Source organism: Curvibacter sp. GW821-FHT09D12, from assembly GCF_059416245.1.
The window spans coordinates 56,609-112,910 of record NZ_JBWKOU010000004.1 but is presented as its reverse complement, the minus strand read 5'-3'; the positions used below and the strand labels follow the sequence as shown (position 1 = coordinate 112,910).

47 protein-coding genes (2 of these 47 cut by a window edge) are annotated in these 56,302 nt (G+C 67.6%); 26 read left to right on the top strand and 21 right to left on the bottom strand.

Annotated features, from left to right (window positions below):
• The 4 genes in view from paaA to AC07PT_RS07665 are tightly spaced (at most 28 nt apart) and all read right to left on the bottom strand, a layout consistent with a single transcriptional unit that may run on beyond the window.
• Positions 1–983: the 5' portion of a 1,2-phenylacetyl-CoA epoxidase subunit PaaA gene (gene paaA, locus AC07PT_RS07680; RefSeq protein ID WP_492346766.1), read on the bottom strand. Its footprint begins 28 nt before the window's first position; the window shows 983 of its 1,011 coding nt (coding positions 1–983); the start codon lies at positions 981–983; the stop codon falls past the left edge of the window.
• Positions 984–1,011: 28 nt separating this feature from the next.
• Positions 1,012–2,328 carry a phenylacetate--CoA ligase PaaK gene (paaK, locus tag AC07PT_RS07675; protein ID WP_492346765.1) on the bottom strand — a complete coding sequence of 439 codons (1,317 nt, stop codon included), beginning with the start codon at positions 2,326–2,328 and terminating at the stop codon, positions 1,012–1,014.
• A gap of 19 nt (positions 2,329–2,347) precedes the next feature.
• The gene (gene paaI / locus AC07PT_RS07670) at positions 2,348–2,785 is read right to left on the bottom strand and encodes a hydroxyphenylacetyl-CoA thioesterase PaaI (protein ID WP_019575059.1); all 438 of its coding nucleotides are present in this window, start codon (positions 2,783–2,785) and stop codon (positions 2,348–2,350) included.
• A gap of 7 nt (positions 2,786–2,792) precedes the next feature.
• The gene (locus AC07PT_RS07665; protein ID WP_494656346.1) at positions 2,793–3,596 is read right to left on the bottom strand and encodes an enoyl-CoA hydratase-related protein; all 804 of its coding nucleotides are present in this window, start codon (positions 3,594–3,596) and stop codon (positions 2,793–2,795) included.
• A 195-nt stretch (positions 3,597–3,791) separates the two neighbouring features.
• Between AC07PT_RS07665 and AC07PT_RS07660 the strand changes: the two genes are divergently transcribed.
• Entirely contained in the window at positions 3,792–4,412 is a 621-nt protein-coding gene (locus tag AC07PT_RS07660) for a phenylacetic acid degradation protein PaaY (protein ID WP_492346763.1), read from the top strand.
• 287 nt (positions 4,413–4,699) lie between these two features.
• Complete coding sequence (locus tag AC07PT_RS07655) at positions 4,700–6,067, top strand: MFS transporter (RefSeq protein WP_494656345.1); 1,368 nt, start codon at positions 4,700–4,702, stop codon at positions 6,065–6,067.
• 9 nt (positions 6,068–6,076) lie between these two features.
• On the opposite strand, the gene AC07PT_RS07650 is transcribed toward AC07PT_RS07655, so the two are convergent.
• Positions 6,077–7,210: a LysR family transcriptional regulator gene (locus AC07PT_RS07650; protein ID WP_494656344.1), complete on the bottom strand. Its 1,134-nt coding sequence runs from the start codon at positions 7,208–7,210 to the stop codon at positions 6,077–6,079.
• A 215-nt stretch (positions 7,211–7,425) separates the two neighbouring features.
• On the opposite strand from AC07PT_RS07650, the gene AC07PT_RS07645 reads away from it, so the two are divergent.
• Entirely contained in the window at positions 7,426–9,630 is a 2,205-nt protein-coding gene (locus AC07PT_RS07645; RefSeq protein ID WP_494656343.1) for a virginiamycin B lyase family protein, read from the top strand.
• A 38-nt stretch (positions 9,631–9,668) separates the two neighbouring features.
• Here AC07PT_RS07645 and pbpC read toward each other — a convergent pair whose 3' ends face one another.
• The 3 genes from pbpC to AC07PT_RS07630 all read right to left on the bottom strand — a co-directional run bounded on the left by pbpC (position 9,669) and on the right by AC07PT_RS07630 (position 19,710).
• Positions 9,669–12,014 carry a penicillin-binding protein 1C gene (gene pbpC / locus AC07PT_RS07640; RefSeq protein WP_494656342.1) on the bottom strand — a complete coding sequence of 782 codons (2,346 nt, stop codon included), beginning with the start codon at positions 12,012–12,014 and terminating at the stop codon, positions 9,669–9,671.
• A complete protein-coding gene (locus AC07PT_RS07635; RefSeq protein WP_494656341.1) occupies positions 12,011–17,995 on the bottom strand; it encodes an alpha-2-macroglobulin family protein in 5,985 nt (1,994 codons plus the stop codon). The genes pbpC and AC07PT_RS07635 overlap by 4 nt, the downstream gene beginning before the upstream one ends.
• A gap of 194 nt (positions 17,996–18,189) precedes the next feature.
• Complete coding sequence (locus tag AC07PT_RS07630; protein WP_494656340.1) at positions 18,190–19,710, bottom strand: Do family serine endopeptidase; 1,521 nt, start codon at positions 19,708–19,710, stop codon at positions 18,190–18,192.
• Between the two features lie 260 nt (positions 19,711–19,970).
• Here AC07PT_RS07630 and AC07PT_RS07625 point away from each other — a divergent pair, with 260 nt between their 5' ends.
• Positions 19,971–20,852 carry an alpha/beta fold hydrolase gene (locus tag AC07PT_RS07625; protein WP_494656339.1) on the top strand — a complete coding sequence of 294 codons (882 nt, stop codon included), beginning with the start codon at positions 19,971–19,973 and terminating at the stop codon, positions 20,850–20,852.
• Between the two features lie 33 nt (positions 20,853–20,885).
• Here the strand turns inward: AC07PT_RS07625 and AC07PT_RS07620 are convergent, their stop codons facing one another.
• The 3 genes from AC07PT_RS07620 to argH all read right to left on the bottom strand — a co-directional run bounded on the left by AC07PT_RS07620 (position 20,886) and on the right by argH (position 24,397).
• The gene (locus tag AC07PT_RS07620; protein ID WP_494656338.1) at positions 20,886–22,220 is read right to left on the bottom strand and encodes an ATP-binding protein; all 1,335 of its coding nucleotides are present in this window, start codon (positions 22,218–22,220) and stop codon (positions 20,886–20,888) included.
• Positions 22,217–22,876 (bottom strand): response regulator, encoded by a 660-nt coding sequence (locus tag AC07PT_RS07615; RefSeq protein WP_492346755.1) that lies wholly within the window; start codon positions 22,874–22,876, stop codon positions 22,217–22,219. Before AC07PT_RS07615 ends, AC07PT_RS07620 begins: the two co-directional genes overlap by 4 nt.
• A gap of 78 nt (positions 22,877–22,954) precedes the next feature.
• Positions 22,955–24,397 carry an argininosuccinate lyase gene (argH, locus tag AC07PT_RS07610; protein ID WP_492346754.1) on the bottom strand — a complete coding sequence of 481 codons (1,443 nt, stop codon included), beginning with the start codon at positions 24,395–24,397 and terminating at the stop codon, positions 22,955–22,957.
• Positions 24,398–24,468: 71 nt separating this feature from the next.
• Between argH and AC07PT_RS07605 the strand changes: the two genes are divergently transcribed.
• The 5 genes from AC07PT_RS07605 to AC07PT_RS07585 all read left to right on the top strand — a co-directional run bounded on the left by AC07PT_RS07605 (position 24,469) and on the right by AC07PT_RS07585 (position 29,182).
• A complete protein-coding gene (locus AC07PT_RS07605) occupies positions 24,469–25,527 on the top strand; it encodes a sensor histidine kinase (protein WP_494656337.1) in 1,059 nt (352 codons plus the stop codon).
• Positions 25,528–25,583: 56 nt separating this feature from the next.
• Positions 25,584–26,336, top strand: coding sequence for a LytR/AlgR family response regulator transcription factor (locus AC07PT_RS07600; RefSeq protein ID WP_492346752.1), 753 nt, complete (start codon positions 25,584–25,586; stop codon positions 26,334–26,336).
• A 253-nt stretch (positions 26,337–26,589) separates the two neighbouring features.
• Entirely contained in the window at positions 26,590–27,585 is a 996-nt protein-coding gene (locus AC07PT_RS07595) for a Bug family tripartite tricarboxylate transporter substrate binding protein (protein ID WP_492346751.1), read from the top strand.
• Positions 27,586–27,608: 23 nt separating this feature from the next.
• Complete coding sequence (locus tag AC07PT_RS07590) at positions 27,609–28,022, top strand: cupin domain-containing protein (RefSeq protein ID WP_494656336.1); 414 nt, start codon at positions 27,609–27,611, stop codon at positions 28,020–28,022.
• Positions 28,019–29,182: an acyl-CoA dehydrogenase family protein gene (locus AC07PT_RS07585; protein ID WP_492346749.1), complete on the top strand. Its 1,164-nt coding sequence runs from the start codon at positions 28,019–28,021 to the stop codon at positions 29,180–29,182. The genes AC07PT_RS07590 and AC07PT_RS07585 overlap by 4 nt, the downstream gene beginning before the upstream one ends.
• Before the next feature lie 22 nt (positions 29,183–29,204).
• Here the strand turns inward: AC07PT_RS07585 and AC07PT_RS07580 are convergent, their stop codons facing one another.
• Positions 29,205–30,215, bottom strand: a complete 1,011-nt coding sequence (locus AC07PT_RS07580) for a LysR family transcriptional regulator (RefSeq protein WP_494656335.1) — start codon at positions 30,213–30,215, stop codon at positions 29,205–29,207.
• Between the two features lie 208 nt (positions 30,216–30,423).
• Here AC07PT_RS07580 and AC07PT_RS07575 point away from each other — a divergent pair, with 208 nt between their 5' ends.
• The 11 genes from AC07PT_RS07575 (at position 30,424) to AC07PT_RS07525 (ending at position 39,651) form a co-directional block, all read left to right on the top strand.
• Positions 30,424–31,794, top strand: coding sequence for an MFS transporter (locus AC07PT_RS07575; protein WP_494656334.1), 1,371 nt, complete (start codon positions 30,424–30,426; stop codon positions 31,792–31,794).
• A gap of 44 nt (positions 31,795–31,838) precedes the next feature.
• Complete coding sequence (locus AC07PT_RS07570; protein WP_492346746.1) at positions 31,839–32,867, top strand: amidohydrolase family protein; 1,029 nt, start codon at positions 31,839–31,841, stop codon at positions 32,865–32,867.
• Positions 32,868–32,893: 26 nt separating this feature from the next.
• Complete coding sequence (gene ligK / locus AC07PT_RS07565) at positions 32,894–33,577, top strand: 4-carboxy-4-hydroxy-2-oxoadipate aldolase/oxaloacetate decarboxylase (RefSeq protein WP_492346745.1); 684 nt, start codon at positions 32,894–32,896, stop codon at positions 33,575–33,577.
• 75 nt (positions 33,578–33,652) lie between these two features.
• Positions 33,653–34,585, top strand: a complete 933-nt coding sequence (locus tag AC07PT_RS07560) for an amidohydrolase family protein (protein ID WP_494656332.1) — start codon at positions 33,653–33,655, stop codon at positions 34,583–34,585.
• 1 nt (position 34,586) lies between these two features.
• A complete protein-coding gene (gene ligA / locus AC07PT_RS07555) occupies positions 34,587–35,024 on the top strand; it encodes a protocatechuate 4,5-dioxygenase subunit alpha (protein ID WP_492346743.1) in 438 nt (145 codons plus the stop codon).
• Position 35,025: 1 nt separating this feature from the next.
• A complete protein-coding gene (locus AC07PT_RS07550; protein ID WP_494656330.1) occupies positions 35,026–35,898 on the top strand; it encodes a class III extradiol dioxygenase subunit beta in 873 nt (290 codons plus the stop codon).
• Positions 35,895–36,857, top strand: coding sequence for a Gfo/Idh/MocA family oxidoreductase (locus tag AC07PT_RS07545; RefSeq protein WP_492346741.1), 963 nt, complete (start codon positions 35,895–35,897; stop codon positions 36,855–36,857). The genes AC07PT_RS07550 and AC07PT_RS07545 overlap by 4 nt, the downstream gene beginning before the upstream one ends.
• An 87-nt stretch (positions 36,858–36,944) precedes the next feature.
• Positions 36,945–37,217: a type II toxin-antitoxin system Phd/YefM family antitoxin gene (locus tag AC07PT_RS07540; RefSeq protein WP_492346740.1), complete on the top strand. Its 273-nt coding sequence runs from the start codon at positions 36,945–36,947 to the stop codon at positions 37,215–37,217.
• Complete coding sequence (locus AC07PT_RS07535) at positions 37,214–37,627, top strand: putative toxin-antitoxin system toxin component, PIN family (RefSeq protein WP_494656329.1); 414 nt, start codon at positions 37,214–37,216, stop codon at positions 37,625–37,627. Before AC07PT_RS07540 ends, AC07PT_RS07535 begins: the two co-directional genes overlap by 4 nt.
• A gap of 24 nt (positions 37,628–37,651) precedes the next feature.
• Positions 37,652–38,665, top strand: coding sequence for an aldo/keto reductase (locus AC07PT_RS07530; protein ID WP_494656328.1), 1,014 nt, complete (start codon positions 37,652–37,654; stop codon positions 38,663–38,665).
• On the top strand, positions 38,662–39,651 hold the full coding sequence (locus AC07PT_RS07525) for a Bug family tripartite tricarboxylate transporter substrate binding protein (RefSeq protein WP_494656327.1): 990 nt from the start codon (positions 38,662–38,664) through the stop codon (positions 39,649–39,651). Before AC07PT_RS07530 ends, AC07PT_RS07525 begins: the two co-directional genes overlap by 4 nt.
• Positions 39,652–39,678: 27 nt before the next feature.
• Here the strand turns inward: AC07PT_RS07525 and AC07PT_RS07520 are convergent, their stop codons facing one another.
• From AC07PT_RS07520 to AC07PT_RS07500, 5 genes are all read right to left on the bottom strand, one after another.
• Complete coding sequence (locus AC07PT_RS07520) at positions 39,679–40,617, bottom strand: alpha/beta hydrolase (protein WP_494656326.1); 939 nt, start codon at positions 40,615–40,617, stop codon at positions 39,679–39,681.
• Between the two features lie 39 nt (positions 40,618–40,656).
• Positions 40,657–42,120, bottom strand: a complete 1,464-nt coding sequence (locus AC07PT_RS07515; RefSeq protein WP_494656325.1) for a flavin-containing monooxygenase — start codon at positions 42,118–42,120, stop codon at positions 40,657–40,659.
• A gap of 139 nt (positions 42,121–42,259) precedes the next feature.
• Positions 42,260–43,525 (bottom strand): NAD(P)/FAD-dependent oxidoreductase, encoded by a 1,266-nt coding sequence (locus tag AC07PT_RS07510; RefSeq protein WP_494656323.1) that lies wholly within the window; start codon positions 43,523–43,525, stop codon positions 42,260–42,262.
• The gene (locus AC07PT_RS07505) at positions 43,522–43,845 is read right to left on the bottom strand and encodes a 2Fe-2S iron-sulfur cluster-binding protein (protein ID WP_492346734.1); all 324 of its coding nucleotides are present in this window, start codon (positions 43,843–43,845) and stop codon (positions 43,522–43,524) included. Before AC07PT_RS07505 ends, AC07PT_RS07510 begins: the two co-directional genes overlap by 4 nt.
• 15 nt (positions 43,846–43,860) lie before the next feature.
• Positions 43,861–45,039: a cytochrome P450 gene (locus AC07PT_RS07500; RefSeq protein ID WP_492346733.1), complete on the bottom strand. Its 1,179-nt coding sequence runs from the start codon at positions 45,037–45,039 to the stop codon at positions 43,861–43,863.
• Between the two features lie 114 nt (positions 45,040–45,153).
• On the opposite strand from AC07PT_RS07500, the gene AC07PT_RS07495 reads away from it, so the two are divergent.
• Positions 45,154–46,131: a helix-turn-helix domain-containing protein gene (locus AC07PT_RS07495; protein ID WP_494656322.1), complete on the top strand. Its 978-nt coding sequence runs from the start codon at positions 45,154–45,156 to the stop codon at positions 46,129–46,131.
• On the opposite strand, the gene AC07PT_RS07490 is transcribed toward AC07PT_RS07495, so the two are convergent.
• A complete protein-coding gene (locus AC07PT_RS07490; RefSeq protein WP_492346731.1) occupies positions 46,098–47,024 on the bottom strand; it encodes a LysR family transcriptional regulator in 927 nt (308 codons plus the stop codon). The genes AC07PT_RS07495 and AC07PT_RS07490 overlap by 34 nt on opposite strands.
• An 86-nt stretch (positions 47,025–47,110) precedes the next feature.
• Between AC07PT_RS07490 and AC07PT_RS07485 the strand changes: the two genes are divergently transcribed.
• The 3 genes from AC07PT_RS07485 (at position 47,111) to AC07PT_RS07475 (ending at position 49,449) form a co-directional block, all read left to right on the top strand.
• Positions 47,111–47,479, top strand: coding sequence for a protocatechuate 4,5-dioxygenase subunit alpha (locus tag AC07PT_RS07485; protein ID WP_492346730.1), 369 nt, complete (start codon positions 47,111–47,113; stop codon positions 47,477–47,479).
• Between the two features lie 44 nt (positions 47,480–47,523).
• A complete protein-coding gene (locus AC07PT_RS07480; RefSeq protein WP_492346729.1) occupies positions 47,524–48,360 on the top strand; it encodes a class III extradiol dioxygenase family protein in 837 nt (278 codons plus the stop codon).
• A 75-nt stretch (positions 48,361–48,435) separates the two neighbouring features.
• On the top strand, positions 48,436–49,449 hold the full coding sequence (locus tag AC07PT_RS07475; protein WP_494656321.1) for a Bug family tripartite tricarboxylate transporter substrate binding protein: 1,014 nt from the start codon (positions 48,436–48,438) through the stop codon (positions 49,447–49,449).
• Between the two features lie 2 nt (positions 49,450–49,451).
• On the opposite strand, the gene AC07PT_RS07470 is transcribed toward AC07PT_RS07475, so the two are convergent.
• Both AC07PT_RS07470 and AC07PT_RS07465 read right to left on the bottom strand, forming a co-directional pair.
• Positions 49,452–50,372 carry a ZIP family metal transporter gene (locus tag AC07PT_RS07470; protein WP_494656320.1) on the bottom strand — a complete coding sequence of 307 codons (921 nt, stop codon included), beginning with the start codon at positions 50,370–50,372 and terminating at the stop codon, positions 49,452–49,454.
• 144 nt (positions 50,373–50,516) lie between these two features.
• Entirely contained in the window at positions 50,517–51,422 is a 906-nt protein-coding gene (locus AC07PT_RS07465) for a dienelactone hydrolase family protein (protein WP_494656319.1), read from the bottom strand.
• A gap of 169 nt (positions 51,423–51,591) precedes the next feature.
• Here AC07PT_RS07465 and AC07PT_RS07460 point away from each other — a divergent pair, with 169 nt between their 5' ends.
• Entirely contained in the window at positions 51,592–53,658 is a 2,067-nt protein-coding gene (locus AC07PT_RS07460) for a sensor domain-containing diguanylate cyclase (protein ID WP_494656318.1), read from the top strand.
• An 11-nt stretch (positions 53,659–53,669) separates the two neighbouring features.
• Positions 53,670–54,566, top strand: a complete 897-nt coding sequence (locus AC07PT_RS07455; RefSeq protein WP_494656317.1) for an NAD-dependent epimerase/dehydratase family protein — start codon at positions 53,670–53,672, stop codon at positions 54,564–54,566.
• Between the two features lie 43 nt (positions 54,567–54,609).
• Here AC07PT_RS07455 and AC07PT_RS07450 read toward each other — a convergent pair whose 3' ends face one another.
• On the bottom strand, positions 54,610–56,302 hold the 3' portion of the coding sequence (locus AC07PT_RS07450; RefSeq protein WP_494656316.1) for a bifunctional diguanylate cyclase/phosphodiesterase. It continues 860 nt past the right edge of the window; the window shows 1,693 of its 2,553 coding nt (coding positions 861–2,553); its start codon lies off the right edge, out of view — the gene reads right to left on this strand; its stop codon occupies positions 54,610–54,612.

Here is a 56,302-nt window from a genome sequence, read left to right as displayed (position 1 = left end):
TTGGCGGCGTGTGCGAGGGCAGCTTCGCGCACCCAGGCACCGTCTTCCCAGGCCTTGACGCGGGCGCCCAGGCGCTCCTGGTTGCAGGGGCCGTCACCGCCCACCACACGCCAGAACTCGCTCCAGTCGATGGTGCCGAAGTCGTAGTGCTGGCGGGCTTCGTTCCACTTCAGGTCGGGGTCGGGCAGGGTCACGCCCAGCACCTTGGCCTGCTCGACGGTGGCGTCGACAAACTTCTGGCGCAGCTCGTCGTTGCTGACGCGTTTGATGCCCCAGCGCATCGACTGCGCGCTGTTGGGTGACTGGTCATCGGGCGGGCCGAACATCATCAGGCAGGGCCACCACCAGCGGTTGACCGAGTCCTGCACCATGGCGCGCTGGGCCTCGGTGCCGTTTTGCATCATGGTCAGCAGGGCGTCGTAGCCCTGACGCTGGTGAAAGCTCTCTTCGCGGCAGATGCGGATCATGGCGCGGGCGTAGGGGGCAAAAGAGCAGCGGCAGATCGGCACCTGGTTCATGATGGCCGCGCCATCGACCAGCCAGCCGATGGTGCCCATGTCGGCCCAGTTCAGCGTCGGGTAGTTGAAGATCGAGCTGTACTTGGCCTTGCCCGTGTGCAGGGCATCCAGCAGTTCGTCGCGTGACACGCCCAGGGTCTCGGCGGCCGCATACAGGTACAGGCCGTGACCGCCCTCGTCCTGGATCTTGGCCAGCAGGATGGCCTTGCGCTTGAGTGTCGGCGCACGGGTGACCCAGTTGCCCTCGGGCAGCATGCCGACAATCTCGGAGTGAGCGTGCTGGCTGATCTGGCGCACCAGGGTCTTGCGGTAGTGCTCGGGCATCCAGTCTTTGGCCTCGATGAAGTCGCCATCATCGATGCGGGCCTCGAAGCGCTCTTCGAGCAGGGCCTCCTCGGCAGAGCGGACCACTTTGGGTCCGTCACCGGGCTCGCGGGCCATGGTGTCCATTGCTTGGGTGTACATGGTGGAGTTCCTCTTTTTGAAAGTGGCCTCAACGGGGCCGGGTATCGATCACACGCCGGGCCTTGCCGGTGAGCGTGCGTTCGATGGTTTCGGGTTCCTGCACCTGGACGCGGGTCGAGATGCCGACCAGGGTCTTGATACGGTGCTTGAGCCAGTCGGCGATCTCCTTGAGCTCGACGGCGCTGAGCGGGCCAGCGGCGGGTTGCAGCTCGCAGCGCACTTCGACCTCATCGAGGTTGCCGTCGCGCTTGACCAGGATCTGGTACTGACCCGAGAGCTTGGCGTGCTGCAGCACGATCTCTTCGATCTGGGTCGGGAACACGTTGACGCCACGGATGATCAGCATGTCGTCGCTGCGGCCGACGATCTTGCCCATGCGGCGGAAGGCACGCGAGGTGGGCGGCAGCAGGCGGGTCAGGTCGCGGGTGCGGTAGCGGATGATGGGCAGCGCCTCTTTGCTCAGCGAGGTGAACACCAGTTCACCCTCGGCACCGTCGGGCAGCACCTCGCCGGTCAGCGGGTCGATGATCTCGGGGTAGAAATGGTCTTCCCAGATCACCGGGCCGTCCTTGCTCTCGATGCATTCGCAGGCCACGCCGGGGCCCATGACTTCGGACAGGCCATAGATGTCGACCGCGTCGATGCCGGCCTTGGTCTCGATGTCGCGGCGCATCGCCTCGGTCCAGGGTTCGGCCCCGAAGATACCCACCTTGAGCGAGCTGGCCGCGGCGTCCAGGCCCTGGCGCGCAAACTCTTCGATGATCACCTGCATGTAGCTGGGCGTGACCATGATGATGTCGGGCTTGAAATCGGTGATCAGTTGCACCTGCTTCTCGGTCTGACCACCCGACATCGGGATCACCGTGCAGCCCAGGCGCTCGGCGCCGTAATGAGCGCCCAGGCCGCCCGTGAACAGGCCATAGCCATAGGCCACATGCACCGTGTCCCCCCGGCGGCCGCCGGCCGCACGGATCGAGCGCGCCACCAGGTCAGCCCAGGTGTCGATGTCATTCTTGGTGTAGCCCACCACGGTCGGCTTGCCGGTGGTGCCCGACGACGCGTGAATGCGGGACACCTGCTCACGGGGCACGGCAAACAGGCCGAAGGGGTAGTTGTCGCGCAAATCGGTCTTGACCGTGAAGGGGAACTTGCTCAGGTCACTGAGTTGCTTCAGGTCATCGGGGTGCACGCCCTTGGCATCGAAGGCCTTTTTGTAATGCGGCACGTTGTCGTAGGCGCGCTGCAGCGTGGTGCGCAAGCGGCTCAGTTGCAGGGCAGCGATCTCGTCGCGGCTGGCGGTCTCGATCGGGTCGAGCTCTCCGGGGGCGGGGGTCTTGGCGGTCATGTGGGTCTCTCCTGATACTTCAGCCAGCGACAGCCGGCTTGCCTTTGAGGGTGTAGGAACGCCCGCGGAACACCGCGATGCGCTCACCGTTCTGGTTGCTCACTTCTACGTCGTAGACGCCGGTGCGGCCGGCCTTGGACACCTCGGTGGCTCGGGCCGTCAACACGTCGCCAGCGCGGGCCGGGGCCATGAAGTCGACGCTGAAGCCCGAAGCCACCGTGAGTTCGTTGTATGAATTGCAGGCAAACGCGAAGGTCGAGTCGGCCAGGGTGGAAATGAGCCCGCCGTGACAGGTCTTGTGGCCGTTGAGCATGTCTTCACGTACGGTCATGCTGAGCACGGCGCCACCGGGTGTCACTTCGTGGATCTGCATGCCAAAGCCCAGGGTGACGTTGTCGTTGGCCAGCATGCCCACGCGCACCAGGTCGGCCGTTTGTTGAGGGGTGAGTTCAGACATGGTGGGCTCAACGATCGGTGAAGACGGGGGCGCGGCGCTGGCCAAAGGCGGCCACACCTTCCAGGTAATCGTGGGCAGCGCCCAGCTGGCTTTGCAGGCGGGCCTCCAGGGCCAGTGCGCCATCGAGCGAAAGGCCTTGCGCCTCATCCAGGGCCTGACGGGTGGCCACCAGCGCGCGTGATGGCTGGACAGCCAGGCGCTCGGCCAGGGTCTGGGCCTCAGCGGCCAGAGCCTCATCGTCGACACAGCGCCAGATCAGGCCCATCTGCTCCGCCTCGGGGGCCGGCAGCTTGTCGCCCAGCAGGGTCAAGCCCAAGGCCTTGCCGCGGCCCACCAGGCGCGGCAACAGCCAGGTGCCCCCGGTGTCGGGCACCAGGCCGATCTTGCTGAAGGCCTGAATGAAGCTGGCCGAACGTGCGGCCAGCACCAGGTCGCAGTTCAGTGCCAGGTTGGCACCCGCACCGGCGGCCACGCCATTGACCGCCGCCACCACCGGCACCGGCAGACTGCGCAGGCGCTGCACCAGGGGACGGTAGAAGCGTTCAATCACCTGACCCAGGTCTTTGGGCGCCGCACCGGGCGTGGTGTCGGGGGCCACGCTGGGGTCGGCCAGGTCCTGCCCGGCGCAGAAGCCTCGCCCCGCGCCCGTCAGCACCACACAACGCACACTGGCGTCGGCGGCCACTGCATCGAGGGCGGACAGCAACTGGGCATGCATTTCGCCAGTGAAGCTGTTCAGAGCCTGCGGGCGGTTCAGCGTCAGGGTCCGGACCGCACCGCTCTGGTGGGTCAGGATCAGGTCGTCGCTCATCGTGTCTCCTTGGGTGGGGGTGAGCCCCGTCTTGGCGCGGGCGTCCAGTCATTGCTTGCGCTGGCTCAAATCTATGTTTGACCGTCCAGTCGGTCGATAATACTATCGGGACTCTTTCTGATGCAAGTCAAAACCCCCGGTGGAAACCCTAGGCCCTGCCCAGACGAACCGCCCAGATTCCAAGGAGACCCTTTCATGCCCTGCTACGCGATCGACGGTGTTGTCCCTGTCATCCACCCCAGTGCCTATGTGCACCCCACGGCCGTACTGATCGGCGATGTGATCGTGGGCCCCGACTGCTATGTGGGGCCCTGTGCCGCGTTGCGTGGTGACTTCGGGCGCATCGTGTTGCACCGCGGCGCCAACGTCCAGGACACCTGCGTGGTCCATGGCTTTCCCAATCAGGACACTGTCGTCGAGGAAAACGGCCACATCGGCCACGGTGCCGTGCTGCACAGCTGTGTGGTGCGACGCGACGCCCTGGTGGGCATGAACGCGGTGGTGATGGACGAGGCCGAGATCGGCGAACAATCCATCGTGGCGGCCAGTGCCTTCGTGCCGGCTGGCACCAAGGTGCCTGCGCGCACCCTGATGGCAGGTGTGCCAGCCAAGGCCCTGCGCCCCTTGCGTGACGAAGAGATCGCCTGGAAGCTCGAAGGCACGCGCACCTACCAGGCCTTGACCCGCCGCTGCCTGGCCTCGATGGTCGAGGTCAGCCCTCTGACGGAACCCGAGGCCCAGCGCCCTCGCCTGCCGGCCACCGACGTGCACTCGCTGATCGCTACCCGGCGCCAGGAGGCCCCACCGGCTGTCTGATTCAAAGGGGCTTGAGCCCTGCCCTTTCAAGCCCCAGAACGAGCACATACGGTGCCTAGATGCCGATGATCGGCTCAGTGAATACCGTCTAACACTGATCATCAACCGATCATCAAAGTCATCGCCACTCGTCGCCCAACGGCGGCTGACAAGCCCGCGACAGCGGCTTGCAAACACTTACAGACCCGTCTGCACCGCTCCCGTGATGCTAGGCGGCGCCTCGCCCGCACGGCCCCGATGTTGGGCCGGGGGCCGCGCCGCGACGACATCACAACAAGGAGACAAGCATGACCCCTGCCCCCAACCGGCCTCCCTTGACAGGCTCAGCCCCCGCTGCCGAGCTTCCAGCCGCCACAGCGGCCTTCACCCAGGCGGTGTTCCGAAAAATCAATTGGCGACTCATGCCGCTGCTGCTGATCTGCTATGCCGTGGCCTACCTCGACCGCATCAACATCGGCTATGCCCAGTTGCAGATGCGGCAGACCCTCGACTTCAGCGATGCGGTGTACGGCCTGGGCGCCGGCATCTTCTTCATCGGCTACCTGCTGTTCGAGGTGCCCAGCAACCTGATGCTCGAAAAGATCGGCGCCCGCAAGACCCTGCTGCGCATCATGGTGTGCTGGGGCGTGGTGGCCGCGGCCATGGCCTTTGTCAGCACGCCAACCCAGTTCTACGTGGCGCGTTTTCTGCTGGGGGCATTCGAGGCCGGCTTTTTTCCCGGCATCATCCTGTACCTCACCTACTGGTATCCGGCCGACCGCCGCGCACGCATGATCGCGATCTTCATGTGCGCGACCACGCTGGCCGCCCTCAGCGCCGGCCCCTTGAGCGGCGCCATCATGAAATACCTCAACGGACACGGCGGACTGGCTGGCTGGCAATGGCTGTTCCTGGTCGAGGGCCTGCCCGCCGCGGTGCTCGGGGTGGTGGCCTTTGTGGTGCTGCGCGACACACCCGAGCAGGCGCCCTGGCTCAGCGAGGCTGAAAAGCGCTGTGTGCGTGAGGCCATGGCCCGCTCGTCCAGCACCGTGGGCAGCGCCGCGCACGGCTCGCTGCGCCACATGTTGGCCGACCCGCGCATTTACCTGCTGTCGCTCGCCTACACCTGCCTGCTGGCCAGCACCATGGGCCTGACCTTCATGGCCCCCTCGCTGATCCGCTCCTGGGGCGTGCAAGACCTCGTGGAGATCGGTTGGTACACCGGGCTGCCCAACCTGCTGGGCCTGGTCGGCATGATCGTGATCGGCGGGCACAGCGACCGCCACGGCGAAAGGCGCTGGCACTATGCCTTCTGCATCGCGCTGGCCATGCTGGGGGTCGGCCTGAGCACCCTGGTGGAGGGCTCGCCCCTGCTCAAGATGTCGGTGATGGCGGTCAGCTACATCGGCATCGCCGGCGCCACGCCGCTGTTCTTCACCAGCGTGACCGAGTACCTGCCCAAATCAGTGGCCGCTGGCGGCATCGCGCTGATCAGCAGCCTGGGCAACCTGGGCCCGGCCGCCAGCCCCAGTGTGATGGCCTACCTCAACACGCAGTCCGGAGGCATGACCCACAGCCTGTACTTCGTGATCCTGAGTTGGCTGGCCTCGGGGGTGCTGCTGACACTCACCCTGCGCGCACCGGGCGCCAAGGCACCGGTGCCAGCCACGGCCTGACCGAGGCCCTCAGGCCACGCTGTCAGCGCCTTGACACTGGCACGCCGCGCCGCAGCGCAGCTCGTCGGCGACGTGTTCTTCGGGCACGGCCTCCGGCGGAGCCGCAGAAGCGGCAAGCGGCAGCGCTGCGGGTGCGGCAGCCGAGGCGGGTGCGGCGGCCGCCGCCTGGGGCCCAAAACGCTCCAGCGCCCAATCCACCAGCGCGGCCAGGGCAGGCGACTCGGTTTCGTCGCAACGCAGCAGCAGACCCAGCGGCTCCACCCCCAGGTTCAGGCCGGGCAGCACGGCCACCAGGCGCCCTGCCGCCAGGTCATCGGCCACCAGGGCCTGCGGCAGCACCGCAATGCCTGCCCCGTGGAGAGCCAGTGCATGCAGGGCCAGCGCATTGTTGGCCTGCACCACCACACGCGGCGCCAAGGGGGCCTCTACATCGGCATCGGCATCGGCCTCTGTCTCGAAACAGTCTTCGTGCCCACTGAAGGGGCCATCCCAGTCCTCGTCCTCGTCCTCCTGCCAGCAGGCCGGTGCCTCGGACAAGTGCGCGTCATCCCGTTCGTCTTCGCTCAGCTCATCGGAGGTCAGGAAGCCCAGGCATTGATGCCGCACCAGTTCCTCGGCACGCTCGGGGCAGCTCTGGCGTTCCAGATAAACCGGTGAAGCCACCATGCTGAGTACCTGCTCACTCAGAGGTAAGCATTCGATACGCGAATGGTCCAGGGGCTCGCCACGGTGAAAGACCAGATCAAAGTCATCGTCCACCGGATTGGCGGCACGATCGTCCAACACCAGCGACAGCTGTACCTTGGGATAGGCCTGCAGGAAGCCGGCCAGGGCCGGCGCCAGGTCACGGGTGCCGAACAGCACCGGAGCGTGCACGCGCAATGACCCGCTGGCCTGCCGGGCCGTGGCCTGCAAGCCAGCCTCGGCACCCCGAACCATTTCGAGGATGCTGCGGCATTGCTGGTGGTAGGCAGCGCCCGCCGCGGTCAGGCGCTGCCAACGGCCATGGCGCTCGAACAGGGGCGTGCCCAGTTGTTCTTCCAAAGACTGGATCTGTTGGCCGATCAAGGCCGGCTGGAGCTCAAGGGCTCTTGCAGCGGCCGCCATGCTGCCGGTCTCCACCGTGGCAACAAAGACGGCCATGCTCTGAAATCGATCCATGTGTGCAATGCGTCATTTTTTTGTGAGGCGCTGATGGTAGGCGATTTGAGCGGCACAGCCGCGGGCCCCAAGGGACCGTAAACCGGCCTCGGCGACAAGAAAACTTACACACGAGCGGTTTTGAATCTGATTTGTTTCATTTTTTATCATTAAATTGATAAAAAATATCATTTTATAAATCAAATAAAGCCGTCATCATGCTCCCGACCCCGCGCACCACCGCCTTCAGGTCCGTGGTCGCTGACCACATCCGCCCCCTTCCCCACTTTCGCAAGCGCGGCCCCCCCTCGCACGCCCGCACGCTCCGGCACCGGGCTGGCCTGGGCCTGATCGGGATGCTGTGCCTGTGCTCAAGCTGGGCCTCGGCCCAGATCATCGGTCTCACGCGCTATCCCCTGGGGCCCGACACCCTGCCCCGGCAGATCGTTGCGGGGCCCGACGGCCACATGTGGTTCACCCAGGACCAGGCGATGCAGAACAAGACCAGCGTGGTGCAGATGAGCCTCGATGGGGACATCCGCGCCACGCACGAGACCGCGTCCTGGGGCGCCGTTCCGTCCCGGCTCGGTTCAGACGCCGACGGCAACATCTGGGTCACCGTCTGGGACGCCTCCGTGATCCGGGTGGCGCCCGACGGCACGCAGACCGCTTTCATGGCCCCCTCCTCCATCTGGGGGCAGTATGGCGGGGCCAGCGGGATCACGGCAGGCCCCGATGGTCACATGTGGGTGGTGATGCAAGGGGGCGTAGCCCGCATCGCGCCCGATGGCAGCATGACGGCTTACCCCATCGCCAGCAGTTCCTACTTCGGCCTCTATGGATCCATCGTCCTTGGACCGGATGGCCAGTTTTGGATTGCCGATGGCGGCACGGCCCGGATCATCCACCTCGACCCCGACACGGGCAACAGCGTGTCGTACCCCCTGCCCGACCCCTATTCCTACCCCGGCGGGCTCACAGTGGGCCCCGACGGGCAGGTGTGGTTCACCGTGCCCGCGGCGCAGCAGATCGGGCGCATCAACCCGGTCGACGGCAGTTCGCAGTTCTTCACCACGCCGACCACCCACCCTCGCTCGATCACTGTGGGCCCGGACGGCAACCTCTGGTACGTGACCGGCAATCCCTACGGGACCAACGTGATCGGCCGCATCACCCCGCTGGGGCGCATCACAGAATACCCCGTGCTCAGGGGCAGCAAGGGTGAGGGCATCACCTTGGGGCCCAACGGCAAGCTGTGGCTCATCGAAAACTTGATCGACCCCGCCACCGGCGGCATCTCCACCAGCAACATCGCCAGCTTTGCCCTGCTGGCCCGGGTGATCGGCCTGGCCACCGGCCCGGGTGGCACGGTCACCCCCGCTTCGCAAGACCTGCACATGGGCACGTCGGCCACGCTGACGATCAACCCCGACCCGGGTTACCTGGTCGACACCGTGGAGGCCGACCGTTGCGGCCCCGTCAGCCTCAGCGACCAGGGCACGGTCAGCACGGCCGTGTTGAGCAGCGACTGCACTGTAAGCGCCCGCTTCACGGCCCCGCAGTGCAGCGCCAGCCCGCCGCGCGGCTTTGCGGGCGACACGGTGAGTCTGCTCTGCCAAGGCCTGCCGGCCGTGGGGCAGTTGGACATCCCCGGCGCCACCTGCGGCGACACCACAGACGGCCAGGCCACCTGCCTGGGCACGATCGGCCAGACCGACGGCAGCGGGAACGCGGGCGACATGATGGGCCATGGCGTCGACCTGCCTTCGCTTTTCTCCCCTTTGGTACCCGCAAGCTGCCTGGCCGTGCCCGACATGGGCTTTGCGAATACCCCGGTGGAACTGGTGTGCAGCGGCTTGCCGCCACAGGCATCACTGACAGTGAACGGTGCCCTCTGTACAGCGCCTGAGCCCGATGGCAGCCTGCGCTGCCAAGGACTGCTGATGGGCGGCGACCATCCCGCCCCAGATGCCGTCACCGCCCTGGTCGAAGGCAGCGAAGCCCGCCAGCCCATCCACTTTCAGACCTTGCCTGGCCCGATCTGCCATGCTGAGCCCAACCCGGCACGCAGCGGCACCCCAATCGACATCCTCTGCAGCGGCGTTCCCGAAGACACCACGGCCACACTCGCCAACGGTCTGTGCCAACTCGACAGCGACGGGCAAGCCCATTGCCAGGGCATGGCCGGGCTGGGGCCTGGTGAACTGGGGCTGAACCCCGCGCTCACGTTTGAACTGAACGGCGCCACGGCGCGAATCGTCACCCCGTTGGCGCTGCTCAGCGACCCGCCTCCCCCCGACGGCGACGGCACGCTGGCCCCTGTGCCGACCCTGGGCACGGCTGGCCTGGGCGGACTGATCACGTTGCTGCTGTTCGGCACCCGTCGCCACAGCCGTCGCGGACAGCGCCGGGCCCCACGCTGAGACGCCAGGCTGAGCCCCTGGGCTGAAGGGCCACGTGCTCATGGCCGCGCAGGCCGCACTGCGTCAGGGTTCGCCCGCAGTCCGGCGCCGCGCACCTCCAGTCGGATCTCATCGAGCACCTGCCCCTGTGCATTGGTGAGTTGCATCCGATGCCGTCCAGGCCAGGGCAACCAGGACCACACCGGGCCCCGCCCGACGGGCTGGTCATCCAGGCGCCAGCGCAGGTCGGCTTCGGCGCCGTCCGCCGGTACGACGGCGGTGGCACGAAAGTTCAGCCGTTGATGGGCCGGCGGAATGTCCGGGTCCAAGGCCACGATGGTGCCCGTGGCCGGCTCGGCAATGCGGGCCTCCAGCACAGGGGGCGCCGCCGCGGGGCTGCGCCGCCGACGCTCGGCGGTCTGCCCAGAGACCGTCGGGTGGCCAGCAGGCCGGTCCACTGCCGAAGGCGCCCGCGCCTGGAACACCGCCTGCTCGGTGCCGGCCAGAAACCATTCGCGGCGTGGCGCCTCCAGCCAGGCCGACGAGCCGCCCCTGGCCGCGTCGTCGCGCCCCTCGGCCCGGACCTGGGCAAAACGCACCTCGACCTGCACCAGGCCGGGCGGCGGCTTGGCCGGCAGGCTGGACTGGCGGGCGTGCAGAAAGTTCATCACCTCGGCCCACACCGGCGCGGCGCCGGTGGTGCCGCTGACATCATGCATGGGCTTGCCGCTGGCATTGCCCACCCACACCCCCACGGTGTAGCGCTGCGACCAGCCCACAGCCCAGTTGTCGCGCATGTCCTTGCTGGTGCCGGTCTTGACCGCGCTCCAGAAGCGGGTGGCCAGCACGCTGTCGGTACCGAAGGTGCGGGCCCGGGCGTTGGGATCGCTCAGGATGTCGCCCACCAGCCAGGCCGCCGCGGGGTCCAGCGCGCGGCGCGAGGGCCTGCTGACGGGTGCGACGGGTAAGCCCGGCAGCACAGGCGATGCCAGCTCGCCGGCCTGGCCCGCGTTGGCCAAGGTGCGGTAGGCATTGCTCAGATCCAGCAGGGGCAGTTCCGGGCTGCCCAGGGCCAGGCTGTAGCCGTAGTAATCGCCGCTTTCACGCAGCGGCAGGCCGGCTGCGCGCAATTGGCGGTGCAGCGCATCGGGCGACACCAGGGCCAGCACGCGCACCGCCGGGACGTTGAGCGAGGCGGCCAGCGCGCTGCGCGCCGAGACCCAGCCCTTGAAGTGGTGATCGTAGTTCTGCGGGATGTACAGCCCGCCCGGCGTGGGGATGTAGGCCGGCGAATCATCGAGCAGCGAGGCCGCAGTCAAACGCCGTTCGGCCAGGGCCTGGGCATACAGAAAAGGCTTGAGGGTGGAGCCCACCTGGCGCCGCGCCAGCACACCGTCCACCTCACGGGCCCGGCTCAGCGCCCCCGACGAGCCCACCCAGGCCAGCACCTCGCCACTGGCGTTGTCCAGCACCACCAGGGCGCCGTCTTCGACATGGCGGCCAGCCAGTTCGCTCAGATGGCGTTGCAGGGTCTGCACCGCAAAGCGCTGCAAGGGGGCCCGCACGGTGCTGCGCACGCTGGCCAGGCCGCGCCCGCCCGCGGGCAGACGCTTCAGTACCTGGCGCGCCCAGTGCGGGGCCACGCCGCTGCTGCCCTCCAACGCGCGGCGCTGCAAGGCCCCGGCCACCAGCAGGTCAAGGGCCTCGCAATCTGGCTTGTCTGGCTTGAGCGCTGCCTGCACCGCCCCCAACACACCGCAGGCGCGGCGGGCCACCTGGGCCTCGGGCGCATTGGGGGCGCGCACCAACGCCGTGGCGATGGCGGCTTCGCGCAGGTCCAGGCCCTGCGCGGCCTTGCCGAACAGGGTGCGCGACAGGGCGTCGATGCCCACCAACTCGCCCCGAAACGGCAGCAGGTTCAGGTAGGCCTCCAGGATCTGGTCTTTGCGCCAACGCCGCTCCAGCACCTGGGCGGCCACCGTCTGCCCCAGCTTTTGCACCACGCTGCGCCCACCGCTGCGCTGCCGCCAATCACCATCGAGCAGGCCGGCCAGTTGCATGGTCACGGTGGAGGCACCCCGGGTGCGGCCGTGCCACAGCTGCCCCCAGGCGGCCGCCGAAACGGCCGGCCAGTCCACCCCGCTGTGCTCGTAAAAACGCTTGTCTTCGCTGAGCAACAGGGCCGTGCGCAGCGCAGGCGACACATCTTCCAGGGCGATCCAGGGGCCCCGGCGCACCGAGGCGTCGGTGCGCACGGTCTGCAAGGGCTCACCGTCGCGGTCCAGCACCAGCAGGTCGCTGGGGCGATGGTTTTGCCGCACCTCCTCAAAGCTGGGCAAGGCCAGGGCGGCCGTCGTGGTCAGCAGCAAGACCCCGCTCAGGGCCCGGCGCAGCAGGCCCCTCATGGGGTGGGTTCCACCTTCAGCTCCTCGTTCGGAGCCTCGCCGAACATCTCGGGCGCGTACAGGGCCTCCACGCGGCTGGGCGGCAGGGCAAAGCGCCCCACGTTGTTCAGGCGCAGCGTGTAGTCCAGCTTGATCGTGCCCTTGGGCAGGTACTCGTAATAGCTGCGGAAGGCCTCGAAGCTGCGCTCTTCAAAGGCCGGCCAGGCATTGCCCTGCCGCCTTTCACCCTGGGTGGCGATCTCGGAATCGCGCCCCAGACCGCTGCCCAGCACGGTGGCCCCAGCGGGCACCGGGTCGCTCAGCACCACCCAGCTCATGTCGGCGCTGGCCGTCACCTCCAGCGTGACCCGCAGCACATCGCCGCGGCTGTAACGGCCTTTGACGGCCTGCTCCAAGGGCGTGACGGTCTTGCGGATCTGGTAGCCGGCGTTGACCGGGGCCTTGAGCGGCACGGCCGCCAGGGCTTGCACCGTGAGCCAGGGCTTGCCGCTGCCCGCCTGGCTGACCGCCAGCGCAGCCTGGGCGCCCTTGGTGCCCTCTGCCGGCCAGGGCAGCTCCAGGGTGTTGTTGCGCCAGCCGCCCGGCGCCGCGGGGGCCCCGAAGGCCGTGGTCTGGTGGGGTGCACCGGCGCTGTCAGCGGGCTTGGCCCGTTCGACCCGGGCCCAGTCCACGTTGCCGCTGGCGGGGCCCAGGCTGGCCCGGGTGCTGCCGCTGACCGGAGCGGTCTCGAATCGGGCCGAGAACTTCTCCAGCGCCAGGCCGCCCCACAGATTGGCGGTGGTGGTGCGCCAGGCGCCGTTCTGCTGACGGCCGATGAAGCCGGCGGCCAGACGCCCTAGATCGTCCTTCCAGGCCGGGTCGTCCTGCACGGCCAGCAAGAGCCGGGCGGCGTTCACGTCGCCGTTTTGCATCATCCACCACCAGGCATCGTCGGCCTCCGTGCTGAACACCACCTTGCTGCCCTGGTAGGACAGGCGGGCACGCAACACCTGGCTGGCCTCGGCCAGGCGCTGCTCGCGCTGCGGGATGTCTTTCACGCGGCGCAGGATGTTGAACCAATCGATGACGGTGTGGGTGGGCCACTGGTTGGGGGCCACGGTCACGCTGCCCAGCAGCCGTGCCGGGGCCAGGCCGTAGCGCGACAAGGCCTCGATGGCAGCGATCTTGCGCATGTCCAGGTCCTTGCGCGGGCTCCAGAAATCACGGCTGATGCGCCCCTCGACAAAGGCGGTCAGACCGCGGGCCAGGGCGTCGCGCAGCGCGTCGGGCAGCGCAAAGGCGGGGTTCAGCCCGGCGGCCTCATCGGTGGCTGCCAGCAGGTAGGCGCTCAGCACATCGCTGCCACGCTGGGCATCGCCATCGCGCGGCGGAAAGTAGCTGGCCAGGCCGTCGCTGTCGAGGTAGCCAGGCATCTGGGCCAGCACGGTCTGCCACAAGCGGGCATCACGCAGGCCCACGGCCTTGCTGGTCTTCTGCTCCAGGCAGATGAAGGGGTAGTTCGCAAACCAGTCCCGCACACCGGGCAAGCCGTCGGCCAGCCGTGGCTGCAAGGCCAGCTTGAGGCCGCCGCGGCCCGGCAGGGCCCCGGCCGGCAAGGCCACGTCCAGGCTGTAGGGCCCGTCGAGTTGCACCAGGGTGGCCTGGCGCACCGTGAGCGGGGTGACCGGGATCAGGCGCTGGCTGGCCTTCAAGGCGTCTCGGGCGCCGCTGAGGCTGTCCTTGGCCTCGATCTCCCACAGCAGGGCCTGGGCGCGGGTCTGGCCCAGTTGTGCAGGGGCCGTCACCGTCCAGGCCACTTCGCGCGCCTCGCCAGGCGGGATGTCCAGGGACTGAGGCGGCGGCGCCAACAAGGTGGCGCGTGCGCTGACCTGCACCTTCATGGGCTTGGCCGTGGTGTTGCGCAGGGTGAACTGGGCGCGGAACTGGTCGTCCTCACGCACCAGCGGCGGCAGGCCACTGATGATCTGCAGGTCTTGCGTGACGCGGATCGCCGCCTGGCCAGTGCCGAACAGGCCAGCGCCAGCATCGGCCACCGCCACCACCTGGAAGGTGGTGATGGCGTCGTTCAGCGGTACCTTGAGCGTGGCCTGGCCCTGCGCATCGAGCTGCACCCGCGGCTGCCACAGCAGCAGGGTGTCCAGCAGTTCGCGCGTGTTGCTGCGCCCCCCACCGCCGCCCGCCGCCACCGCCTTGCGGCCGTAGTGGCGCCGGCCCACGATCTCCATCTGGGCAGTGGACGTCTCCACCCCCCAGGCGCGACGCTGCAGCATGGCGTCCAGCACGTTCCAGCTGGTGTTGGGCATCAGCTCCAGCAGGGCCTGGTCCACCACGGCCACGGCGACTTCGGCGTTGGCGGCGGGCCGGCCATCCGGCAACGTGGCGCGCAGCGTCACCTGGGCCTGGCCACGCACCCCGTAGCCGGCCTTGTCGGTGCTCACCTTCACATCGATGCGATGGGCCGCCGTGCCCACCCGCAGTTCGGCCAGGCCCAGGCGGAAGGCGGGTTTGCTGAGATCGACCAGGGCCGAAGGGGCCACGTACTCGCGGCCCTCGAACCAGAACGCGGTCCACCACTCGCGCGGGGCCTTGTAGCCCCAGGAGAAAAAGCTGTACCAGGGCACCTCGCGCAGGCGCCCGCGCAGGGCCAGCACGCTCACATAGACATTCGGGCCCCAGCCCGGCTGCACTTTGAGCTGTACCGTCGGGTCCTGCCCATTGAGCTGCACCACCTCGGAGTGCAAGATCCCCTCACGTTCGACCGACACCAGGGCGGTGGCATAGCGGAAGGGCATGCGCACTTGCAAGCGTGCGGTCTCGCCGGGCTGGTAGCTCTTCTTTTCGGGCAGCACATCGATGCGGTCGTGGTTGTCGCCACCAAACCACAACTCGCCCTGGCGCGTGATCCACACCGTGCCGGCGGCCTGGGCCTCGTGGCCCTGGCCGTCCTTGGCGGTCACCACCAGCTCGATCTCGCCCCCCTCGCGCAGCGTGGTCTCGCACAACAGCAGGCCCCGGCCGTCACTGCGCCCACTGCATACCGTGCCCAGCTCCTGGCGGCTGCTCTGGTTGTCATAGGCATAAAAGCCACCCACCATGCGTTTGCGGCTGGTGGTGGTGCGGCGCGCCACGGCACGCACCTCCAGTGGCACATCGGCCTGGGCCCGGCCGGCCGTGTTCAGTGCCAGGGCCTGGAAGCGCAGGGTCTGGCCGCTGGCCACCCAGCCTTCGGTCTTGAGGCCCGGCACCACCGCCGCCGGCCACAACACCTGCTGGCTGCGCAGGGTCTGCACCTCGCCGTTGGGGTCGGCGTAGCGCGCCTCCAGCAGCAGGTCCTGGGCCTGGCGCGAGGCAGGCAGCTCGGGCAGGGTCAGTCGCCCACTGCCCTGGCGATCCAGCAACAGCGGCAGCTTGTCGGCCACCACCCGCTGGTCCTGGGCGGCTTGGGGTTGTTCTTCGTCCGCCTGCTCGCTGGCCACCTGGGGCCCGCGCGGCGGGTTGAAGCTGAAATCGTCGTAATCGGCAAAGGCCGTGGCGTGCGGGCGCACCAGCGCCGACACCCGCACCGGCAACTGGGCCGCCGGCCCGCCCGAAACGTAGCTGATCTGTACCTGGGTGGGCAGGCTGTCCAGGTGGACCAGCGGGCCCTTGCCCACGGGGCCGATCTGGCCTTGCAATACCGGCAGCCGGAACTCTTCCACCCGGAACTGCCCACTTGGCTGACCATTGAGGCTCACGCTGTAGACCCCCAACTTGGCCGCGGGGGGAATGGCGAACTCGCTCTCGGCACTGAAGCCGCCGCTGGCTGTCTGGCGCCAATGCAGCGGCAGGCTGAACTGCTGGCCACTGCCCTCATGGGTGATGACCACGGTGGCCGGCCCCTGGGGGGGCAAGCCCAGGCCCTGGCGGGTCTCCGTGCGCAGGAAATGCTTCATGGCCACGGTCTCGCCGGCCCGCAACAGCATGCGGTCGAACACGGTGTGGGCCCGCACGTCGGCCTTCGCCTCCTGGCTGGTGGGCACATTGAAGCGCCAGGATTCGATGCCCCGGTTCCAGTCGCTCCAGGTAAAGGCCAGGTCTTCCACACCGTCGGGGCCCTTGGCACGGGCGCTGACGAAGTAGGCCTCGCGGTAGTCGGCGTCATCCGACTCTTCGCCGTCCCGGGTGCGGGGGCCGCGTTGTGGACAGGCCGGGGGCTTGGGCGCCAGGTTGCCAAAGTCGATCAGCCCCTGGGCATTGGTGCGGCCCTGGGCCAGCTCACGGCCCGCGCAGTCCGACACCCGCACCAGCGCACCGGCCACCACCGTGCCTTTGTCGAGGGTGGTGACCCAGGCCTGGGCGTTCTCACGCCCCAGCTTGAAATGCACCCCCAGGTTGGTGACCAGGGCAGAGGTGCGCACCACCATGCTGCGCCCAGGCCCATAGCCTTCGGCCAGCAGCTTTTCGCCCAACCGGCGGGACTGGATCTCGACCACGTGGAAGCCCGGGCTCAGCGGAATGCCCACCACCTCGAAGGGGCGCGGATCGGGGCCCTCGGTCTTGGGCAGGTCCAGCGCCTTCACGCCCGCAAGGCCGTCGATCAGCGACAGCATGCGCGACTCGACCTGGCCACGGGTGTCGGGCAAGACCTCTTTGGGCAAGGGGCCCTTCACGTCGCGGGCCGCCCGGCTGCGGGGCACCCAGAAGGCGTCGTAGGCCTGCACCTTGCGGTACCAGGCAATGATGTCAGCGTCGTTCTTCGGCTGCAGATCACGCACCTGGCCCGGGCTCAGGCCCTTCACTTGCAAAGCGGGTTCGACCTGGCGCAGCGTGACCGGCAGCAAGGCCGGGCCGCCGGGCTCGGCGAGGCGCTCGATCACCCCAAACGGGGCGGCAGCAAACTTGGCCAGCGGCGGCATGGCACCGGTGGCCACCGCCAGCGGAAAGGTGGCGGCATTGCTCAGCGGCCGCCCCGAGACATCGGCAAAGCCACCGGGCAGGGTCAATCGGTAATTCTTGCGCTCCGGGAACAGCCCGTTGAAGCTCAGTGAGGTGACCGCGCCGTCGGCGCCGTCCTCGGCCGGGTCCAGGCTGGGGCTCAGGCTGCCGCCGTCGTGCTGCAGACGCACCCCCTCGGCCAGGCGCCGCGGCACCGCCGCATTGAAGCGCAGCGTCATGGGCCGGATCGGCAGGCAGGCGGCCTGCGCGTTTTCGCGCTCACAGCTGAAACTGGCGGTGAAGGCTTCACGCACCTGGTAGCGCCAGCGTTTGCCCTGACTGCTGAGCACCCCCCCCGGGGTGGCCACGCCTTGACCGACGACCAGATCCAGCGTCGAACCGGAGGCCATCTGGCGCGGGCAACGCACCGTGTGGTATCGCAAGGGCTCGGCGGCAGCCGCCTTGCTGAGGCCCAGTGCCTGCAACAAGGCCGTGCGATCCGGCGCGTCCAGCGGCTTCACGGGCATGCGCTCACCCAGGCCTTGCATCTCACAGCTCACCCGGGCCTGCACACTGGCCGCTGTGGCCGGGCCATTGAATTGCAAAAGGAAAAACTGCCCCTCATCGATGGGCGCATAGGTCCCGGGCCGGATGCTCTGCACAAACGGTCCACCCGTGTTGAAGCGGAAGCGGTTGCGCCCACTCAGGGCCACGCCCTTGGGCGAGGTGAAACCGGCCCGGGCCTGCAGCTCACAAGCCACGCCGGGCGGCAGGTCGCGCTCGAAATCAAACGCCCATTCGCGCTCACTGAGCCAGCGTCCGCTGCCCTTGCTGGTGGCGCTGTCGTCACAGACCAGGCTCAGGGGGGCCGACGCAGCCGGGTCACCAAAGGTGACGGCAGGCTCATCAAAGCGCGCCAGCACCTGGCGCACCTGGGCCACCTCGCCCTGGGGTGAAAGCTGGCTGATCTGCAGCGCCTGGGCGCCGCTGGCCAGCAAGGCCATGCCGGCCCACAGCGCAACTCGCGCCTGTCGCAAGGCCTTCTGTATGGGGGATTTCTTGTTCATACGCACCTCCTCGACCGGCTCTGGAGGACAAAAGCATCCCCCCGAGCCAGCTCCGGATCGCATCGTATGAGAAACAGGTGGCCATCGGCCAGTGCATGGATCACGATCCATCCGATCAGGGCCTCAATGCAACAAGCCCCCGCGCTGCGGGGGCTTGTGTTCAAGGGCGTGGGGGCACCCAGGCCCCTGGCCGGTCAACCCAGCCGGATCGGCACAAAGATGCGCTGCTCACCGCGCTGGATCAGCAAGGCCACCGACTTGTCGGATTTGGCCACCGCCTCACGCACCTGATCCACCGAGCGGACGTTGGTGCCATTGACGGCCAGCAGCACGTCGCCTTGCTGCACGCCGGCCCGCGCCGCAGCACCCCGGGCGTCCTGCACCAGCAGACCGCTTTCAGCGCCGATCTGTTCGCGCTCCTGCGGTTGCAGTGGGCGCAGGGCCAGGCCCAGCTTGCCCTGGTCCGCAGACTTGTCGCCCTCGGCCTTGGCGGTCTTGTCGCCCACCTTCACCAACTGGGCCTGCAGCTTTTCGGTGCTGCCCTTGCGCCAGACCTCGATGCTGACCTTGTCGCCCGGCGAAGCCAGGGCAATCAGAGCCGGCAGATCCCCCGAAGAGACGATGCGCTGGCCATTCACCTGACGGATCACGTCTCCGGGTTGCAGGCCGGCGCGCTCCGCCGGGCCCCCCTTCTCAATGCTGGACACCAGCGCACCCTCAGGCCGGTCGAGCTTGAACGAATCGGCCAGGGTCTGGTTGACCTCTTGCACCACCACGCCGAGGCGAGCATGTTCAACCTTGCCAGTGGCCACGATCTGGTCGCGGATGCGGATCGCCACATCCACCGGAATCGCGAAGGACACGCCCTGGTAGCCGCCGGTGCGGCTGTAGATCTGCGAATTGATGCCGACCACCTCGCCTCGGGCATTGAACAGCGGCCCGCCGGAGTTGCCGGGGTTGATGGCCACGTCGGTCTGGATGAAGGGCACGGCCGTGTCGTCCGGCAGCGAGCGGCCCTTGGCGCTGACCACGCCAGCCGTCACGGTGTTCTCGAAACCGAAGGGCGAGCCGATGGCCAACACCCATTCGCCCACCTTCAGATCGGCCATGCGGCCGAACTTGACCACCGGCAGGTTCTTGGCATCAACCTTGATCACCGCCACGTCGGTGCGCGGGTCAGAGCCCAGCACCTTGGCGCGAAATTCACGCCGGTCGGTCAGCTTGACCGTGACCTCTTTGGCGCCCTTGACCACGTGGGCATTGGTCAGGATCACACCATCCTCACTGACGATGAAGCCCGAGCCCTGGCCCCGGGTGGGGGTTTCCTGGGCACGCGGACCCTGACGTTGGCCGGGCATGGGGCCACCGAAGCGGCGGAAGAACTCGGCAATCGCCGGGGGCATGTCCTGGGGCATCCCCTGGGCGTTGGCCTCGTCGTCATCGTCATTGGATTCATTGCTGACGCGGGTGGTGCCCACGACGCTGATGTTGACCACGGCCGGGCCGTAACGCTCGGTGATGACCGAAAAGTCGGGCGCCTGCACCGCGCCGACCGGCGCAGTGGCCGCAGGGCCGGCAGCGGCCACCAGCGCCGGGGGCGTCTGGGCATGGGCCAAGCCCATCTGCACGGCCGACACGCCAGCGCCCCCAAGGGCGCCCGCCACCAGCAGGGCCATGACCAGGCGGGATGCGGGCCATTGAACGGTGTTTTTCATCGAAGACTCCTGACCAAAACGGTGTTGCGATGAAAGCACTGTGCCCGGCCAGTCTTAGCGCTGTCTTAAACCGCCCGCCTTGAAGCCGTCCGGCCTCATCTGAAGCCAATCAATGCAAGCGCGAAGGGTGTTGTAAGCCACGTCATCAATGGTTTCAAACAGGCCTTCTGGCTACCCATTCGCCACGTCCAGCCAGTACATTCGCGCCGGATTGCAGGCCCCCTCCTCCACTGCAGTCCCCTTGGACCGCCCTGCACGACATGAAACTCCAGACCCGCCTGATTGACCTTGAAATCCGCGACCAGGGGCCCGCCAAGGCCCCGGTGGTGCTGTTGATCATGGGCCTGGGCATGCAGCTGATCTCCTGGCCCTCGCGCCTGGTGGACACCTTGCTGGCCGAGGGCTACCGAGTGATCCGCTTCGACAACCGCGATGCAGGCTTGTCGCAGCGCTTTCCGGAACTGGGCGTGCCCGGGCTGCCGTGGGCCTGGCTGCGCCGCTCGGTGGGCCTGCCGATCCGCCCCCCATACTCACTGCAGGACATGGCCCAGGACACCGTGTCGCTGCTGGATGCACTGGACATCGAGCGCGCCCATGTGCTGGGGGTGGACCTGGGAGGCATGATCGGCCAGCACATGGCCTTGTTGGCCCCGGGCCGGGTGCGCAGCCTTTGCAGCGTGATGAGCAGCAGCGGCGCCCGTCACCTGCCAGGCCCCGAACGGGCCGTGCGCACCGCGCTGCTGCGCCCCCCCGCCAGCCTTGACACGGCCAGCCTGCTGGCGCACCAGCAGGCGCTGTTCCACCTGCTGCGCAGCCCCAACTTTCCGCAAGACCTGGAGGACCAGCGCAAGCGGCTGCTGGCCGGCATTCACCGGGCCGTGTACCCCGAAGGGGTGGTACGGCAACTGGCGGCAGTGCTGGCCGACACCCAGCGGGCTCGCGCGCTGGCCCAGTTGCATGTGCCAACGCTGGTGGTGCATGGTCGGCAAGACCCGTTGCTGCCGGTGGCCTGCGGCGAAGACACCGCCCGGCGCATACCGGGGGCCAGGTTGCTCACCATCGAGGGCATGGGCCACGATCTGCCACCGGGCGTGGTGCAGGCCTTGCTGGCGGCCCTGCTGCCGCACCTGAAGATGCACTGAGCGCGCTCAGAACAAACTCAGACCGGGCCGGCCTCAGCCGGCCATGGCCCCGAAGGCCACGGTCACCTTCAAGCCGCCCAGGCGCTCCGACTCATCCAGGTTGACCCGGGCGCCGTGCTGACGCGCCACCGCCTCGACGATGGCCAGCCCCAGGCCGCTGCCTGGCACCTCGGCCACGCCCTCGCCACGCTTGAAGCGGTCAAACACCCGGGCACGATCGGCGGCCGGGATGCCAGGCCCACTGTCCTCAACCACCCAGGCGACTGTGCCATCCGCCTGGCGCAGCAGCGAGACGTCAATCGTGCCCGGGCCCGGCGTGTATTTGATCGCGTTGTCCACCAGGTTGCGCAGCAGCACGCGCAAGGCCTCGGCCTGGCCGGGGACTGTCAGCGCATCGGCCTGATCGACCCCCAGGTCCAGACCCCGCGCACCCGCCAGCGGCAGGCATTCGGCCAGTACCTCGCGGGTCAGGGCCAGCAGGTCAACCGGCTGGGCCTGGGCCTCGGGGGCCGACTCCTGGCGCGCCAGCAACAGCAACTGGCCAACCAGGTCGATGGCCCGCTCGATGCCCTGGCGCAGACGCTGGGCCGCCAGCTCGCGCGTGGGTTCGTCGGCCGCGCGCTGCAGGGCCTGCATCTGCAGCCGCAACGCCGTCAGGGGTGAACGGAGTTCATGCGCGGCATCGGCCACAAAGTGCCGCTGGGCCTGCAGCGTGCTCTGCACACGCGCGAACAGCGCGTTGAGCTCGCCCACCAGCGGGCGCACCTCGTCGGGCAGGCCCTGCTCGGGCAGGGGCGACAGGTCGTCGGCGCTGCGCCTGGCCACCTGGCGCTGCATGCGCTGCACCGGGCGCAGGGCGCGCCCGATGATCCAGCCCACCACCAGCATCAGCATCGGGGTGATGCCCAGCAAGGGCAGCACGGCCCGGAAAGCCAGGGCCCGGGCCCGCGCATCGCGCGCACTCATGTCCTGCGCGATCTGCACCGTCTGCAAGGCCGTCTGCAAAGTGTAGACACGGTAGCGCACACCGCCACTCTGGATGTCTGAGAACCCCAGCACGGCTCGCCCCGGCAGCACCGAGCGTGGTGAGCGGAACAGCGAATCGCCATCGGCCCCCCAGATCTGTACCTCGATGCCCGCGTCTTCGCTGGCTTCTTCGGGGTTGATCCAACCCAATGGCACGCCTTGCTGCACCGCCTGGGCCATCTGGCGCAAGTGCTCGTCAAACAGGGCATCGGCCTCGAACAAGGCATTGCGGTAAGCGGTGGCGGCCAGCACGGCACAGGCCAGCAAGATGGTGCCGAGCACCAGTGCCTGCAGGCGCGCCCGCAGCGAATGCCGCGCCGAAACCCGCCAGCGCCACCTCATTCGCGCGGCACCAGGTAGCCCAGGCCGCGCACGGTCTGGATCAGGCCGGCGCCGAGCTTTTTGCGCACGCCATGGATGTAGACCTCGACCGCGTTGCTGCTGATGTCTTCCTTCCAGCTGAAGAGCTTTTCTTCGAGCTGGGCACGCGAAAAGATCACCCCGGGGCGCGAGATCAGCGGCTCCAGCACGGCCCACTCGCGGGCCGACAGGGTCACCGGCTGGCCATTGAGTCGGGCTTCATGGGTGGCCGGGTTCAGGCTGACCCCGTGCTGTTCAAACACCGGGCCGGCCTGCCCGGCCTGGCGCCGCAGCAGGGCCCGCACGCGGGCCAGCAGCTCATCGGTGTCAAAGGGTTTGACCACATAGTCATCAGCACCCGCATCCAGCCCCGCCACGCGGTCGCTGACCGCATCGCGGGCCGTGGCCACCAGCACCGGCAGAGTGCTGCGCCGCGCGCGCAGGTCGCGCAGCACCTGCAGCCCGTCGCGCCGCGGCAGGCCCAGGTCGAGCAACAACAGGTCGTAGCTGGCGCTGCGCAGGGCCGTGTCGGCCATCTCGCCATCGCGCACCCAGTCAACCGCGTAGTGCTCGGCGCGCAGCACGTCGAGCACGGCCTGGCCGATCATGGGGTCGTCTTCAACCAGCAACAGACGCATCTCGGAGCCCTCCGTTCACTTGGATCCACCCAGCATGGCCGGGCTGGCTTAGACCAGGCTGAAACCGCCGACGGTCGCTCAGGCCAGGCGGGCGCGATGGCGCTCGATCTGGGCGCGAACCTGATCCGGGGCGGTGCCACCCAGGGTACTGCGGGCGTTCAGCGAGCCGCGCAGGCTGAGCACCTCGTACACGTCCTTCTCGATGCTGGGGTTGAACTGCTGCAGCACGGCCAGCGGCAGTTCGGACAGGTCCACGTTGTGCGAGATGGCCGCCTTCACGGCATGGGCCACCGTCTCGTGGGCGTCACGGAAGGGCAGGCCCTTCTTGACCAGGTAGTCGGCCAGATCGGTGGCGGTGGCGTAGCCGCGCTTGGCCGCGTCTTCCATGGCCTGCGGGCGCACGGTGATGCCTTCGACCATCTCGGCAAAGATGCGCAGCGTGTCTTTCAGGGTGTCCACCGTGTCGAACAACGGCTCTTTGTCTTCCTGGTTGTCCTTGTTGTAGGCCAGCGGCTGGCCCTTCATCAGCGTGATCAGGCCCATCAGGTGCCCCACCACGCGGCCGGTCTTGCCCCGGGCCAGTTCGGGCACGTCGGGGTTCTTCTTCTGCGGCATGATCGAGCTGCCAGTGGTGAAGCGGTCGGCGATCTGGATGAAGCCGAAATTCTGGCTCATCCACAGGATCAGCTCTTCAGACAGGCGGCTGATGTGCACCATGGCCAACGAGGCGGCGGCGGTGAACTCGATGGCGAAATCGCGGTCGCTCACGGCGTCCAGGCTGTTCTGGCACACGCCATCCATGCCCAGCGTCGCAGCCACGCGGGCGCGGTCCAGCGGGTAGCTGGTGCCAGCCAGGGCGGCGGCACCCAGGGGCAGGCGGTTGGTGCGGCGGCGCACATCGGCCATGCGCTCAGCGTCGCGGCTGAACATCTCCACATAGGCCAGCATGTGGTGGCCAAAACTCACCGGCTGGGCCACCTGCAGGTGGGTGAAGCCCGGCAGGATCACTTCGACATTGCGCGCGGCGATGTCGAGCAGGGCTTTTTGCAGGTCCACCAGCAAACCGCTGATCAAGTCGATTTCACCGCGCAACCACAGGCGCACATCGGTGGCCACCTGGTCGTTGCGGCTGCGGCCGGTGTGCAGGCGCTTGCCGGCATCACCCACCAGCTGGGTCAGGCGGGCCTCGATGTTCAGGTGAACGTCTTCCAGGTCCAGCTTCCAGTCAAACGTGCCGGCTTCGATCTCGGCCCGGATCTGGGCCATGCCGCGCTGGATGGAGGCCAGATCATCGGTCCCGATGATGCCCTGGGTGGCCAGCATGTCGGCATGGGCCAACGAGCCCGTGATGTCGGCCAGCCAAAGGCGCTTGTCGAAGAACACGCTGGAGGTGTAGCGCTTGACCAGATCGCTCATCGGCTCGGAAAACAGCGCCGACCACCCTTCCGACTTGTTGTCGAGTTGGTTGACGGCGGTTTGAGGGGCTTGGGCACCCGTGTTGGCGTTGGAGCTGGTGGTCATGAAAAGCAATAATCCGTGTCGAGGGGGCCACTGGGCCGCTGCCCAGGAGGTCGCCGAATAGGCGAAAGGCCATGAAAGATTCGCAAATTTTATCGACCTTCGGTCCGACCGCGGCGCAAACCGCTCCCAAGCCCCCCGCCAGCACCGCTGCGCTGGTGTTCGACGCCTGTCATCTGGGGGTGGTTCTGCGCGCCGTGATGTTCGTCGAAACCGTGATGGGTGTGGCCGCGTTGTACGCGGTCGACTCCTTCATGGCCTGGGTCGGCCTGACGGGGGTGCTCACCTGCGCCGCCTTGCCCGGAACCCTGGCCTGGCTGGTCTCGGCCTGCCTGCTCAAGCACCTGCTGGCCCGGCTGCCGGCACCCGCCCAGTACGCGGTCGGCAGCCTGCTGGGCGCCGCCACCGGCCTGTACGGCTGCGGCTTGCTGGCCCTGACCGGTTTCATCGAGCATTCGCCCTGGCTGGCCAGCGCCTGCACCGGCGCCCTGCTGGCCGGGCTGCTGGTGGCCAGCCTGGTATGGCGTGCCCGCGCACGCACCCCGGCCGCGACCACCGCCCGCCTGGCCGAGCTGCAGTCGCGCATCCGGCCGCACTTTCTGTTCAACACCCTCAACAGCGCCATTGCCCTGGTGCGCGCCGAGCCCGCCCGTGCCGAAACACTGCTGGAAGACCTGAGCGACCTGTTCCGCGCCGCCCTGATCGAACACGGCGAGACCGCCACCCTTGACGAGGAGGTGGCGCTGGCCCAGCGCTACCTGGCCATCGAGCAGGTGCGCTTCGGCGAGCGCCTGAGCGTGCAGTGGGAGCTCGACCCCGAGGCCGGGCAGGCCCGGCTGCCGCCTCTGTTGTTGCAACCCCTGGTGGAGAACGCCATCAAGCACGGCGTGGAACCCAGCGCAGTGGGCGGCGAGCTGATCGTGCGAACCCGCATTCAGGGGACGCGAGTGCGTCTGGATATCATTAACTCACTACCACCGGAAGCCCAAAAAACGACCGCTCAAACAGCTGGTCACGGGATAGCGCTCGCCAATGTAAGCGACCGCTTGCGTTTGTTGCACGACGTCGAAATTGAGTTCAGTGCTGGCGTGAGGGACGACCGCTACCATGTCCGAATCACGTTTCCGACGTGAGTCGAGGCATGGAGACAACCTTGCCGCATGGATTCAATCAACGTCTAGAAAGCACCATGGAGCTTCACCTTCTGATCGTTGACGACGAAGCATTGGCACGCTCCCGTCTGCGAACGCTGCTCAGCGACCTGCACGCAGCCCACCCCTTCACCGTCCAAGAGGCCACCAACGCCGTCACGGCCATGGCCGTGCTCGATCGAGAGCCGATCGATGTGGTCTTGCTCGACATCCACATGCCCGGCACCGACGGCCTGGGCCTGGCCAACCACCTGCGCACCCTGAGGCGGCCGCCGGTGGTGATCTTCGTCACGGCCTATGCCGAGCATGCAGTGCAGGCCTTCGACCTGGACGCGGTCGACTACCTCACCAAGCCGGTGCGCGCCGACCGCCTGAGCGAAGCCCTGCTGAAGGCCCAGCGCCGACTGCAGACCCAGCGCAGCCAGCCGCAGGCCGACAACAACCCCTCCGAGCACTTGATCATCCAAGACCGGGGGCGCACCGAGCGGGTGCCGCTGGCCGAGGTGCTGTACTTCAAGGCCGAACTCAAGTACGTGACCGTGCGCACAGCAGTGCGCAGCTACATCCTCGACGGCTCGCTGAGCGACCTCGAAACCCGCTACCCCAACCGCTTCATGCGCATCCACCGCAACGCGCTGGTGGCCCGCCAGGCGGTGCGTGCCCTCGAAAAGCACTACGACAGCGAAGAGGGCGATGGCTGGGCCGTGCGCCTGCAAGGCCTCGATGAACGCCTGTCCGTGTCTCGCCGTCAACTGACCTCGGTGCGCGAGGCGATTGCCGCCAGCAGGTAGAACTGAGCCGCACGGGATGCCCTGGCCCACACAAGCCAGGGCAACACCTCTCCAGCGCCTCAACGACGGGGCAGATCGATGGGCTCAGGCCGCGGACGCGGGCCCAACCAGGGCCACGATTCACAAAAGCAATCGGCGGCGTTCTTTTTCGAATTGGACCCGCAGGCCATCCCTCTCCAAGATGGCGCACCAGGGCCTGTCGACAGGCCCTGGCAGCCGGCACAGACCGGTGCCCCCTCCTGGAGACAACACCATGAACCGATTGCATGCCTGCGCGGCCCTGTTCGCCCTGGCCCTGGGCGGCCCACTGGCCACCCGTGCCCAAGGCCTGAGCACGGCCCCGGCCGCGCCCAACCCCTACCCCACAGGGCCCATCACCCTGGTCGTGCCTTTTGCGGCCGGCAGCGGCACCGACTCGGTGGCCCGCACCCTGGGCCAAAAGCTGGCCGAACGACTGCGACAACCCGTGCTGATCGACAACCGCCCCGGTGCCAGCGCGCAGCTGGGCGCGCAGTACGTGGCCAAGGCCAAGCCCGACGGCTACACGCTGTTCATGACCACCAACACCTCGCACTCGGCCAACCCCAGCTTGTTCGCCCAACTGCGCTACGACCCGATCAAAGACTTCACCCCCGTGGCCGGCGTCGGTGAACTCCCGTTTGCGCTGGCGATTCACCCCTCTGTACCGGCCCGCAGCCTGAGCGAGTTCATCACCTACGCCAAAGCCCACCCCGGCCAGCTCAGCTATGCCACGCCCAACAGCACCTCGCTGGTGGCCAGCGAAACCCTCAAGCGCATCGCCGGCCTGGACATCGTGGGCGTGCCCTACAAATCCAGCCCCCAGGCCATGACCGACCTGGTCGGCGGGCAGGTGCAGATGTATGTGGCCGACCTGGGCTCGGGCATGAGCATGCTCAAGAGCGACAAGGTGCGCACCCTGGGCATCACCACGGCCGAGGCCTCGCGCCTGTTGCCCGGCGTGCCCCCGATCGGCAAGACCGTGGCGGGCTTCGACCTGACCTCGTGGAACGGGGTGTTCGGTCCGGCCGGCCTGCCGCCGCCCGTGGTCGAGCGGCTCAACCGCGAGATCAACGCCGTGCTGGCCGACACCGACGTGCAAGACAAGCTGGCCCAGATCGGCTTTCAGGTGTGGCCGGGCGCCACCCCCGAAGCCTTTGCCCAGTATGTGGCCGAGCAACTGCGGCACTGGGGGCAGCTGATCCGCCAGGCCGGCATCCGCCCCGAATGAGCCCCCCCACCCGAAAGACCGACATGTCTGAAGCCATCCGATACGACTACTGCGTTCGCGCCGGCAGCGTGCCCAGCTACCAGCCAGCCAACCACGCCCACACCCAGAACCAGCGCCTGATCGGCCCCGACAACGTGGGCGCGCGCCACCTGGAGGTGGTGCTGGGCACCCTGGCCCCAGGCGGTGGCGCCCTGGCCCACGCGCACCCCGGCATGGAGCAGGCCTGCTACCTGCTGGAAGGCACGGCCCACGCCGAGGTGGCCGGCCAGTCTTTTGAGCTCGGGCCGGGCGATGCCTGCTTTTTTCCGGCCGACGAGATGCATGTGTTCCAGGTCACCAGCGCCACCCCGGTGAAGCTGCTGGTGATCTACAGCCCGCCCTACGGCGAGAACCCCGAGCGCGTGCGCCGGGCCGGCCCGGTCGGAGGTGCGGCATGAATTTCGGCTGGACCGAGCAACAGCAGCAGATCCGTGACGCGGTCGAGCGCGTCTGCGCCCCCTTTGATGCCGACTACTGGCTGCGTCACGACCGCGAAGGCGGCTTTCCAGACGACTTTCACCGGGCCCTGGCCGACGCGGGCTGGCTGGGCATCGCCATGCCCGAGGCCTATGGCGGCGCGGGGCTGGGCATCAGCGAGGCCGCGCTGATGATGCACACCATCGCGGCCACCGGCGCCGGCCTGTCGGGTGCCTCGGCGGTGCACATGAACATCTTCGGCCTGCACCCGGTGGTGGTGTTTGGCAGCGACGAGCAGAAGCAGCGCTGGCTACCGCCCCTGATCGCCGGCCGCGACAAGGCCTGCTTCGGCGTGACCGAGCCCAACACCGGGCTGAACACCCTCAAGCTCAAGACCCGCGCCGTGCGCCAGGGCGACCACTATGTGGTGACCGGCCAGAAGGTGTGGATCTCGACCGCCCAAGTGGCCAACAAGATCCTGCTGCTGGCCCGCACCACCCCGGTCGAAGAGTGCCGCGGCACCGAAGGCCTGAGCCTGTTCTACACCGACCTGGACCGCCGCCAGATCGAGGTGCGCGAGATCGAGAAGATGGGCCGCAAGGCCGTCGACTCGAACCAGGTCTTCATCGATGGCCTGCGCATCCCGGTGGCAGACCGCGTCGGCGAAGAAGGCCAGGGCTTCAGCTACATCCTGCACGGCCTGAACCCCGAACGCATCCTGATCGCCGCCGAGGCCGTGGGCCTGGGCCGCGCCGCCCTGGCACGCGGCGCGCTGTACGCCAAGGAACGCGTGGTGTTCGACCGCCCCATCGGCATGAACCAGGGCATCCAGCACCCGCTGGCCAAATCCTGGATGGAACTGGAGGCCGCCCACCTGATGGTGCACAAGGCCGCCTGGCTGTACGACCAGCACCAACCCTGCGGTGCCGAGGCCAACAGCGCCAAGTACCTGGCCGCCGAAGCCTGCTACCACGCCTGCGAAAACGCCATCCTCACCCACGGCGGCATGGGCTACGCCAAGGAATACCACGTGGAGCGCTACCTGCGTGAAGCCTGGATCCCGCGCCTGGCCCCGGTCAGCCCGCAACTGATCCTGTGCTTCATTGCCGAGAAGGTGCTGGGGCTGCCGAAGTCGTATTGAGGGGGCAGCCCCTCAGACCTGTTCAGCGTCGGCGCGACGGGCGCTGCCCGGTCGGCTCGGCCACGGGCGGCTGCTCGGCCGGTGCGGCTTGCGGCGGCGCCTCGCGCCCGTCGGCGCCGGCATGGCCCGCCACCGCCTGCTGCACCACTTCGCGGATCAGGGTCAGGGCGCGCTTGTGGGTTTCGGTGGAGGGGCGGCGTGAGGACCACACCAGGTTCAGCTCGCTCATGATGCGCGGCGAGTGGATGCCGTGCAGCACAAACGGGGTGGCGTTGCTGAAACTGCTCAGGGTGTAGGCCGGCAGCACGGCGTGGCCCAGGCCTTCTCGCACCAGGTTGAGGATGGCGTTCAGGCCGTCCACCTCCAGGGTGACCTGGGGCTTGAGGCCGAAACGGGCCATTTCGGCATCGATCAGGATGCGGAACACATTGGGCCGGCTGGGCAGGATCAACGGCAGGGCCGCCACTTCGCGCAGGCTCAGCGTGGCCGGCAGCGGCGTGTCCTGGCGCAGGGGGTGGTCGCGGGCGGCGATCAGCACCAGTTGCTCTTCGTGCAGGGTGCTCATCTCCAGGTCGGGCGAGCGCACCGGGTTGTACAGCACGGCCATGTCGAGGTTGCCCACGCGCAGGCCCTCGTACATCTGCACCGAAAAGCCCTCGGTGAGCGTGAGCCGCGCCTGCGGCAGGTGCTGCATGAAGGCGCGCGCCAGCGGCACGGTGATCAGGCGCGACAGGCTGGGCGGCAGGCCCACCGACACCCGGCCAGCCAGGGCGCCGCGGGCGCTGCCCATTTCCTCACGCGCCACGGCCACCTGGTGCAGGATGCCGCGGCCATGTTCCAGCAGCAGCTTGCCGCTTTCGGTCAGCTTGACACCGCGCCCGTTGCGGTCGAGCAGGTTCTGGCGCAACTCCACCTCCAGCATGCGAACCTGGCGGCTGAGCGCAGGCTGGGCAATGTTGAGGGCGATCGAGGCGCGGGTGAAGCTGCCCAGTTCGGCCACGCGAACGAAGTATTCGAGCTGTTTGAGGTCCATGACACGTGATTTTGAATACCTTTGATCGAACTATATCAATTCGGTATACCAGCTAGTGTGGGGGGCGGCTGGCAAGGCCGGCCGGCGCTGTCGAGAATCAGCGCCAACACGAATTGCGCGCCCGGGCGGCCCTTGTCCATCCGGAGACAGCGCCAGCCTGATTTGGCGAGGGAGGGAATCACCCCGATGGATCAACCAGAGACAAGCCATGAAGCCCAATAACACGGACGTCAATGTCCAGACCCTGCTCAACGAGCACCCGTTTTCGCCCTTTCAGTGGGTGATTTTTGCGCTGTGCTTTTTCATTGTGCTGCTGGACGGTTTTGACACCGCCGCCATCGGCTACATCGCCCCCTCGCTGATCAAGGAATGGGGCGTCAGCAAACCCGCACTGGCCCCGGTGTTGAGTGCCGCCCTGTTCGGCCTGGCCGCGGGCGCCCTGCTGGCCGGGCCGCTGGCTGACCGCCTGGGCCGCAAGACGGTGCTGGTGGGATCGGTGCTGATCTTTGCCGTGGCCTGCCTGGCCTCGGGCTTTGCCCCCGACCTCACCACGCTGAGCGTGCTGCGCTTTGTGACCGGCCTGGGCCTGGGTGCCGCCATGCCCAATGCCGTGACCCTGATGAGCGAATACTGCCCGGACAGCCGGCGCGCCACCCTGACCAACGCCATGTTCTGCGGCTTTCCACTGGGCGCGGCCTTCGGCGGCTTTCTGGCCGCCTGGATGATCCCGAACTTCGGCTGGCGCAGTGTGCTGATCCTGGGCGGCGGCGTGCCTTTGCTGCTGGTGCTGCTGCTGGTGGTCTTGCTGCCTGAATCGGTGCGCTACATGGTGGCCAATGGCCAGCCGGTGGAGCGCATCCGCGCGGTGCTGGCCCGCATTGCCGGCCCCGCCGTGCAGGGTGCCAAGCGCTTTGTGCTGACTGAGACGGCCGCCCACTCCGATGCCAAGAGCGGCATCGGCGTGGTACTGTCGGCGCCCTACCGCGTGGGCTCGCTCATGCTTTGGCTGGCCTATTTCATGGGCCTGGTGATCTTCTATGCGCTGATCAACTGGATGCCTGTGTTGTTCAAGGATGCCGGCATCGACCCCAAGACCGGTACGCTGATCGCGGCCCTGTTTCCGCTGGGCGGCGTGGGTGCCGTGTTCTTTGGCTGGCTGATGGACCGTTTCAACGCCAACCGCATCATTGCCGCCGGTTACGCCCTCACCGCGGTGTCGATCTGGGCCATCGGCCAGGCTGCTGGCCAGGTGGGCTGGCTGGTGGTGGTGGTGTTTGTCGCCGGCACCATCATGAACACGGCGCAATCGTCGATGCCGGCCCTGGCCGCGGCTTATTACCCGACGCGTGGCCGTGCCACCGGCGTGGCCTGGATGCTGGGCATCGGCCGCTTTGGCGGCATTGCCGGCTCTTTCCTGGTGGCTGAGCTGTCGGCTCGACATTTGAGCTTTGGTGACATCTTTGCCGTGGTGGCCATCCCCGGCATCATTGCCACCGCCGCCCTGATGCTGAAAGAATTCAAGCGCCCCAAGGGGGGCGATGACGGCAGCGCCCGCCTCGTGCCGGTGGCGGCGCACTGAGCCTTGCGAACCCTTTTTGTTTTCGACCCTCTGGAGAATCCCCGATGATCATCGACGTTCACGGCCACTACACCACCGCCCCGGCTGCCCTGGGCGCCTGGCGCGACCTGCAGATCGCCGCCCTGAAAGACCCCAGCAAGGCCCCCAAGGCCTCTGAGCTGAAGATCAGCGACGACGAGCTGCGCGAGTCCATCGAGACCAACCAGCTCAAGCTGATGAAAGAGCGCGGCAGCGACCTGACCATCTTCAGCCCGCGCGCCAGCTTCATGGCGCACCACATCGGCGACTTCGAAACCTCGTCCACCTGGGCCGCCATCTGCAACGAGCTGTGCTTCCGCGTCAGCGAGCTGTTTCCGGAGCACTTCATCCCGGCCGCCATGCTGCCGCAATCACCCGGCGTGGACCCGGCCACCTGCATCCCCGAACTAGTCAAGTGCGTGGAGCAGTACGGCAACGTGGGCATCAACCTGAACCCCGATCCCTCGGGCGGCCACTGGACCAGCCCGCCCCTGAGCGATCGCCATTGGTACCCCATCTACGAAAAGATGGTCGAGTACGACATCCCGGCGATGATCCACGTGAGCACCAGCTGCAACAGCTGCTTCCACACCACCGGCGCCCACTACCTGAACGCCGACACCACGGCCTTCATGCAGTGCCTGACCAGCGACCTGTTCAAGGACTTCCCCACGCTGAAGTTCCTGATCCCGCACGGCGGCGGCGCGGTGCCCTACCACTGGGGCCGTTTCCGTGGCCTGGCGCAAGAGCTGAAGAAGCCCCTGCTGAAGGACCACCTGCTCAACAACATCTTCTTTGACACCTGCGTGTACCACCAGCCGGGCATCGACCTGCTGACCAAGGTGATCCCGGTGGACAACATCCTGTTCGCCAGCGAGATGATTGGCGCCGTGCGCGGCATCGACCCCGAAACCGGCCACTACTACGACGACACCAAGCGTTACGTGGCCGCCACGCCCAACCTGAGCGACGAAGACCGCTACAAGGTCTACGAAGGCAACGCCCGCCGCGTGTTCCCGCGCCTGGACAAGGCACTCAAGGCCAAGGGCCTGTAACCCCACACCGATCAGGAGCCAACACCATGTACGAACTCGGAGTCGTCTACCGCAACATCACCCGCGCCGACCGCGCGGCCGCCGACGGCCTGGCCGCCCTGGGCTCGGCCACCGTGCACGAGGCCATGGGCCGCGTCGGCCTGCTCAAGCCCTACATGCGCCCCATCTACGCCGGCCAGAAAGTGTCTGGCACCGCGGTCACCGTGCTGTTGCAGCCCGGCGACAACTGGATGATGCACGTGGCCGCTGAACAGATCCAGCCGGGCGACATCGTGGTGGCCACCGTCACCGCCGAATGCACCGACGGCTACTTTGGCGACCTGCTGGCCACCAGCTTCCAGGCCCGCGGCGCCCGTGCGCTGATCATCGACGCCGGCGTGCGCGATGTGGCCACGCTGCAGGAGATGAACTTCCCGGTCTGGAGCAAGGCCATCAGCAGCAAGGGCACCATCAAGGCCACCCTGGGCTCGGTGAACATTCCCATCGTGTGTGCCGGCATGCTGGTCACCCCGGGTGACGTGATCGTGGCCGACGACGACGGCGTGGTGTGCGTGCCCGCGGCCCGGGCGGCCGAAACCCTGGCCGCCGCCATCAAGCGTGAATCGTTTGAAGGCGAGAAGCGCGCCAAGCTGGCTTCGGGCGTGCTGGGCCTGGACATGTACAAGATGCGCGAGCCGCTGGCGGCCGCCGGCCTCAAGTACATCGACTGATACATCGACTGATGCCCCCGCAGGCGGCCTGCTGCTGGCCGCCTCTTTGGCCTACCCACCCCCACAGAGATTGACATGAGCAAACCCACCACAGGTGATTTCACCAAGACCCCCGGCTGGCTGGACTGGTATGAAGGCCCGGCCAAGCCGCGCTTCCAGCTGCCGGCCGGCGCGGTTGACGCGCACTGCCACGTGTTCGGCCCGGGGGCCGAGTTCCCCTACGCCCCCGAGCGCAAATACACCCCCTGCGACGCCAGCAAGCAACAGCTGTACGCGCTGCGCGACCACCTGGGCTTTGCCCGCAACGTGGTGGTGCAGGCCACCTGCCACGGCGCCGACAACCGCGCCATGGTCGATGCCTGCCTGTCCAGCGGCGGCAAGGCCCGCGGCGTGGCCACCGTCAAGCGCTCGGTCACCGATGAAGAGCTGCAGGCCCTGCACGTCGCCGGCGTGCGCGGCGTGCGCTTCAACTTCGTCAAGCGCCTGGTCGATTTCACGCCCAAGGATGAGCTGCTGGAAATCGCTGGCCGCATCGGCAAGCTGGGCTGGCATGTGGTGATCTACTTCGAGGCGGTGGACCTGCCCGAGCTGTGGGACTTCTTCACCGCCCTGCCCACCACCGTGGTGGTCGACCACATGGGTCGCCCCGACGTGAGCAAGCCCATCGACGGCCCCGAGTTCCAGCTGTTCCTGAAGTTCATGCGCGAACACCAGAACGTGTGGAGCAAGGTCAGCTGCCCCGAGCGCCTGAGCGTGACCGGCCCCAAGGCCCTGAACGGTGAACAGAACGCCTACACCGACGTGATCCCCTTCGCCCGCGCCGTGGTGCAAGAGTTCCCGGACCGCGTGCTGTGGGGCACCGACTGGCCCCACCCCAACCTGAAGGACCACATGCCCGACGACGGCCTGCTGGTCGACTTCATCCCGCACATCGCGCCCACGGCCGAGTTGCAGCAAAAACTGCTGGTCGAAAACCCCATGCGCCTTTACTGGCCCGAGGAAGTCTGACATGGCCCTCAACAAACCCTACCTGGACGTGCCCGGCACGACCATCTTCGACGCCGAGCAATCGCGCAAGGGCTACTGGCTCAACCAGTTCTGCATGAGCCTGATGAAGGCCGAGAACCGCGAACGCTTCAAGGCCGATGAACGCGCCTACCTCGACGAATGGGCCATGACCGAAGAGCAGAAGCAGGGCGTGCTCACGCGTGACCTGAACCGCTGCATGGCCGCAGGCGGCAACATCTACTTCCTGGCCAAGATCGGCGCCACCGATGGCAAGAGCTTCCAGCAGATGGCGGGCTCGATGACCGGCATGACCGAAGAGGAATACCGCAACATGATGATCAGCGGCGGCCGCTCCGTCGAGGGCAACCGCTTCATCGGCGAAGACGGCGACGCCCAGGCGCATCGACAACCCCAGGGCAGCGCCCACAAGAAAGCCTGACATGGCCAAGATCACCGCTTCCGTATTCACCTCACACGTGCCGGCCATCGGCGCCGCCATCGATCTCGGCAAGACCGATGAGGCCTACTGGCAACCGCTGTTCAAGGGCTATGAGTTCTCCAAGCAATGGATGAAGGACAACCAGCCTGACGTGGTGTTTCTGGTCTACAACGACCACGCCACGGCCTTCAGCCTGGAGATGATCCCCACCTTTGCCATCGGCACCGCGGCCGAGTTCCAGCCCGCCGACGAGGGCTGGGGCCCACGCCCCGTGCCCAAGGTGATCGGACACCCCGACCTGGCCAGCCACATCGCGCAAAGCGTGATCCAGGACGACTTCGACCTCACCATCGTCAACAAGATGGACGTGGACCACGGCCTGACCGTGCCGCTGTCGCTGATGTGCGGTGAGCTGGACCCGAAGAAGGACGCCTGGCCCTGCCCCGTCATCCCCTTCGCCGTCAACGTGGTGCAGTACCCCGTGCCCTCGGGCCGGCGCTGCTACAACCTGGGCAAGGCCATCCGCAAGGCGGTCGACAGCTTCGATGAAAACCTCAATGTGCACATCTGGGGCACCGGCGGCATGAGCCACCAGCTGCAAGGCCCGCGCGCCGGCCTGATCAACAAGGAATGGGACAACGCCTTCCTGGATCAGCTGATCGCCGACCCCGAAGCCCTGTCGCACAAGCCCCATGTCGACTACGTGCGCGAAGCCGGCTCGGAAGGCATCGAGCTGGTGATGTGGCTGATCGCCCGCGGCGCCATGGACGACGTCAACGGTCAGGGCCCGGCGCCCAAGGTGACGCACCGCTTCTACCACGTCCCTGCATCCAACACGGCCGTCGGCCACCTGATTCTGGAGAACCAAGCATGAGCAACAAAACCATCAAAGTCGCCCTGGCCGGTGCCGGTGCCTTTGGCATCAAGCACCTGGACGGCATCAAGAACATCGATGGCGTCGAAGTGGTGTCGCTGATCAGCCGCGACCTCGAAAAAACCCGTGAAGTGGCGGCCAAGTACGGCATCGGCCACGTCACCACCGACCTGGCTGACAGCCTGGCCCTGCCCGAAGTCGACGCCGTGATCCTGTGCACCCCCACACAGATGCACGCCTCGCAAAGCCTGGCCTGCCTGAAGGCCGGCAAGCATGTGCAGGTCGAAATCCCGCTGGCCGACAGTTGGAAGGACGCGCAAGAGGTGGTGGAGCTGGCCAAGAGCAGTGGCCTGGTGGCCATGTGCGGCCACACCCGTCGCTTCAACCCCAGCCACCAGTACGTGCACAAGAAGATCCAGGCCGGCGAATTCAACATCCAGCAGATGGATGTGCAGACCTACTTCTTCCGCCGCACCAACATGAACGCCTTGGGCCAGGCGCGCAGCTGGACCGACCACCTGCTGTGGCACCACGCTGCCCACACCGTGGACCTGTTCGCCTACCAGTGCGGCAGCCCCATCGTGAAGGCCAACGCCGTGCAGGGCCCGATCCACCCGACCCTGGGCATCGCCATGGACATGTCGATCCAGCTCAAGGCCGCCAACGGCGCCATCTGCACCCTGAGCCTGTCGTTCAACAACGACGGCCCGTTGGGCACCTTCTTCCGCTACATCGGTGACACCAGCACCTACATTGCCCGTTACGACGACCTGGTCAATGGCAAGGAAGAAAAGATCGATGTGTCGCAGGTGGACGTGTCCATGAACGGCATCGAACTGCAAGACCGCGAGTTCTTCGCCGCCATCAAAGAAGGCCGTGAGCCCAACTCGAGCGTGGCCCAGGTGCTGCCCTGCTACCAGGTGCTGCACGATCTGGAGCAGCAACTGAACGCGGGCTGAGGTCGGTCAAGGGGTGCCAACGAACTGGACTGGCACCCCTGCCCCACCCATAATGACCATATCGATCAGCATGGTCAGGAGCCCTTCATGATCACCGAAGTCAGCGCCGTCAACTTCCGTCAAAACCTGGGCGAGATGCTCAACCAGGTTCAGTACCGCCACGACAGCATCATCATCAACAAAGACGGCAAACCAGTCGCGGCCCTGATCGATGCCGAACTGTTCAAGCGCATACGGCAGATGCAGGACCGGTTTGAGGCCTTGAGCCAGCGACTGGCCGACAACTTTGCCCATTTGAGCGAAGAAGACGGCATGGCCGAGATCGATGCCGTGGTGGCGCAAGCGCGTCGGGCATCGTGAACCGCTTGCGCGTCGTGATCGACACCAATGTGCTGGTGTCGGGTGTGGCCTATCCGCACAGCGTGCCGGGGCGCATCCTGCAGGCTTGGCATTTGGGATCGGTTGAGGTCTTACTTTCCAGATTCATCCTTGACGAGGTGGCCCGTGTCCTGCCACGCATGCCTACCGCTGGTTTCGCACCGTACGAGGCCCGTGACCTGGCCGATACCTTGGCGCTGCAGGCCCAGATCGTCGAACCGGCGAACCTCCAGGAACCCGCCTTGCGCGACACCTGTGACCTGCCTGTGCTGGGCACCCTGCTGGCTGCCGAAGCCCAGTACCTGATCACCGGCGACAAAGACCTGTTGGCGCTGGCCGACCGCTATCCCATCGTCACGCCAGCCCAGTTCTGGGCCCGGCATGGCTTTTGAATTCTTCCTTCCGGTATCACCACCATGACCCTCACAAGCACCCGCTCCATCGGCCCCTTCCAGGTCAGCCCCATCGGCCTGGGCTGCATGAACCTCAGCCACGCCTACGGCCAGCCGCCCGCCTTCGCAGACGCCGAGCGCCTGCTGCTGCGCGCACTCGATCTGGGTGTGACCCTGTTCGACACCGCCGCCCTGTACGGCTTTGGCGCCAATGAAACGCTGGTCGGTCAGGTGCTGGCCAAGCACCGCAGCCGGTTCATCCTGGCCAGCAAGTGCGGCATGCAGGGCGTGCAGTTCCCCGACGGCATGAAGCGTGTCATCGACGGCCGCCCCGAGACCCTGCGCGCCAGTTGCGAAGCCAGCCTGAAGCGCCTGAACACCGAGGTGATCGACCTGTACTACCTGCACCGCTGGGACAAGCAGGTGCCCATCGAAGACTCAGTGGGCGCGCTGGCCGACCTGGTGCGCGCCGGCAAGGTGCGCGCCATCGGCCTGAGCGAAGTCTCGGCCACCACGCTGCGCAAGGCGCATGCGGTGCACCCGATCAGCGCCGTGCAGACCGAGTACTCGCTGTGGACACGCAACCCCGAGATCGCCGTGCTGCAGGCCTGCCGCGACATTGGCGCCGCCTTTGTTGCATTCAGCCCCGTGGCGCGCGGCTACCTGACCGGCCAGGTGCGCGACGTGGCGGCCTTTGACGCCAAGGACATCCGCCGCGCCATGCCACGCTTTGCCCCCGACAACTACGCCGCCAACCTGGCCCTGCTCGACGGCGTGGCCGAGGTGGCGCAGGCCGCCGGCTGCACCCTGGCACAACTGGCCCTGGCCTGGCTGCTGCAGCGCGGCGAGCACATCATCCCGATCCCGGGCACCACCCGAATCGATCACCTCGAAGAAGACCTGGGCGCCCTGCAAGTCTCCCTGAGCCCGGCCCAGATGGCCCGGCTGGACGAGCTGATCAACCGCCACACGGTGAAAGGCCCACGCTACAACGCGGGCAACCAGGTCGAGATCGACACCGAAGAGTTTTCGGCATGAAGACCACCCGACGCCAGGGCCTGCAACACCTGGCCGCCCTGCCGGCCCTGGCCCTGCTGGGCGCCACCGGCGTCCGTGCCGAGGGCGCGGCCTTTCCGCAGCGCCCCATCACCCTGCTGGTGCCCTTTGCCGCCGGCGGCGTGGCCGACCTCACCGCACGCATCGTGGGCCAGGCCATGGGCGCGCTGCTCAAGCAGCCGGTGGTGATCGACAACCGCCCGGGCGCAGGCGGCGTGGTGGCCACCAGCCTGGTGGTGAATGCACAGCCCGACGGCCACACCCTGCTGCTGATGAGCAATGCCAGCGCCGTCAGTGTGCACCTGTTCAAGAAGCTGCCTTACGACGTGACGCGCCAATTGGCCCCCATCAGCACGCTGGGCTTTTTTGACCTGGGGCTGGCGGTGCCGGCCCACTCGCGCTTCAAGACCCTGGGCGATGTGCTGAACTACGCCAAAGCCCAGCCCGGGCGCCTGACCCTGGGCAGCATTGCCCCCGGCAGCACCCAGCACCTGGCTGCCGAGCTGTTCAAGTGGCGCGCCGGCATCGAGGCCACCGTGGTGCCTTACAAGGGCTCGCCCGCGCTGATGAATGCGCTGCGCGCCGGCGAGGTGGATGTGGGCTTCGAGATCCTCAGCCCCCTGCTGCCCCAGCTGAGCGGCCAGGCGCTGCGCCTGCTGGCCGTGACCGGGCCGAAACGCTTTGCCGGCCTGCCCCAGGTGCCCACGGTCAAGGAACTGGGGCTGACGAACTACGAGGTGGACAGCTGGAACGCGCTGGCCGCCCCCGCCGGCACCCCCGAGAGCGTGATCGCCCGCGTGGCCTGGGCCGCCAAAGAGGCCCTGGCCCAAACCGCGGTGCAGGATGGCCTGCGCAAGCTGGGCGTCACCCCTCAGGCCGGCTCGCCGGCCGAGCTGGCCCAGTTGCTGGCGCAAGAGATCACGCACTGGGGCGAGGTGGTGCGCAAGGCAGGCATCACGCCAGAGTAAGGCCCCCGGGGCCCACCCAATGGCCACCTAGGCCCTCAGCATGGTCCCAAAGCGCTCGATGCTGCGGGTGATGATGGCCTGGGCCGCCGGCGACCAACGGCCCATGTCGAAAAAGCCGTGGATCATGCCGGGGCCTACGATCAGTTCGGCCTGGCCGCCGGCCTTGCGCAGGGCCTGCGCATAGGCCACGGCCTGGTCGCGCAGCGGATCGAACTCGGCATTCACGATCAGGGCGGGCGGCAGGTCGGCTAGGCTGGCCGCCTGAAGTGGGGCCAGGCGGGGGTCCAGCGTGTTGAGCACATGGCCGGCGTAGTGCTGGTAGAACCAAGCCATGGTCTCTGTCTCCAGAAAATAGCCCTTCGCGTTTTGTTCGGCACTGGCATACACCGCGGCCACGTGATCCACCGAGGGGTAGATCAAGAACTGCGCCACCAGCGGCAGGCCGGCATCACGCAGCTGCTGGGCAACCACGGCGCTGAAGTTACCCCCCGCGCTGTCCCCCGCCACGGCCACGCGCTCATTGCCGCCCAGTTCGAGGGCATGGGCCACCACCCATTGGGCGCCGGCCACGGCATCGTCGATGCCCGCAGGAAAGGGGTGTTCAGGCGCCAGGCGGTAATCCAGAGACACCACCACGGCCTGCGCCCCACGGCAGATCTCGCGGCACATGTTGTCATGCGTGTCGAGGTTGCCAATGACATAGCCGCCGCCATGAAAAAAAACCACGGTGGGGAAGGTGCCTGTGGCCTGCGGGCGGTAGATGCGGGCCGGAATGGGGCCCGCCCCGCCGGGGACAGTGGTGTCCTGCACGCTGGCCACAGGCACACGCTGCTCAGGCGTGAGGGTGCCCGCCGTCAGAGCCAGGTAGCCGGCACGGCCTTGCTCGGGCGTGCCCTGGGCGACAGGGCGGGCACCGGAGGTAGCCATCATCTGCAGAACACCGGTAAGGTGAGGATCGAGGGGCATGCAATGTCTCCTGGGGGCTGTTGGAATGTTTGAAACGGTTCAGCGGTAACGCAGAGCCTCATCCTGCAGCGATGCGGCGGGCAGGGTGACGCGCTCCTCAGCGTACTCCAGGCCGTGCCGCCACGGATGGCGATCCCCCTGGCCGAAGAGTTGGGACTGTGTGCGCATCACATAGCCGGCATTGAAGTTGTCGGCCTCGCTCCAGGGCCGGCGGGACATGTCGGCATCCGCCGCAGGCACGGTGGCTTGCACCATGGTGCAGCCCTGTTCGCGCAGGTGGGTGAGCAGGCGGCACACCCAGTCGCACACCAGATCGGAGCGCAAGGTCCAGCTGGAGCGGAAATAGCCTTGCGTGTAAGCCATGTTGGGAACCCCCTCCACCATCAGGCCCCGGTAGGTGATGCGCTCGGGCCAGGCCACCGGCACCCCGTCGACCTCGAAGCGGATGCCGCCGAACAGCTTGAGCTTGAAGCCCGTCGCGGTGACGATGATGTCGGCCTCCAGATGCTGACCGCTGGCCAGCTGAATGCCTTGCGCATCGAAGCATTCAATGGTGTCGGTGACCACCGAGGCCCGCCCCGAGCGGATGGCCTGGAACAGATCCCCATCCGGAACTTTGGCGATGCGTTGCTGCCAGGGCCGGTAGCGCGGGTTGAAGTGCCGATCCAGGTCGTAGCCCTCGGGCAGTTGGGGTCGGACCTCGTCGATCAGCAGGGCCCGCAAGGCCTCGGGCTGCTCAAAAGACAGTCGGATGACCTCGTCCGATCGGGCCACGAAGGCCCGGCGCATGATCTCGTGAAACCAGGCATCGGGCAGATTGAGCGGGCGCAGCTGAGCCGCCAGCGGATGCTCCCAGGGCTCGGCCGCAAAGAACGTGGGGGAGCGCTGCAGCATCGTGACGTGCGCCGCCTCACCCGCCAGGCTGGGGATCAGGGTGGCCGCCGTGGCCCCCGACCCGATGACCACCACGCGCTGGTCTGCGCAGGACAAATCTGCTGGCCAATGCTGGGGGTGCACCACCTGCCCCTGGAAGTCCTTGAGCGTCGGCCATTCCGGGGTGTAGCCCTGATCATGGTCGTAATAGCCCGCACAGATCCAGAGAAAGGCGGTGGTGAAGGTCTGGCTTTCGTCAGACCCCTCGCGGGTCATGGTGAGCGTCCAGCGCCTGCGCTCGGAGGACCAGCTGGCCGACCGCACCTGATGGCCATAACGGATCCGCGGGGCCAGCTCGTTTTCTGCGATCACCTCGTCCAGGTAGGCGCGGATCTCCTCGGCGGTCGCGATGGCGCGCCCTTTCCAGGGTTTGAAGCCGTAGCCATAGGTGAACAGGTCGCTGTCCGAGCGCGCACCCGGGTAACGGTGGGTCCACCAGGTGCCGCCAAAGCCTGGCATGGACTCAAGTAGGCAGAAGGAACGATCGGGGAGGCGCTGGCGCAGATGGCAGGCCGCGCCGAGGCCGGAGATGCCGGCGCCGATGATGAGAACGTCGAAGTCTTGCGTCATGTCCGAGGCCTCCTGGTTGGCTGACCAGGGTCATCCTAGGGCCCAGACCAAAACCCGCACGCACCCACGCGACAGAAGTCCCGAGTGGCTGGACGCGCCTGCAGGCCCCCTCCCGGGGGCCTGCAGGGTCAGAACGCCATCAGCCCGCCAGCAGCCCCGCCAGGTTGAAGCCCAGATCCGCCGCCTGCTCGGGCGTCGGCGATACGCCGGCCTCCAGCAGCTTGCGCGCCGTGAGGTGGTCCTTGGCGGCGTTCACCGAATCGACCGCCACCAGACGCCCGGCGCGGTACTGGAAGACCGAGAACGGGCCGTCCTCCAGGCTCCCACGCAGCACCGCCTGGTCGGCCCCTTCGGACAGGCCGGCCATCTGCAGCTTGCGGTCGTACTGGTCGGACCAGAACCAGGGGGTGGCCGTGAAGGGTCGCTCCTGGCCCAGCAGCGCCGCCGCGGCCGATTTGCCTTGCTCGGAGGCGTTTTGCACCGACTCCAGGCGCAGCAGCCGACCGTCGGGCAGGCGGCGCGCCGCGCAATCGCCGGCCGCCACGATGAGCGGGTCCGACGTGCGCCCGCAGGCGTCCACCACGATGCCACGGTCCACCGCCAGGCCCGCCTCTCGGGCCAGGGCATCGTTGGGCTGCACGCCCACCCCCAGCACCACCAGACCACACGGCAGTTCGCGGCCATCGGCCAATTGCACGGCCCGGGCCTGGCCGTCTTGCACCACCAGGCACTCGATGGCTGCGCCCAGCGCCAGCGCCACGCCATGGCGGCGGTGCAGTGCGGCGTACCACTCGGACAGCTGAGGGCTCAGCACCCGGCCCAGCAGGCGCGGTGCCGCCTCCAGCACGGTCACGGCCACGCCCTTCTTGCGCGCGGTGGCCGCCACCTCCAGGCCGATGAAGCCGCCGCCAATCACGACCAGGGGCAAGCCCTCGGCCTGGCACCGGGCCAGGCCGGCAGCGATGGCCACGGCGTCGTCTCGGCTGCGCAGGGTCAGCACATTCGCGGCCTCGGCGCCCGCCAGCGGCAATCGGCGCGGTGTGGCACCCGTGGCCAGCAGCAGGCCGCTGTAGTGCAGCGCGCTGCCGTCGGCCAGCCGCACGCGTTGCGTCGCCCGGTCGATGGCCTGCACCGGGCTGCCGGTGCGCAGGGTGATCTGCTTGCGGGCCAGCATCTCGGGCGCGCGCATCAGCAACTGAGCCGCTTCCACCTCGCCGGCCAGCCAGGCCTTGGACAGCGGCGGGCGGTGGTAAGGCGCATGGGGCTCGTCGCCGAGCAGGGTGATGGCGGCGCTGAAGCCGCCGCTGCGCAGGGCCTCGGCCGCCATCAGCCCGGCCTGGCCGGCGCCGACGATGACGATGTGCGCCCCGGCGTCCGGTGCGCCCGCCTCGGGCCCGGCGCTCACTCCTGGACCTCGGGCAGGGTCAGGGTACCGCCCGCCAGGGCCGGGCTGGCCTTGATCTGGCAGGCCAGGCGGCTGTTGGGGCGCCGCTCGGCGGCCACGTTGTCCAGCATGTCGAGTTCGCCGGCGCTGGGTGCGGGCAAGGCGGCCATCAGCAGGTCATCCACATAGCAGTGGCAGGTGGCGCAGGCGCAGGAGCCGCCGCATTCGCCCAAAATGCCGTCAATGCCGTTGGCAATGGCGGCCTGCATCAGGCTCCAACCGTCAGGCACGTCGACGTCGGTGCGGCTGCCCGAGGCTTCGATGTAGGTGAGTGTGGTCATGGGTGGGCTCCAGGTTCAGCGGGTGCTCAGGTCCAGCACCAGGGGGCTGCGGAAAGTGGACGAAGGCATCCAGGCCAGTTGGTCCTGCATGCGGCGGTACTCGGGCACCACCTGGTGGAACTCTTCAAAGGCGGTTTTGACCGCCAGGCGCGCGATCGCCGTGCCCAGGCAAGCGTGCACCCCACCGCCAAAGCCCAGGTGACCCCGCGGCTTGCGCGTGATGTCGTAGGCATCCGGGTTGGGGTACTGGCGCTCGTCGCGGTTGCCCGAACCATAGGCCAGGCAGACAAAGTCGCCGGTCTTCATGGTCTGGCCGTGCAGGGTCACGTCCTTCATCAGACGGCGGCGGAAGCGCTGGGCCGAGGTGTTGAAGCGCAGCGACTCCTCGATGGCATCGGGCAGCAGGGCCGGGTTGGCCACCACGGCGCGGCGGGCCTCGTCGAAGGTGGCCAGGTTGTAGGCAAACATCATCATGAAGCCGCCCAGCGACTCGACACCGGCCATGATCAAGGTCGTGGTGGTCAGCAGCACCTCGCGTTCGTCCAGGCGGTCGCCATCGATCTCGGCCATGGCAAAGTGGCTGATCAGGTCGTCACGCGGCTCGGCGCGGCGCATGGCAATCACCTTGGAGGCGTATTCCTGCATCCAGTTGTAGGCCGCGATGTGCTCGGGGCCCTTGGTGCGGGTGCGAGCATCGCTTTGCACCATCAGCACGGCGTTGTCGCGCACGGTCTGCTCGTCGACGATGGCCTCGTCGCCCATGGGCAGGCCCAGCGCCGCCATCAGCACCTTGACTGTGAACTGCGACGAAACCTCCTTGAAATCGAAGCGTTCCACCCCGCGCAGCTGGCCGAACACCTGGCGCGCCACGGCACGGATGGGCTCGTCCAGCGCCATCAGGTTGCGCTTCATGAAGGCGTGCTGGATCAGGCCGCGCAGGCGGTCATGGCGTGGTGGGTCGGAGCTGCCGAGCGTGGCGCCGGCGCGACCGGGCAGCTCGGTCATCAGGTTGCCGCTGGCCGAGGAATAGGTCTGCCAGTCCTGGCCCGCCGTCACGATGTCGGCATAGCGCGACAGCACCCACATCTGGGCCTCGGGGCTCCAGAAGCAAGGCTGCTCATCGCGCAGGATCTTGTAGTACGGGAAAGGGTCGGCATCGATGGCCGGTGAGTAGGGGTCGAAACTGAAGCTCATGTTGTCTCCTGGGGCACCCGCTGTGGGGCTGGACTGGATTCTGTTTTGACCTGGGGCAAAGCACAGTGGACGGAAGCCGGCCAATACTTGCACTTTTGACGCGCCCTGACTGACATGCCCCACTCGCCTCGCTCACCCGCGCCCGTGCGCCGCCGCTTCAACACGCTGCCGGCCTTTGCGCTGTATGGTGAAGCCGGCAGCCCTGGCGCAGCCTTGCTGCACATCGAATCCATCGAATCCCGCAGCCGCCTTTACGACTGGGAGATCGATGCCCATGTGCATCAGGGTTTGCACCAGGTGCTGTGGCTTCGCTCGGGCTGGGCCGAGGTCGTCTTGGACGAAAGCCGCAGCCGCTGCGTGGGCCCCACGGCGGTGCTGATCCCGCCCGGTGTGGCGCACGCCTTCCGTTTCTCGTCCGACAGCGATGGCCATGTGCTGACCGTCAACGCCCACCTGCTGGCCGAGGGCGAGGCCGCCGGCATGGGGCGGGCCCTGCAGCAATTGTTCGCCCGACCACGCGCCCTGCCGCTGGAGGCCGGCTCGCCCGATGTGTCTCGCCTGCAGCCCCTGTTCGAGGCCCTGCAGGCCGAAAACAGCGCTGACGATGCCGCGGATGCCCCGGTGCCGCTGTGGCTGGCGCGGGCCGTGGTCTGGCGCCTGGCGCAACTGGGCCAGCGCGGCCAGCCCGACCAGCCCGAGGTGGGCAGCCCCCAGGGCGGGCCAGGCGAGAACCGGCCCTCACGCCGGCAGGCCCTGTACACGCGCTGGGTGGTGCTGCTGGAGTCGCACTACCGCGAACACTGGCCGGTGTCGCGCTATGCCGAGCAACTGGGCCTGTCCACCGAGCGGCTGAACCGCATGGTGGCGGCCGAAACCGGGCGCAACGCGCAAGAACTGCTGCACGCCCGCCTGGCCCGCGAGGCCTGCCGCCGGCTGGTGCACATCGCCGCCCCGGTGCAGCGCATCGCCTTCGATCTGGGCTTTGAAGACCCGGCCTACTTCTGCCGCTTCTTCAAGCGCCACACCGGGCAGTCGCCCCGCGCTTATCGCCAGCAGGCTCAGGGCCTGACCGCTCCCGTGTCGGGCGGCTGAACCTCGCGGGCCACCCGCTCCAGGGCGGCGCGCAGCCACTGGTGCACCGGGTCGCTGTGATGGCGCAGGTGCCACACCTGGTACATGGGCATGGGCGGGGTGGCCAGGGGCACCGGGGCCATGGCCAGGCCCAGCAGGCTGTGGCGCGCCAGCAGTGAAGGGGCCGTGGCCAGCCAGTCGCTGCCGCGCAACATCGAGCCCAGCGCGGCCATGCCGGGCACGCTGGCCACGAAGCGACGCTCCAGGCCCTGGCCCAGCATCCATTGGTCGATGTCCAGGGCACGGCGGGGTTCGTACAGCACGGTCACATGGTTGGCTGCCAGGTAGGCCTCGCGGCTGCTGGGCGCGGCCCGCTGGCTGGGGTCGTAGAACACGCCGTAGCGGTCTTCGAACAGGCGCTTTTGCAGGATGTCAGAGCCCTGGGGGGGGCGTGGCGTGATGATCAACTGGCACACCTCGTCGCGCAGCAAGGCCGGGCCGGGCGCGCCCGACTTGATCACCCGCAAGGTGACACCCGGGGCCTGCTCGCGCAGGCTTCGCAGCAGGGGCGGCAGCAGCAGATCGCGCTGCAAGTCATTGGCGGCGATGGTGAAACAGGTGTTGAGCCGGGCCGGCTCGAAGCCGGCCGCCACGCTGAAGGCCTCGAGTTCATCCAGCAGGTGCCGGGCCCGCTGGGCCAGCAGGCCCGCCTGCGCCGTGGCCACGATGCCCCGCCCCGACTTGACGAACAGGGGGTCGCCCACGATGGCGCGCAGCCGGTCCAGGCCGTGGCTGACCGCCGACTGGGTCAGGCCCAGGCGCTGCGCCGCACCGGTCACGCTGCCGGCCTCCTGCACCGTCACCAGCAACTGCAGCAGACGGGCATCCAGGCTCAACCAATCGATTTTGTTCATGAGATGTATGAGTATCCATCTGTTTATCTTTGGCAATGGCCTCGGAATACTCCAGCCCTGACACAGATCAACCGCAGGAGACCCCGATGACCGCCACCAAGCCCCAGATTCCGGGCACCACCTTGTTCGACGGCGACCAGGCCCAGAAAGGCTACGCCTTGAACAAGATGTGCTTCTCGTTCAACAGCGCCGACCAGCGCAACGCCTTCAAGGCCAACGAAGCTGCCTACATGGCCGCCTACGGCCTGAACGAAGAACAGTCGCGAGCCATCCGTGAACGCGACGTGCTGGGCCTGCTGGCTGCCGGCGGCAACGTGTACTACCTGGCCAAGTTTGCCGGCATCCTGGGCCTGGACGTGCAAGACCTGGGCGCGGCCCAGACCGGCATGAGCAAGGACGCCTTCAAGGCCATGCTGGTGGCCCACAACCAGCAACCCGACACCCTGGCCGCCTGAGCCATCCCCCACAAGCACGATCACAACGACAACGGAGAAACAAAATGGCAAAGATTGTTGGTGGCATGACCACTTCCCACGTGCCCGCCATCGGTGGCGCCATGGCCAAGGGCATTCAGAACGAGCCTTACTGGAAGCCCTTTTTCGATGGCTTTCTGCCGGTGCGCCAGTGGCTGGACGACGTCAAGCCCGACATCGCCGTGGTGTTCTACAACGACCACGGCCTGAACTTCTTCCTGGACAAGATGCCCACCTTCGCCGTGGGGGCCGCGCCTCAGTACAACAATGCCGATGAAGGCTGGGGCATCCCCACCCTGCCGCCGTTCAAAGGCGCCACCGACCTGTCGTGGCACATCATCAACCACCTGGTGGAACAGGAGTTCGACATCACCACCTGCCAGGAAATGCTGGTGGACCACGCCTTCACCTTGCCGCTGAAGCTGTTCTGGCCAGAAGGCGAGTGCCCGGTGCTGACCGTGCCGATCTGCATCAACACCGTGCAGTTTCCCCTGCCCAGCGCCAAGCGCTGCCTGGCCCTGGGCAAGGCCGTGGGCCAGGCCATCGCCAACTGGGACAGCGACAAGAAGGTGGTGGTGATCGGCACCGGTGGCCTGAGCCACCAGCTCGATGGCGAGCGTGCCGGCTTCATCAACAAGCCCTTCGACCTGAAGTTCATGGACAGCCTGTTCAATGACCCCGAGTGGGCCACCCAGTTCAGCATCCCCGAACTGGTCGAGAAGACCGGCACCCAGGGCGTGGAGCTGCTGATGTGGCTGGCCACCCGGGCCGCCGTACCGGGCCAGGTGCGCAAGGTGCACACCAACTACCACATCCCGATCTCCAACACCGCGGCCGGCACCATGGCCTTTGCCGCCGCGTAAAGCTCGCCGGCCTGCCCGCCGAGTGCGGGCGTTCTGCCTAGAATCGCGGCGACAACCCTCGTTGGAGACTCGAACATGACCGAACGCCAAGCCCGCCCAGGCACTGCGACCCCCAACCGCCGCCAGGCCCTCCTGCAGACCGCAGGGGCCCTGGCGGCGTTTTCATGCGGGCAGGCCGCCCAGGCCCAAGGCAGCTACCCGGCCAAACCGGTGCACTTGGTGGTCGGCTACCCCGCCGGGGGGGCGGTGGACATCGTGGGCCGCACCGTGGGCCAGGCCATGGCCACGCTGCTGGGCCAGCCGGTGATCGTCGACAACAAGCCCGGGGCGGGCAGCAACATCGCCATCAAGTCGGTGATCGACAGCCCGGCCGATGGCTACACCCTGCTGGTGGCCGCCAATGCGCTGGCCGCCAACATGGCGCTGTACCAACCGGCCCCCTTTGACGCCGAGCGCGACCTGGCCCCGGTGGGCCTGATTGGCCGCGTACCGGTGGTGCTGGCCGTCAACCCCGGTGCCGGCTTCGACACCCTGGCCCAATTGCTGAAAGCCGCCAAGGACAAGCCGGGCAGCGTGAACTACGCCACCCCGGGCAATGGCTCGACCCCGCATCTGGCGGTGGAACTGTTCGAGCGCGCTGCCGGCGTGCAATTGGCCCATGTGCCCTATCGCGGCGGCGGCCCGGCCATCACCGATGTGGTGGGCGGCCAGTTACCCCTGGTGGCGGTCAACGCGCTCGAAGCCGTGGCCCAGGTGCGCGCCGGCAGACTCAAGGTGCTGGCGGTGATGAGCGCCAAACGCAGCAGCCTGTTCCCTGAGGCCCCGACCCTGGCCGAATCGGGCTTTGCCGGTTTTGAAGCCTCGGTCTGGTATGGCCTGCTGGCCCCCGCCGCCACCCCCAAGCCCGTGCTGGCCCAGCTGAATGCAGCCCTGCAAAAGGCCCTGGCCCAGAAAGACGTGCGCGACAAACTGAGCGCCGCCGGCGGCGAGGTCGAACCCGGCAGCGCCGACGCCTTTGCCACCCTGCTGCACAACGAACGTGCCCGCTACGACAAGGCCGTCCGCGCCGGGAACATCAAGCCGGATTGAGGCTAGTGCCCATGGGCCAGGCCGCTGGCCCAGGTGACCAAGACGATGCCGAGCCCAAGCCAGAACACCTGGGCCAGGGTCTGGCGGGCCGTGAGGCGCTTTTGCAGTTGCGGGATCAGGTCGGCCAGGGCCACATAGATGAAGCTGCTGGAGGCCACGGTCAGAAAGTAAGGCAGCAGGTCTTCCAACTGCTCGACCAGGAAAAAGCCCACCAGCCCGCCCAGGGCCGTCACGGCGCCCGCCAGCGACACCTTCATCAGCGCCAGACGCCGGTTGCGGCTGGCGCGCCGCAGCACCACCAGGTCGCCCATGTGGTGCGGCACCTCGTGGGCCAGCACGGCCAGCGCCGACACCAGGCCCAGGCGCGGATCGGCCACGAAGGCCGAGGCGATCAGAATGCCGTCGCCGAAGCAGTGCACGCTGTCGCCCGTGATCAGCGACCAGCCGCCGGACAGGCTGGGGCTGGTGTCGTGTGCATGGGCGTTCGCATGGGCGTGAGAGTGGGCATGGGCATGGGCGTGGGAGGCGGCGTGCGCGTGGGCATGCCCTTCGTGGGCGTGCCCCTGCGGGAGCCCCCCTCCATGCGCGTCAGCCTGCGCCGGGTCCGTCGCAGCCGGCCCGTGGTCATGCCCATGTTCATGCCCGTGGTGCCACAGTTCGGCCTTGTCGAGCAGGAAAAAGAACACCACCCCGATCAGCAGGGTGGCAAACAAGGCGTGCGGGCTGGCCTGGCCCTCAAAGGCCTCGGGCAACAGGTGCATGAAGGCGGTGGCCAGCAGGGCACCGGCCGCCAGGCTCAGCAGGTGCTGGGCATTGATGCCGCCACGCCCCGAGTCCACGCCGGCACGCATCAGGAAAGCGGCCACCCAGACACTGCCGATGCCGGCAGTCAGGGTGGCAAGAATGATTTGGAGCAAAGTCATAAGCAATCGTCGGGCGGGGCCGGTCACGGGTCACGGCCGGGCCCTGCGCATCTGGGCCGGGCCCGCCGCATCAGGCAAACCGCTTGCCTGGGCCCGGCAGGCCAACCAGGCCTTGGGGCAGTTTAGCGGCTGGGCCGGCCGGGTTCAGGCCACCCCATGCTGTTTGAACCATTCCAGCATGCGTTTCCAGCCCTCTTCGGCGGCCTCCTTGCGATAGCTGGGGCGATAGTCAGCATGGAAGGCGTGCGGGGTGTCGGGGTAGACCACGAACTGCGAGGCGCGGGCGGCCTCCGGGCCCGCCGCCAGCGCGGTCTTCATGCGCTCCACGGTGTCCAGCGGGATGCCGGTATCGGCACCACCGTACAGGCCCAGCACCGGCGCCTTGAGGCTGGCCACACGGTCGATCGGGTGCTGTGGGGTCAGCTCGCTGGGCTGACCCACCAGGCGGCCGTACCAGGCCACCGCCGCCTTGACGGGTGCATGCGCCGCATACAGCCAGGTGATGCGGCCACCCCAGCAAAAGCCGGTGATGGCCGTCTTGTCGAGGTTGCCGCCGTTGGCACCGGCCCACTTCAGGGTGGCGTCCAGATCGGACAGCACCTGGGCATCCGGCACCTTGGACACCAGCTCGCTCATCAGCCGGGCCATGTCGGTGTACTTGGAGGCATCGCCCTGGCGGCTGTACAGCTCAGGGGCAATGGCCATGTAGCCATGGCGCGCCAGGCGTCGGCACACATCCGCGATGTACTCGTGCACCCCGAAGATCTCCTGCACCACCAGCACCACCGGCAGGTGGGTCTTGCCGGTGGGCGAGGCACAGTAGGCCGACAGGGCAAAACCGTTGACGTCGATGCTCACACGCCCGGCCTCCAGGCCTTCGGCGGTGGTGTGGATGGCCGTCTGGGCCTGCAGCGGCTGCGCTGCGGCCGCATAACCCAGCCCGATGCCCAGTGCCGCCTGCAGCGCAGTGCGCCGACTGGGGCCCGCCACGCCACTCTGGCCGGCCGGCAGCAAGGCCTCGAATTCAGTCTTCAGATCGTCAGACAGCATGAAACGCTCCAGGTGATGAGGTGCAGGTCGATGAGGCATGGCAGTGTAGGCAATTCGCGCCAACCCTGCCGACGATCGGCCTCAGGAAGACGTTCGGTGAGCCCCCTACCCCGGCTTTTTGTAACAATTAATGACAAAGACGTAGACTGAGACACCTGCTCCTCACGCCATGCCAGCCACCTCCAGCCCAGCCCCCACCCCCGACCCCCTGTTGCACCGCCTGGGCAGGCCCCTGATCCTGTGCACGGCCGGGGCCTTGCTGATCCTGGTGGCGCTGGCCCGCTCGGCCTGGCTGTTGGCGCTGGAACACGATGCCGCAGGCCTGGTCCTGTGCGTGCTGGCCATGGTCCTGCCCGGCATCGGGCTGATGTGGCTGTGGCAACACGTTCGGCAGGTGCGCGAGCACAGCCAACAGCAACAGGCGGCATTGATCGAGGCCCAGGCGCGCAGTGAACGACTGGAGGGTGCGCTGCGCTGCTTTCCGGACGCAGTGGCCCTGTTCGACGCCCAAGACTGTCTGGTGCTGGCCAGCGACCGCTACCGCAGCATGAACCCGGCAGTGGCCCCCTTGCTGCAGCCCGGCGTGCCTTTTGAGCGCATCTTGCGTGCCGCCGCGGCCGCGGGTGAGGTCGTGGAGGCCGTGGGCAACGAAGAAAACTGGGTGCGCCAGCGCATGAGCCAGCACCAGAGCCTGCGGCAGGACTTTCTGCAGAGCCTGGCAGGCAACCGCTGGGTGCGGGTCAATGAATGCCGTACGCCGGACGGTGGGCTGATCGGCCTGCGCACCAATGTGACCGACTTCGTGCGCCAGCAACAGGCCCTGCAAGAAGCCCGCAGCGATGCGCAGCAGGCCCGCCGCCTGCTGGTGCGGGCCCTGGACGCCCTGCCTGCGGCGCTGGAGATCTTTGACGAGCAAGACCACCTGGTGATCTACAACCGGGCCTTGCAGAACATGTTCCCGCACATCGACTACCCGCGATCGGTGGGGCGCCCTTTTGCCGAGATGGCCGCCGAAAGCTTGCGCCACCATGCGGTGGTCGAGGCCGTGGGCCAGGAAGAACAATGGCTGGCGCAGCGCCTGCAGAACCGTGCCAGCATGAGCAACCGCAGCTTTCTGCAAGAGCTGTCGGGTGGGCGCTGGGTGCAGGCCTACGAGAGCCGCACGCCCGAGGGCTATGTGGTGGCGATCCGGCTGGACATGACCGAACAGGTGAAACAACGCGAGGCCTTGGAACAGGCCCAACTGGAGGGCCAGCGCGTTCGGCAACTGCTGATGGACGCACTGGAGGCCCTGCCCGAAGGCCTGGCCGTGTACGACACCGACGACCGCCTGCTGTTGTGCAATACCCAGTACCGGGTGATGTACAGCGGGCTGGCCCACCTGCTGCAAGCCGGCCGATCCTTCGACGAACTCATCGAATATTCAGTGGCTCACCAGCATTTCGGGCGGGCCCCGCAAAGCGGCGAAACGGCCGAAGATTGGGCTGCCCAGCGCCTGGCCTCACACCGCCAGCCCGGGCCCGCCATGCTGGTGCCCATGCACGATGGGCGCTGGTTCCGGGTGCACGAGCGCAAGACCGCCGAGAAGATGACCGTGGGCGTGCATGTGGACGTGACCGAGTTGGTGCTCAAAGAGCAGCAACTGGCCCATGCCAACCAATTGCTGGCCACGCTGTCGGCCACCGACGGCCTGACCGGACTGCACAACCGGCGCAGCTTTGACGAGGCCCTGGCGGCCGAGTGGCAGCGCTGTGCCCGCCACGAGTTGCCACTGGCCCTGCTGCTGGTCGATATCGACCACTTCAAGCTCTACAACGACCATTACGGCCACCTGGCGGGCGATGATTGCCTGCGGCGGGTGGCCCAGGTGCTGAATGCCGATTTCCGGCGCACCGGTGAGGTGGTGGCCCGCTATGGCGGCGAAGAATTTGTGCTGCTGCTGCCCGGCATCGCGCTGGAGGGCGCCCGCGAGGTGGCCCAGCGTTGCCTGGAGCGCATCCGCACCGAAAACATTCCCCATGCCGCCTCGCCCACCAGCCCCCGGCTGACGCTGAGCATCGGCGTGGCCGCCTGGGTGCCGGACGGCAAAGCCCATGTGCACCAGACGCACCGACTGATCAACGCGGCCGATGCCGCGCTCTACCACGCCAAGCAGAACGGACGAGCCCGTTATGTCCTGGCCAGCGACTTGAAGGACATGAGCGAACCGCCCACCTTGTCAGGCACCGATCACTGACAATGCGCCCCATGCACATCCTGATCACCGGTTCACGCGGCTTCATCGGTCGCACCTTCAAACAGGCGCTTGAGCGGGCGGGCCACACGGTGCTGGGCGGGATCTCGCCAGGCCGCCCACCCGGACCGGGCGAATGCACGATGGACTTTGCCCGCGACACCCGTGCCGAGGTGTGGCTGCCCCGGCTGCAAGGGGTGGATGCCGTCATCAACACCGTGGGTGTGCTGCGCGACAGCCGCAGCCGCCCGATCGATGCGGTGCACCGTGACACGCCCATGGCCCTGTTCAGCGCCTGCGCTCAGGCCGGTGTCCAGCGGGTGGTGCAGATCTCAGCGCTGGGCATCGAGGGCAGTCCGACCCGCTACGCCAGCACCAAACGCGCCGCCGACCAGCACCTGCTGGCCCTGGCCGCCGCCCCCGGTGGGCCCGGCGCGGTGGTGCTGCGCCCCAGCGTGGTGTTTGGCCACGGGGGGGCCAGCAGCGCGATGTTCATGGGCCTGGCGCGGCTGCCCGTGGCGGTGTTTCCGGGCCCCATGCTGACGGCGCGGGTGCAGCCGGTGTCGGTGCACGACCTGGCCGAGGCCGTGGTAGCCCTGTTGGGCCCGGCGCTGGACCAGCGCGGCATCATTGAATGCACCGGGCCGGCCCCCCTGAGCCTGGGCGACCTGGTGGCCAGCCTGCGGGCCCAGTCGGGCCACCGACCGGCCTGGCTGCTGCGCCTGCCGGATGCGCTGACCGCACTGAGCGCCCGCCTGGGTGACCTGGCCCCGGCCTCGGTGCCTTGGTGCAGCGAGACCCTGGCCATGCTGGGCAGCGACAACGTGGGTGACCCTGCCCGCTTCGAGGCCCTGCTGGGCCATGCGGCCACCCCCAGCGGCGAGCTGGTGGCCCGGGCCTGGCGCGGCTGAAGAGGCCAGCAGCGCCCAGGGTCAAGGGCTGGTCAGGGACAGGTCATGCGCTGACGTCGGCCACGGGGTGCGACTGCACCCACTGCCGCCACATCTCGGCCATGGGCGCCGGGCGTCCGAACAGGTAACCCTGCCCCAGGGTGCAGTTGAGTGACCTGAGCAACTCGGCCTGCTCCTCGGTCTCCACCCCCTCGGCAATCGCTGGCACCTGCAAGCCGTGGGTGATGTCGATGAAAGCCTTGAGAATGGCCGCGCTGCGCGCATTTTGCTGGGCCGCCACCAGAAAGCTGCGGTCGATCTTGATCTCGGTGAAAGGAAACTTGTTCAGGTAGGACAGCGAGGAGTACCCGGTCCCGAAGTCGTCCAGGGCCAGGCCCACGCCCAGCGCCTGCAGTTCGCCCAGCGTGGCGCGCATCACCGGGTCGTCCTCGACCAGCAGGCTTTCAGTGATCTCGATCACCAAGGCCTGGGCCGGCAGGCTGCTGCGCGCCAGCACCTCGCGCACCCGGTCGACGAAGTCGGCCTGCACCAGTTGCCGCTGGGACACATTGACGTGCACGATGAAGCCGTCGGCCAGCCGGTGCTCGCGCATCAACTGGGCCACCTCGACAGCCGACTGGCGCATCACCCAATGCCCCAGTTCGATGATCAGGCCAGACTCTTCGGCCAGTGGAATGAACTGGGCCGGGCCGATGGCACCGCGCTGGGGGTGCTGCCAGCGCAGCAGGGCCTCCAAGCCGCACAGGGCGCCGGTGTCCAGGCTGACCAGCGGCTGAAAGTAAACCTGGAACTGGCCCTGCGCGAGGGCCACATGCATGTCAGCCGTCAATTCGGCGGCCAGGCGATTGCGCTCCAGCAGCGATTCATCAAAATCGACCCGCTGGCCGCGCTCACCCGACTTGGCCTTTTGCAACGCGGCACTGGCAAAGCGCAGCAGGTCGCGCTCGAACGTCTGCCCGCTCGCCTGGGCACTGACCACACCCAGGCTGGCGCCCACCAGCACCTCGTCGGTGTCGGTCTGAAACGGCTCGTTGAAGCAGCCCCGCAGCAGGCGGATGAAAGACTCGGTGCGGCCCTCGTCTGCGGCCCCGAAAAGCACCACCAGGAACTCGTCACCCGAAACCCGCCCCACCAAGGCCTCGTCCGGGCAGATCGAACGCAACCGCATGCCGATCAGGCGCAGCAGTTCGTCACCCGCGCGCGGGCCCAGCGAGGCATTGACGGCCCGAAACCGGTCCACACCGAACAGCAACAGGGTCACGTCACGGTGTTCAGGCCAACGGCAGGCCGCCATCAAGCCTTCGCGGTTGGGCAGGCCGGTGACGGCGTCCAGCAGGGCCATGTCATGCAGCTTGTCCAACTGGGCCCGGATGCGTTGCGACATGGCATTGAAGGCATGGGTCAGGGTGGCAATCTCGTGCACGTGGCTGGCCTCGATCACGGCCGGCGGCGCCTCGGGGCCAGCCGCCAGCAGGGTGGCGGCCCGGGCGGCCTGGCGAATCGGATGGGCGATGCGGCGCAGCACCAGCAGCCCGACCAGCAGGCCAGCGCCCGAGATCGACAGCACCAGCACCAGCGCGAGTCGAGCGGTGTCACGCGCCTGCCCATTGAGGTCGGACTCGGCCACCAGGGCCACCAGGCGCCAGTTGAGACCGCGCTCATCGTGCAACTGGGTGCTGCGGCCAAAGTAGCGCTGCCCCTCCTGCACCACGCTGAACTCTGCCGCATCGGCCCCG

Excerpts from the sequence above, each read along its gene's own strand:
- AC07PT_RS07595 (WP_492346751.1), top strand. The coding sequence starts at position 26,590 with ATGAACCGATTGCATGCCTGCGCGGCCCTGTTCGCCCTGGCCCTGGGC.
- AC07PT_RS07660 (WP_492346763.1), top strand. The coding sequence starts at position 3,792 with ATGCCCTGCTACGCGATCGACGGTGTTGTCCCTGTCATCCACCCCAGT.
- AC07PT_RS07615 (WP_492346755.1), bottom strand. The coding sequence starts at position 22,876 with ATGCGTCTGTTGCTGGTTGAAGACGACCCCATGATCGGCCAGGCCGTG.
- AC07PT_RS07630 (WP_494656340.1), bottom strand. The coding sequence starts at position 19,710 with ATGAAAAACACCGTTCAATGGCCCGCATCCCGCCTGGTCATGGCCCTG.
- AC07PT_RS07460 (WP_494656318.1), top strand. The coding sequence starts at position 51,592 with ATGCCAGCCACCTCCAGCCCAGCCCCCACCCCCGACCCCCTGTTGCAC.
- AC07PT_RS07475 (WP_494656321.1), top strand. The coding sequence starts at position 48,436 with ATGACCGAACGCCAAGCCCGCCCAGGCACTGCGACCCCCAACCGCCGC.
- AC07PT_RS07470 (WP_494656320.1), bottom strand. The coding sequence starts at position 50,372 with ATGACTTTGCTCCAAATCATTCTTGCCACCCTGACTGCCGGCATCGGC.
- AC07PT_RS07495 (WP_494656322.1), top strand. The coding sequence starts at position 45,154 with ATGCCCCACTCGCCTCGCTCACCCGCGCCCGTGCGCCGCCGCTTCAAC.
- AC07PT_RS07525 (WP_494656327.1), top strand. The coding sequence starts at position 38,662 with ATGAAGACCACCCGACGCCAGGGCCTGCAACACCTGGCCGCCCTGCCG.
- AC07PT_RS07625 (WP_494656339.1), top strand. The coding sequence starts at position 19,971 with ATGAAACTCCAGACCCGCCTGATTGACCTTGAAATCCGCGACCAGGGG.
- AC07PT_RS07620 (WP_494656338.1), bottom strand. The coding sequence starts at position 22,220 with ATGAGGTGGCGCTGGCGGGTTTCGGCGCGGCATTCGCTGCGGGCGCGC.
- AC07PT_RS07455 (WP_494656317.1), top strand. The coding sequence starts at position 53,670 with ATGCACATCCTGATCACCGGTTCACGCGGCTTCATCGGTCGCACCTTC.
- paaK (WP_492346765.1), bottom strand. The coding sequence starts at position 2,328 with ATGACCGCCAAGACCCCCGCCCCCGGAGAGCTCGACCCGATCGAGACC.
- AC07PT_RS07570 (WP_492346746.1), top strand. The coding sequence starts at position 31,839 with ATGATCATCGACGTTCACGGCCACTACACCACCGCCCCGGCTGCCCTG.
- argH (WP_492346754.1), bottom strand. The coding sequence starts at position 24,397 with ATGACCACCAGCTCCAACGCCAACACGGGTGCCCAAGCCCCTCAAACC.
- AC07PT_RS07585 (WP_492346749.1), top strand. The coding sequence starts at position 28,019 with ATGAATTTCGGCTGGACCGAGCAACAGCAGCAGATCCGTGACGCGGTC.
- AC07PT_RS07635 (WP_494656341.1), bottom strand. The coding sequence starts at position 17,995 with ATGAACAAGAAATCCCCCATACAGAAGGCCTTGCGACAGGCGCGAGTT.
- AC07PT_RS07645 (WP_494656343.1), top strand. The coding sequence starts at position 7,426 with ATGCTCCCGACCCCGCGCACCACCGCCTTCAGGTCCGTGGTCGCTGAC.
- ligK (WP_492346745.1), top strand. The coding sequence starts at position 32,894 with ATGTACGAACTCGGAGTCGTCTACCGCAACATCACCCGCGCCGACCGC.
- AC07PT_RS07655 (WP_494656345.1), top strand. The coding sequence starts at position 4,700 with ATGACCCCTGCCCCCAACCGGCCTCCCTTGACAGGCTCAGCCCCCGCT.
- AC07PT_RS07480 (WP_492346729.1), top strand. The coding sequence starts at position 47,524 with ATGGCAAAGATTGTTGGTGGCATGACCACTTCCCACGTGCCCGCCATC.
- AC07PT_RS07485 (WP_492346730.1), top strand. The coding sequence starts at position 47,111 with ATGACCGCCACCAAGCCCCAGATTCCGGGCACCACCTTGTTCGACGGC.
- AC07PT_RS07575 (WP_494656334.1), top strand. The coding sequence starts at position 30,424 with ATGAAGCCCAATAACACGGACGTCAATGTCCAGACCCTGCTCAACGAG.
- AC07PT_RS07540 (WP_492346740.1), top strand. The coding sequence starts at position 36,945 with ATGATCACCGAAGTCAGCGCCGTCAACTTCCGTCAAAACCTGGGCGAG.
- paaI (WP_019575059.1), bottom strand. The coding sequence starts at position 2,785 with ATGTCTGAACTCACCCCTCAACAAACGGCCGACCTGGTGCGCGTGGGC.
- AC07PT_RS07665 (WP_494656346.1), bottom strand. The coding sequence starts at position 3,596 with ATGAGCGACGACCTGATCCTGACCCACCAGAGCGGTGCGGTCCGGACC.
- AC07PT_RS07605 (WP_494656337.1), top strand. The coding sequence starts at position 24,469 with ATGAAAGATTCGCAAATTTTATCGACCTTCGGTCCGACCGCGGCGCAA.
- pbpC (WP_494656342.1), bottom strand. The coding sequence starts at position 12,014 with ATGAGGGGCCTGCTGCGCCGGGCCCTGAGCGGGGTCTTGCTGCTGACC.
- AC07PT_RS07590 (WP_494656336.1), top strand. The coding sequence starts at position 27,609 with ATGTCTGAAGCCATCCGATACGACTACTGCGTTCGCGCCGGCAGCGTG.
- AC07PT_RS07490 (WP_492346731.1), bottom strand. The coding sequence starts at position 47,024 with ATGAACAAAATCGATTGGTTGAGCCTGGATGCCCGTCTGCTGCAGTTG.
- ligA (WP_492346743.1), top strand. The coding sequence starts at position 34,587 with ATGGCCCTCAACAAACCCTACCTGGACGTGCCCGGCACGACCATCTTC.
- AC07PT_RS07520 (WP_494656326.1), bottom strand. The coding sequence starts at position 40,617 with ATGCCCCTCGATCCTCACCTTACCGGTGTTCTGCAGATGATGGCTACC.
- AC07PT_RS07500 (WP_492346733.1), bottom strand. The coding sequence starts at position 45,039 with ATGAGCTTCAGTTTCGACCCCTACTCACCGGCCATCGATGCCGACCCT.
- AC07PT_RS07600 (WP_492346752.1), top strand. The coding sequence starts at position 25,584 with ATGGAGCTTCACCTTCTGATCGTTGACGACGAAGCATTGGCACGCTCC.
- AC07PT_RS07560 (WP_494656332.1), top strand. The coding sequence starts at position 33,653 with ATGAGCAAACCCACCACAGGTGATTTCACCAAGACCCCCGGCTGGCTG.
- AC07PT_RS07545 (WP_492346741.1), top strand. The coding sequence starts at position 35,895 with ATGAGCAACAAAACCATCAAAGTCGCCCTGGCCGGTGCCGGTGCCTTT.
- AC07PT_RS07505 (WP_492346734.1), bottom strand. The coding sequence starts at position 43,845 with ATGACCACACTCACCTACATCGAAGCCTCGGGCAGCCGCACCGACGTC.
- AC07PT_RS07515 (WP_494656325.1), bottom strand. The coding sequence starts at position 42,120 with ATGACGCAAGACTTCGACGTTCTCATCATCGGCGCCGGCATCTCCGGC.
- AC07PT_RS07465 (WP_494656319.1), bottom strand. The coding sequence starts at position 51,422 with ATGCTGTCTGACGATCTGAAGACTGAATTCGAGGCCTTGCTGCCGGCC.
- AC07PT_RS07530 (WP_494656328.1), top strand. The coding sequence starts at position 37,652 with ATGACCCTCACAAGCACCCGCTCCATCGGCCCCTTCCAGGTCAGCCCC.
- AC07PT_RS07550 (WP_494656330.1), top strand. The coding sequence starts at position 35,026 with ATGGCCAAGATCACCGCTTCCGTATTCACCTCACACGTGCCGGCCATC.
- AC07PT_RS07650 (WP_494656344.1), bottom strand. The coding sequence starts at position 7,210 with ATGGCCGTCTTTGTTGCCACGGTGGAGACCGGCAGCATGGCGGCCGCT.
- AC07PT_RS07580 (WP_494656335.1), bottom strand. The coding sequence starts at position 30,215 with ATGGACCTCAAACAGCTCGAATACTTCGTTCGCGTGGCCGAACTGGGC.